This is a genomic window from Massilia sp. GCM10023247 (assembly GCF_042653325.1).
GTDB lineage: Bacteria > Pseudomonadota > Gammaproteobacteria > Burkholderiales > Burkholderiaceae_D > Telluria.
Window position 1 is genome coordinate 170,597 of the sequence record NZ_JBHSIB010000024.1, and the last position, 53,728, is coordinate 224,324.

General features: G+C 69.0%; 58 protein-coding genes (2 of these 58 cut by a window edge). 27 read left to right on the top strand and 31 right to left on the bottom strand.

Annotation, left to right across the window (positions count from 1 at the left end):
• A protein-coding gene (nadA, locus tag ACFPAH_RS19940; RefSeq protein ID WP_379748804.1) for a quinolinate synthase NadA crosses the window boundary here: on the top strand, positions 1–60 show its end. The gene continues 1,074 nt to the left of window position 1, outside the view; the window shows 60 of its 1,134 coding nt (coding positions 1,075–1,134); its start codon lies beyond the left edge, outside the window; the stop codon is at positions 58–60.
• On the top strand, positions 57–935 hold the full coding sequence (gene nadC / locus ACFPAH_RS19945) for a carboxylating nicotinate-nucleotide diphosphorylase (protein ID WP_379748806.1): 879 nt from the start codon (positions 57–59) through the stop codon (positions 933–935). The genes nadA and nadC overlap by 4 nt, the downstream gene beginning before the upstream one ends.
• Positions 936–1,062: 127 nt before the next feature.
• Here nadC and ACFPAH_RS19950 read toward each other — a convergent pair whose 3' ends face one another.
• The 6 genes from ACFPAH_RS19950 to ACFPAH_RS19975 all read right to left on the bottom strand — a co-directional run bounded on the left by ACFPAH_RS19950 (position 1,063) and on the right by ACFPAH_RS19975 (position 7,422).
• Positions 1,063–2,115: an alpha/beta fold hydrolase gene (locus tag ACFPAH_RS19950; RefSeq protein ID WP_379748808.1), complete on the bottom strand. Its 1,053-nt coding sequence runs from the start codon at positions 2,113–2,115 to the stop codon at positions 1,063–1,065.
• Positions 2,116–2,126: 11 nt separating this feature from the next.
• Positions 2,127–3,026, bottom strand: coding sequence for an NAD-dependent protein deacetylase (locus ACFPAH_RS19955; RefSeq protein ID WP_379748810.1), 900 nt, complete (start codon positions 3,024–3,026; stop codon positions 2,127–2,129).
• Positions 3,027–3,116: 90 nt separating this feature from the next.
• A complete protein-coding gene (locus tag ACFPAH_RS19960; protein WP_379748812.1) occupies positions 3,117–4,013 on the bottom strand; it encodes a DMT family transporter in 897 nt (298 codons plus the stop codon).
• Positions 4,014–4,073: 60 nt separating this feature from the next.
• Positions 4,074–5,714 (bottom strand): L-aspartate oxidase, encoded by a 1,641-nt coding sequence (gene nadB, locus ACFPAH_RS19965; RefSeq protein WP_379748814.1) that lies wholly within the window; start codon positions 5,712–5,714, stop codon positions 4,074–4,076.
• 116 nt (positions 5,715–5,830) lie between these two features.
• Positions 5,831–6,583, bottom strand: coding sequence for a hydrolase 1, exosortase A system-associated (locus ACFPAH_RS19970; protein WP_379748816.1), 753 nt, complete (start codon positions 6,581–6,583; stop codon positions 5,831–5,833).
• The gene (locus ACFPAH_RS19975) at positions 6,580–7,422 is read right to left on the bottom strand and encodes a hydrolase 2, exosortase A system-associated (RefSeq protein ID WP_379748818.1); all 843 of its coding nucleotides are present in this window, start codon (positions 7,420–7,422) and stop codon (positions 6,580–6,582) included. The genes ACFPAH_RS19970 and ACFPAH_RS19975 overlap by 4 nt, the downstream gene beginning before the upstream one ends.
• 240 nt (positions 7,423–7,662) lie before the next feature.
• Here ACFPAH_RS19975 and ACFPAH_RS19980 point away from each other — a divergent pair, with 240 nt between their 5' ends.
• Positions 7,663–9,303, top strand: coding sequence for an AMP-binding protein (locus tag ACFPAH_RS19980; RefSeq protein WP_379748820.1), 1,641 nt, complete (start codon positions 7,663–7,665; stop codon positions 9,301–9,303).
• 32 nt (positions 9,304–9,335) lie between these two features.
• Positions 9,336–11,153, top strand: coding sequence for an asparagine synthase-related protein (locus tag ACFPAH_RS19985; RefSeq protein WP_379748822.1), 1,818 nt, complete (start codon positions 9,336–9,338; stop codon positions 11,151–11,153).
• Positions 11,154–11,180: 27 nt separating this feature from the next.
• Here ACFPAH_RS19985 and ACFPAH_RS19990 read toward each other — a convergent pair whose 3' ends face one another.
• The gene (locus tag ACFPAH_RS19990) at positions 11,181–12,446 is read right to left on the bottom strand and encodes a glycosyltransferase (RefSeq protein WP_379748824.1); all 1,266 of its coding nucleotides are present in this window, start codon (positions 12,444–12,446) and stop codon (positions 11,181–11,183) included.
• Positions 12,447–12,920: 474 nt separating this feature from the next.
• On the opposite strand from ACFPAH_RS19990, the gene ACFPAH_RS19995 reads away from it, so the two are divergent.
• The 3 genes from ACFPAH_RS19995 (at position 12,921) to ACFPAH_RS20005 (ending at position 15,921) form a co-directional block, all read left to right on the top strand.
• Complete coding sequence (locus ACFPAH_RS19995; protein ID WP_379748826.1) at positions 12,921–13,697, top strand: N-acyl amino acid synthase FeeM domain-containing protein; 777 nt, start codon at positions 12,921–12,923, stop codon at positions 13,695–13,697.
• Positions 13,694–15,343, top strand: coding sequence for an FAD-binding oxidoreductase (locus tag ACFPAH_RS20000; RefSeq protein ID WP_379748828.1), 1,650 nt, complete (start codon positions 13,694–13,696; stop codon positions 15,341–15,343). The genes ACFPAH_RS19995 and ACFPAH_RS20000 overlap by 4 nt, the downstream gene beginning before the upstream one ends.
• A 77-nt stretch (positions 15,344–15,420) precedes the next feature.
• A complete protein-coding gene (locus ACFPAH_RS20005) occupies positions 15,421–15,921 on the top strand; it encodes a pyridoxamine 5'-phosphate oxidase family protein (RefSeq protein ID WP_379748830.1) in 501 nt (166 codons plus the stop codon).
• Between the two features lie 15 nt (positions 15,922–15,936).
• Here the strand turns inward: ACFPAH_RS20005 and ACFPAH_RS20010 are convergent, their stop codons facing one another.
• Complete coding sequence (locus ACFPAH_RS20010) at positions 15,937–16,314, bottom strand: hypothetical protein (RefSeq protein ID WP_379748832.1); 378 nt, start codon at positions 16,312–16,314, stop codon at positions 15,937–15,939.
• 106 nt (positions 16,315–16,420) lie between these two features.
• Here ACFPAH_RS20010 and ACFPAH_RS20015 point away from each other — a divergent pair, with 106 nt between their 5' ends.
• From ACFPAH_RS20015 to ACFPAH_RS20100, 18 genes are all read left to right on the top strand, one after another.
• Positions 16,421–16,816: a DUF2784 domain-containing protein gene (locus ACFPAH_RS20015; RefSeq protein WP_379748834.1), complete on the top strand. Its 396-nt coding sequence runs from the start codon at positions 16,421–16,423 to the stop codon at positions 16,814–16,816.
• A gap of 406 nt (positions 16,817–17,222) precedes the next feature.
• On the top strand, positions 17,223–18,623 hold the full coding sequence (locus tag ACFPAH_RS20020; RefSeq protein ID WP_379748836.1) for an amino acid permease: 1,401 nt from the start codon (positions 17,223–17,225) through the stop codon (positions 18,621–18,623).
• A gap of 218 nt (positions 18,624–18,841) precedes the next feature.
• Positions 18,842–20,005, top strand: a complete 1,164-nt coding sequence (locus ACFPAH_RS20025; RefSeq protein WP_379748838.1) for a tyrosine-type recombinase/integrase — start codon at positions 18,842–18,844, stop codon at positions 20,003–20,005.
• A 155-nt stretch (positions 20,006–20,160) separates the two neighbouring features.
• Positions 20,161–20,760, top strand: a complete 600-nt coding sequence (gene wrbA / locus ACFPAH_RS20030) for an NAD(P)H:quinone oxidoreductase (protein WP_379748840.1) — start codon at positions 20,161–20,163, stop codon at positions 20,758–20,760.
• An 89-nt stretch (positions 20,761–20,849) separates the two neighbouring features.
• The gene (locus ACFPAH_RS20035) at positions 20,850–21,902 is read left to right on the top strand and encodes an SDR family oxidoreductase (protein WP_379748841.1); all 1,053 of its coding nucleotides are present in this window, start codon (positions 20,850–20,852) and stop codon (positions 21,900–21,902) included.
• Positions 21,889–23,100, top strand: coding sequence for a M24 family metallopeptidase (locus ACFPAH_RS20040; protein WP_379748843.1), 1,212 nt, complete (start codon positions 21,889–21,891; stop codon positions 23,098–23,100). The genes ACFPAH_RS20035 and ACFPAH_RS20040 overlap by 14 nt, the downstream gene beginning before the upstream one ends.
• A 15-nt stretch (positions 23,101–23,115) precedes the next feature.
• Complete coding sequence (locus ACFPAH_RS20045; protein WP_379748845.1) at positions 23,116–23,766, top strand: cytochrome c3 family protein; 651 nt, start codon at positions 23,116–23,118, stop codon at positions 23,764–23,766.
• On the top strand, positions 23,763–26,585 hold the full coding sequence (locus tag ACFPAH_RS20050) for a 4Fe-4S dicluster domain-containing protein (RefSeq protein ID WP_379748847.1): 2,823 nt from the start codon (positions 23,763–23,765) through the stop codon (positions 26,583–26,585). Before ACFPAH_RS20045 ends, ACFPAH_RS20050 begins: the two co-directional genes overlap by 4 nt.
• Positions 26,582–27,985, top strand: a complete 1,404-nt coding sequence (gene nrfD, locus ACFPAH_RS20055; protein WP_379748849.1) for an NrfD/PsrC family molybdoenzyme membrane anchor subunit — start codon at positions 26,582–26,584, stop codon at positions 27,983–27,985. The genes ACFPAH_RS20050 and nrfD overlap by 4 nt, the downstream gene beginning before the upstream one ends.
• On the top strand, positions 27,982–28,515 hold the full coding sequence (locus ACFPAH_RS20060) for a DUF3341 domain-containing protein (RefSeq protein WP_379748851.1): 534 nt from the start codon (positions 27,982–27,984) through the stop codon (positions 28,513–28,515). Before nrfD ends, ACFPAH_RS20060 begins: the two co-directional genes overlap by 4 nt.
• On the top strand, positions 28,512–29,138 hold the full coding sequence (locus tag ACFPAH_RS20065) for a c-type cytochrome (protein WP_379748853.1): 627 nt from the start codon (positions 28,512–28,514) through the stop codon (positions 29,136–29,138). The genes ACFPAH_RS20060 and ACFPAH_RS20065 overlap by 4 nt, the downstream gene beginning before the upstream one ends.
• Entirely contained in the window at positions 29,135–30,187 is a 1,053-nt protein-coding gene (locus ACFPAH_RS20070) for a hypothetical protein (protein WP_379748855.1), read from the top strand. The genes ACFPAH_RS20065 and ACFPAH_RS20070 overlap by 4 nt, the downstream gene beginning before the upstream one ends.
• The gene (locus ACFPAH_RS20075; protein WP_379748857.1) at positions 30,180–30,557 is read left to right on the top strand and encodes a hypothetical protein; all 378 of its coding nucleotides are present in this window, start codon (positions 30,180–30,182) and stop codon (positions 30,555–30,557) included. Before ACFPAH_RS20070 ends, ACFPAH_RS20075 begins: the two co-directional genes overlap by 8 nt.
• A gap of 17 nt (positions 30,558–30,574) precedes the next feature.
• Entirely contained in the window at positions 30,575–31,357 is a 783-nt protein-coding gene (locus ACFPAH_RS20080; protein WP_379748859.1) for an SCO family protein, read from the top strand.
• On the top strand, positions 31,354–32,304 hold the full coding sequence (coxB, locus tag ACFPAH_RS20085) for a cytochrome c oxidase subunit II (protein WP_379748861.1): 951 nt from the start codon (positions 31,354–31,356) through the stop codon (positions 32,302–32,304). Before ACFPAH_RS20080 ends, coxB begins: the two co-directional genes overlap by 4 nt.
• The gene (gene ctaD / locus ACFPAH_RS20090; protein WP_379748863.1) at positions 32,279–33,904 is read left to right on the top strand and encodes a cytochrome c oxidase subunit I; all 1,626 of its coding nucleotides are present in this window, start codon (positions 32,279–32,281) and stop codon (positions 33,902–33,904) included. The genes coxB and ctaD overlap by 26 nt, the downstream gene beginning before the upstream one ends.
• Positions 33,901–34,575, top strand: coding sequence for a cytochrome c oxidase subunit 3 (locus ACFPAH_RS20095; protein ID WP_379748865.1), 675 nt, complete (start codon positions 33,901–33,903; stop codon positions 34,573–34,575). The genes ctaD and ACFPAH_RS20095 overlap by 4 nt, the downstream gene beginning before the upstream one ends.
• Before the next feature lies 1 nt (position 34,576).
• The gene (locus tag ACFPAH_RS20100) at positions 34,577–34,903 is read left to right on the top strand and encodes a cytochrome C oxidase subunit IV family protein (RefSeq protein WP_379748867.1); all 327 of its coding nucleotides are present in this window, start codon (positions 34,577–34,579) and stop codon (positions 34,901–34,903) included.
• Between the two features lie 7 nt (positions 34,904–34,910).
• Here the strand turns inward: ACFPAH_RS20100 and ACFPAH_RS20105 are convergent, their stop codons facing one another.
• The 6 genes from ACFPAH_RS20105 to ACFPAH_RS20130 form a co-directional block, all read right to left on the bottom strand.
• Entirely contained in the window at positions 34,911–36,128 is a 1,218-nt protein-coding gene (locus ACFPAH_RS20105; protein ID WP_379748869.1) for a family 1 glycosylhydrolase, read from the bottom strand.
• Complete coding sequence (locus tag ACFPAH_RS20110; RefSeq protein WP_379748871.1) at positions 36,125–37,285, bottom strand: alpha-hydroxy acid oxidase; 1,161 nt, start codon at positions 37,283–37,285, stop codon at positions 36,125–36,127. The genes ACFPAH_RS20105 and ACFPAH_RS20110 overlap by 4 nt, the downstream gene beginning before the upstream one ends.
• Positions 37,286–37,314: 29 nt before the next feature.
• Positions 37,315–38,958, bottom strand: a complete 1,644-nt coding sequence (locus ACFPAH_RS20115; RefSeq protein WP_379748873.1) for a GMC family oxidoreductase — start codon at positions 38,956–38,958, stop codon at positions 37,315–37,317.
• Entirely contained in the window at positions 38,955–39,560 is a 606-nt protein-coding gene (locus ACFPAH_RS20120; RefSeq protein ID WP_379748875.1) for a gluconate 2-dehydrogenase subunit 3 family protein, read from the bottom strand. Before ACFPAH_RS20120 ends, ACFPAH_RS20115 begins: the two co-directional genes overlap by 4 nt.
• Complete coding sequence (locus ACFPAH_RS20125) at positions 39,557–40,324, bottom strand: hypothetical protein (protein ID WP_379749101.1); 768 nt, start codon at positions 40,322–40,324, stop codon at positions 39,557–39,559. Before ACFPAH_RS20125 ends, ACFPAH_RS20120 begins: the two co-directional genes overlap by 4 nt.
• Before the next feature lie 233 nt (positions 40,325–40,557).
• Positions 40,558–42,345: a thiamine pyrophosphate-requiring protein gene (locus ACFPAH_RS20130; RefSeq protein ID WP_379748877.1), complete on the bottom strand. Its 1,788-nt coding sequence runs from the start codon at positions 42,343–42,345 to the stop codon at positions 40,558–40,560.
• 555 nt (positions 42,346–42,900) lie between these two features.
• Between ACFPAH_RS20130 and ACFPAH_RS20135 the strand changes: the two genes are divergently transcribed.
• Entirely contained in the window at positions 42,901–43,494 is a 594-nt protein-coding gene (locus tag ACFPAH_RS20135; protein ID WP_379748879.1) for a beta/gamma crystallin domain-containing protein, read from the top strand.
• 943 nt (positions 43,495–44,437) lie between these two features.
• Here ACFPAH_RS20135 and ACFPAH_RS20140 read toward each other — a convergent pair.
• Entirely contained in the window at positions 44,438–44,749 is a 312-nt protein-coding gene (locus tag ACFPAH_RS20140) for a hypothetical protein (RefSeq protein ID WP_379748881.1), read from the bottom strand.
• 280 nt (positions 44,750–45,029) lie between these two features.
• Between ACFPAH_RS20140 and ACFPAH_RS20145 the strand changes: the two genes are divergently transcribed.
• Complete coding sequence (locus ACFPAH_RS20145; protein WP_379748883.1) at positions 45,030–45,416, top strand: hypothetical protein; 387 nt, start codon at positions 45,030–45,032, stop codon at positions 45,414–45,416.
• Positions 45,417–45,700: 284 nt separating this feature from the next.
• Here the strand turns inward: ACFPAH_RS20145 and ACFPAH_RS20150 are convergent, their stop codons facing one another.
• The 16 genes from ACFPAH_RS20150 to ACFPAH_RS20225 all read right to left on the bottom strand — a co-directional run.
• Positions 45,701–45,832 carry a hypothetical protein gene (locus ACFPAH_RS20150; RefSeq protein ID WP_379748885.1) on the bottom strand — a complete coding sequence of 44 codons (132 nt, stop codon included), beginning with the start codon at positions 45,830–45,832 and terminating at the stop codon, positions 45,701–45,703.
• Positions 45,832–46,017 (bottom strand): hypothetical protein, encoded by a 186-nt coding sequence (locus tag ACFPAH_RS20155; RefSeq protein WP_379748887.1) that lies wholly within the window; start codon positions 46,015–46,017, stop codon positions 45,832–45,834. Before ACFPAH_RS20155 ends, ACFPAH_RS20150 begins: the two co-directional genes overlap by 1 nt.
• A 25-nt stretch (positions 46,018–46,042) precedes the next feature.
• Positions 46,043–46,216, bottom strand: coding sequence for a hypothetical protein (locus ACFPAH_RS20160; RefSeq protein ID WP_379748889.1), 174 nt, complete (start codon positions 46,214–46,216; stop codon positions 46,043–46,045).
• The gene (locus ACFPAH_RS20165) at positions 46,216–46,530 is read right to left on the bottom strand and encodes a hypothetical protein (protein WP_379748891.1); all 315 of its coding nucleotides are present in this window, start codon (positions 46,528–46,530) and stop codon (positions 46,216–46,218) included. Before ACFPAH_RS20165 ends, ACFPAH_RS20160 begins: the two co-directional genes overlap by 1 nt.
• The gene (locus ACFPAH_RS20170) at positions 46,530–46,730 is read right to left on the bottom strand and encodes a hypothetical protein (protein WP_379748893.1); all 201 of its coding nucleotides are present in this window, start codon (positions 46,728–46,730) and stop codon (positions 46,530–46,532) included. The genes ACFPAH_RS20165 and ACFPAH_RS20170 overlap by 1 nt, the downstream gene beginning before the upstream one ends.
• Positions 46,727–47,344, bottom strand: a complete 618-nt coding sequence (locus ACFPAH_RS20175) for a glycoside hydrolase family 104 protein (RefSeq protein ID WP_379748895.1) — start codon at positions 47,342–47,344, stop codon at positions 46,727–46,729. Before ACFPAH_RS20175 ends, ACFPAH_RS20170 begins: the two co-directional genes overlap by 4 nt.
• Positions 47,341–48,819: a glycosyl hydrolase family 28-related protein gene (locus tag ACFPAH_RS20180; protein ID WP_379748897.1), complete on the bottom strand. Its 1,479-nt coding sequence runs from the start codon at positions 48,817–48,819 to the stop codon at positions 47,341–47,343. Before ACFPAH_RS20180 ends, ACFPAH_RS20175 begins: the two co-directional genes overlap by 4 nt.
• Positions 48,816–49,604, bottom strand: a complete 789-nt coding sequence (locus ACFPAH_RS20185) for a hypothetical protein (RefSeq protein ID WP_379748899.1) — start codon at positions 49,602–49,604, stop codon at positions 48,816–48,818. Before ACFPAH_RS20185 ends, ACFPAH_RS20180 begins: the two co-directional genes overlap by 4 nt.
• Positions 49,601–50,086 (bottom strand): hypothetical protein, encoded by a 486-nt coding sequence (locus tag ACFPAH_RS20190; protein WP_379748902.1) that lies wholly within the window; start codon positions 50,084–50,086, stop codon positions 49,601–49,603. The genes ACFPAH_RS20185 and ACFPAH_RS20190 overlap by 4 nt, the downstream gene beginning before the upstream one ends.
• Positions 50,083–50,493 carry a hypothetical protein gene (locus ACFPAH_RS20195; RefSeq protein WP_379748905.1) on the bottom strand — a complete coding sequence of 137 codons (411 nt, stop codon included), beginning with the start codon at positions 50,491–50,493 and terminating at the stop codon, positions 50,083–50,085. The genes ACFPAH_RS20190 and ACFPAH_RS20195 overlap by 4 nt, the downstream gene beginning before the upstream one ends.
• Positions 50,475–50,681, bottom strand: coding sequence for a hypothetical protein (locus ACFPAH_RS20200; protein WP_379748907.1), 207 nt, complete (start codon positions 50,679–50,681; stop codon positions 50,475–50,477). The genes ACFPAH_RS20195 and ACFPAH_RS20200 overlap by 19 nt, the downstream gene beginning before the upstream one ends.
• Positions 50,682–50,707: 26 nt before the next feature.
• Complete coding sequence (locus tag ACFPAH_RS20205) at positions 50,708–51,061, bottom strand: hypothetical protein (RefSeq protein WP_379748909.1); 354 nt, start codon at positions 51,059–51,061, stop codon at positions 50,708–50,710.
• Positions 51,062–51,073: 12 nt separating this feature from the next.
• The gene (locus ACFPAH_RS20210; RefSeq protein WP_379748911.1) at positions 51,074–51,871 is read right to left on the bottom strand and encodes a major capsid protein P2; all 798 of its coding nucleotides are present in this window, start codon (positions 51,869–51,871) and stop codon (positions 51,074–51,076) included.
• Positions 51,872–52,174: 303 nt separating this feature from the next.
• Positions 52,175–52,978, bottom strand: coding sequence for a hypothetical protein (locus ACFPAH_RS20215; protein ID WP_379748913.1), 804 nt, complete (start codon positions 52,976–52,978; stop codon positions 52,175–52,177).
• Positions 52,975–53,496, bottom strand: a complete 522-nt coding sequence (locus ACFPAH_RS20220) for a hypothetical protein (protein ID WP_379748915.1) — start codon at positions 53,494–53,496, stop codon at positions 52,975–52,977. The genes ACFPAH_RS20215 and ACFPAH_RS20220 overlap by 4 nt, the downstream gene beginning before the upstream one ends.
• Positions 53,493–53,728, bottom strand: partial view of a hypothetical protein gene (locus ACFPAH_RS20225; protein WP_379748917.1) — the 3' portion only. The gene runs 175 nt beyond the window's last position; 236 of the gene's 411 nt are visible here — the last part of the coding sequence; its start codon lies off the right edge, out of view; its stop codon occupies positions 53,493–53,495. Before ACFPAH_RS20225 ends, ACFPAH_RS20220 begins: the two co-directional genes overlap by 4 nt.

Genomic DNA, 53,728 nt, shown 5'->3' on the forward strand with positions numbered 1-53,728 from the left:
CTGCCGACCGGCGCGCTCGAGCAGAACACCCAGCTGTTTTCGAATGTGGGGCCGGCATGACGACCGCATCTACTACGCTCAGTAACCCCCACGACGCCTTCGACGAGAAGCTGCAGGCGAGCTTCGAGCAGAACATCCTGGCCGCGCTGCTGGAAGATGTCGGCACCGGCGACCTGACCGGCATGCTGGTGCCGAGCGAGCCGCGCGCCAAGGCCCGCGTCATCGTGCGCGAGGCGGCCGTGCTGTGCGGCGCGCCCTGGTTCGAAGGCGTGATGCTGGCGGTCGACCAGGACATCGACATCGACTGGCACTATGCCGAAGGCGACATGATGACGCCCGACAGCGTCGTCTGCACCATCGAAGGCTCGCCGCGTTCGCTGCTGACGGCCGAACGCGCCGCGCTGAACTTCATGCAGCTGCTCTCGGGCGTGGCCAGCGCCACGCGCAAGTATGTCGACGTAATCCAGGGCACGAACGCAGCGATCCTCGATACCCGCAAGACGCTGCCGGGCCTGCGCCAGGCGCAGAAGTACGCGGTGCGCGTCGGCGGCGGCAAGAACCAGCGCATGGCTTTGTACGACGGCATCCTGATCAAGGAAAACCACATCGCGGCGGCCGGCGGCGTGACCCGCGCGCTGGAGAATGCGGCTGCCCTGAACGCAGGCGTGACGGTACAGATCGAAGTCGAGACCATCGCCCAGCTCGAGGAAGCGCTGGCGGCCGGCGTCAAGTCGGTGCTGCTCGATAACTTCAACCTCGACATGATGCGCGAGGCCGTGCAGGTCAACGGCGGCCGCGCGCTGCTCGAGGCCTCGGGTGGGATCAACATGGAGACGGTGCGGGCGATTGCCGAAACCGGGGTCGACCGGATTTCGATCGGCAGCCTGACCAAGGATGTGCGCGCGACGGATTATTCCTTGCGGATCGTGGGGTAAGGCTGGCGGTTTGGTGTGAGAGAGACGGGCGGATTGATCCGCCCGTTTTTTTTGCGGTGCTGCGGGGGAAAAGCAAGCTAACGCGACGCGGCTTTCACGCGTGGAGTCGGGGACTCCACCCTACGCCTTACACGCCGCTTTCGCTCGCCCGCGCCAGGGCTTCGGCCTGCGGACTGCGCAGGGCGACCGGCTCGCCGACCTGGGCGGCAATGGCATCGACCGCCGCCGCCACCTGGTCGGGATGGGCGTAATGCACCATGTGGCCGGCGCCCGGCATCAGGTGCAGTTCGCTCGAGCCGTCCTGCGCCTGCACGTCCTCGTGCAGCCGCTCGGAAGCGGCGGACGGCTTGATCACCTTGTCCTGGCTGCCGACCACGATCTGGACCGGCACTTGCAGGCGCTCGATGCGTTTCGACAGCGAACGGGCGGCCGGCACCATCAGCGCCGCCTCGGCCGCGCTGGCGCGCACCTGACCGGGGCGCAGCGCCATCCAGGGCGACAACTGGCGGAAGCGCTCGGGCACCGGCTGCGGGGCGAACATGTGCTTCGTCGTGAGCGGCCACAGCAGGCGTGCCAGCAGCGGCGTGACCGTGTGGCGCAGCAGGTCGCCGATCAGCGGGATGGCCGGCTGGGCCGCGACCGGCACGTCCAGGCGCAGCGTCGGATAGTAATAACCCGACAGCAGCACCAGGCCGCGCACCGCGTCCGGCACCTGCAGGCCCATCGCCAGCGCCACCATCGTGCCCCAGGAATGCCCGAGCACGATCGCCGAGTCGATCTTGAGCTCCTGCAGGGCGTGGTGCAACAGGCGGGCCTGGGCGTCCGGCGTCCAGAGCGTGGTGCGCGGCCGTTCGCTGTAGCCGAAGCCGGGGCGGTCGAAGGCGATCACGCGGTAGCGCTCGCTCAGCTTGTCGACCAGGCCGCTGTACTCGAAATCGTTGGCGTACACCCCATTGCCGTGCAGGAGCACGAGCGCGGGGCCGCTGCCGCGCTCGAGGTAGTGCAGGCGCACGCCGTCGACCTCGATGAATTTCCCGCGTGGCGGGTTGTCGCGTTCCGCCTGGGCGGTTTTGCTGCGTACAAACAGGTAGGAGGCGGCCAGGCCGAGGCCGGCCAGGAGGGCGCCCTTGCGCCAGCGGGTATCGGTACTGCCGGTGATGTCGGTGAACGATGTCGTCAAAGTACTCCCCTTTATTGGATGAGGCCGGCCGGAGCCGGCGCGGAATAGGCATGCAGCAAATCGGCTACCTGCGGCAGCAGGCGTTCGGCCGATTCCTCGATTTTCAGAGCGATGAGCTCGTCGGCGCGGGTGCGGCCCAGGTTGACGGCGGCAATCGGCTTGCCGGCCTGCGCGGCGAGCCGGCAAAAGCGGAATCCCGAATACACCATCAGGGAGGAGCCGACCACCAGCAGCGCCTCGGCCGCCTCCATCTGCGCCAGCGCCAGCGCAGTACGCGCAGGCGGCAAGGTATCTCCGAAGAAAATAACGTCAGGCATCAAGGTCCCGCCGCAACGGGTGCAGGCCGGCACGCGGAAATGGTCGAGCGCGGCCGGTTCGACCTGGGCATCGCCGTCCGGCAGCGGCGTCGCCATGGCGCCCGCGAACTGCGGGTTGGCCTCGACCAGCTGCTCCTGCACGAAGGCACGCGTCACGCGCGCGCCGCAGTCGAGGCAGCACACCGCGTGTATGTTGCCGTGCAACTCCAGCACGGCCTTGCTGCCGGCCTGCTGGTGCAGGCCGTCGACATTCTGGGTCAGCAGCGGCCCGATGCGCCCGCCGCCTTCGAGCGCGGCCAATGCGCGGTGGCCGGCGTTCGGGCTGGCCTGGGCCAGCACCGGCCAGCCGACCATGCTGCGCGCCCAGTAGCGGCGCTGCACGGCTGGCGAGCGCCGGAACTCCGGGCCCTGGATCGGTTCCCGGCCGCGGCGCACGCCATCGCGGTCGCGGTAATCGGGAATGCCGGAGGCGGTCGACAGTCCGGCCCCGGTCAGCACCAGCGTTCGTGGATACTGCACGAGGAAGTCGGCGAGCGCGCCGGCGCCCTGGGCGGCCACGTTCGCGGCCGCCAGTTGCATCAAACCTTCAGCCATCTTCTGCGATCCTCCCGTCGGATGGGATCGTAGCATCCTTGCCGGATCAGCCGGAACACGATACCGCGGAGGATGTTTGGCGAAGCCTACTCAGCGTGCCGAGACCGCGATGCCGCCGACGATCAGGACAAAGGCGAGGACGTGATACAGGTGCGGCGCCTCGCCGAGAAAGGCCGACGACAACAGGGCCGTGAACAGCGGCGTCAGGTTCACGAAGAAGGCGCCGACGGTCGGCCCGGCGCGCTGGACGCCGGCACCCCAGGCGCGCATCGCGAGGATGGCCGGCCCGATCGCGACATACAGCAGGGCGGCGGCGACCGGCCAGCTCCACGCGATGCGGACGCCCTGGAGCGCCCATTCGGCGCCGCTCAGGCCTGCCGACCACAGCACGCCGAAGCCGACCTGGGCCAGCAGGAAGGCGGCCCAGTCGCTGCGCAGGCCGGGAACGTCGCGCTGCTGCATCAGCAGCCAGCTGTAGAAGGACCAGGCGATGGTCGCCAGGATCATGTAGAGGTCGCCCGTCACGAGGCGCAGCGCCGCCAGCTGGGCCAGGTCGCCGCGGCACAGCACGACCAGTACCCCGGCGATCGACAGCACGGCGCCGGCAATCTGCTTGCGCCTGACCGGCGCCCCGAAGAACAGGCGCCCGACCAGCAGCATCCAGACCGGCAGGCCGGAGGCAACCAGGGTCACGTTGATCGGCGTCGAGGTTTGCAGGGCCAGGTATTGCAGCGAGTTGTACAGGCCGACGCCGAGCAGGCCGAGCATGCTGTAGCGGCGCCAGTTGGCCAGCACCCCGTTCTCCGGGCGCAGGGCGGCGCGCCCGAGCGGCAGCAGGATCAGGAACGCGATGCTCCATCGCATCAGGTTGAGCGTCATCGGCGGCACCGCCTCGCGCACGAGGCGGCCGACGATGGTGTTGCCGGCCCAGAGCGCGGGCGCGGCGCACAGCAGCAGGGCGGTCGAGGCGGTGAGTCTGTTTTTCATGGGACAAAGGGCAAGCGCATGACGGACCGGCCGGCCACGTGCGACGTGGCCGGCGCGGGATCAACGCCTTGCCGGAGTGAGCACGCTGGGCAGGGCCTTCGGCAGCGTGTCCGGATAATCGCGCGAAAAATGCAGGCCGCGGCTTTCGTGGCGCGACAGCGCGCTGTTGACGATCAGCGAGGCGACGTCGACCAGGTTGCGCAATTCAAGCAAGTCGTGCGTGATCCGGAAGTTGCGGTAGTACTCGTCGATTTCTTCCTTGAGCAGCGCAATCCGGTGCTGGGCGCGCTCGAGGCGCTTGGTGGTGCGCACGATGCCGACGTAATTCCACATGAAGCGGCGCAGTTCGTCCCAGTTGTGGGCAATGACCACTTCCTCGTCCGCGTTCGTCACCCGGCTCTCGTCCCAGGGCGGGAGCGCCGGGTTGTCGATGCGTGGGGCGGCCGCGATCTGGCTGGCGCAGGCGCGCCCGACGACGACGCATTCGAGCAGCGAGTTGCTCGCCAGGCGGTTGGCGCCGTGCAGGCCGGTGCAGGCGGTCTCGCCGACCGCGTACAGGCCGGCGATGTCGGTGCGCCCGGCCAGGTCGGTCACCACGCCGCCGCAGGTGAAGTGCACCGCGGGCACGACAGGAATCGGTTCCTTGGTGATGTCGATGCCCAGTTCCAGGCAGCGCGCGTAGATGGTCGGGAAGTGCTCTTTCAGGAACTCGGGGCTCTGGTGGCTGATATCGAGGTGCACGTAATCGAGGCCGCGTTTTTTCATCTCGAAGTCGATCGCCCGGGCGACCACGTCGCGTGGGGCCAGCTCGCCCCGCTCGTCGTGGGCCGGCATGAAGCGCGTGCCTCCCGCCTGCGCCGAATCGGGCGGCAGTTTCAGCAGGCCGCCTTCGCCGCGGATCGCTTCGGTGATCAGGAAGGATTTCGCGTACGGGTGGTACAGGCAGGTCGGGTGGAACTGCATGAACTCCATGTTCGAGATGCGGCAGCCGGCGCGCCAGGCCATGGCGATGCCGTCGCCGGTGGCGGTGTCGGGATTGGTCGTGTACAGGTAAACCTTGCCGGCGCCGCCGGTGGCCAGCACGGTGTGCTCGGCCTCGAAGGTCAGCACCTCGCCGCTCTGCTCGTCCTGCACGTACAGGCCGTAGCAGCGCGGCTGGCCGGCCAGGTGGGGAACGCCGCCGTGCACCGCGCCGTGCTCGCCCTTGGCGGCCAGCTTGTCGGACGTGATGACGTCGATTGCGCAGTGGTGTTCGAACAGGGTGATGTTCGGGTGGGCCCGCACTTTCTGCTCGAGCGTGACCTGGACCGCGTGGCCGGTGGCGTCGGCGGCATGGATGATGCGCCGCTGGCTGTGGCCGCCCTCGCGGGTCAGGTGGAAGCCCAGCTCGGCGCTGGCGTCGCGGGTGAACGGCACGCCCTGTTCGATCAGCCATTCGATCGCGGAGCGCCCGTTCTCGACGATGTAGCGGGTGGCCCCCTCGTCGCACAGGCCGGCGCCCGCCACCAGCGTGTCGGCGATGTGCTGGTCGTGGCTGTCGCCCGAGTCGAGCACGGCGGCGATGCCGCCCTGGGCCCAGTTGCTGGCGCCATCGAGCAGGGCACGTTTGGAAATGATGGCAACCGAGCGCGTCTGCGCAAGATGCAGGGCCACCGACAGGCCGGCAAGGCCGCTGCCGACGATTGCAACGTCAAATTTCATGGAAAGGATAATATTTGTACAGAAGCATCACTATAGACGATTTGCCGCCGATGCGTCCTGCGAGGCCCTGCTGGCCGCTGCTGCCCGATTTTGCGGCCCGATTTTGCGGCCTGATGCTACCAGGAGGTGAGCCAGCTGGCGCAGGCGAAGGCGACCGCCTCGCGCCAGGCGCTGCCGCCGGCCTCGCCGCAGCCGGCGAGCTCGATGCGGCGGCTGGGTGCGCCCTGGTGTTCCAGCGCGCAGCTGCTGCCGGCGGCACTGCCGGCGCAGATCAGCAGGACGCTGCCGCCGAAGCCGGCGGGCGCCGGCGCCGCTGCCGGGCCCGTCCCTGGAGCCGCGGCAGCCCCGGCCGCCTCGGCTGCTGCGCGGCCGAGGGCGGCGGCGCGGCGCAACAGCCGCTGCGCCACCGAGAGCGGCGCCGGCTGCGGCAGGCCGCCAGCGGCGAGGGACGGCAATAGCGGATCGAGCAGCGCCAGTCCCGTGACCCGGCTGTCGCCGGCCGCATAGCTGGCGGCGAGCGGGGCCGCGTCGCCCGGGGCGAGGATGACACATTCTGTCATTTCGGGCACGTGGATGAAAAATTCCTTCAATGCCGCTTCGATGTCCTCGGCGGCCGGCATGCTGCCCGGGCTGGCCCGGTCGCCTTCGCTGTCGCCGAAGCCGCGCCGGTCGAAGCGCATGACGGCGATGCCGCGCCCGGCCAGCAGGCGCGAGAGCAAGGTGAAGCGGCGGTGGCTGCCGGCGCGGTACTGGGTACTGTCGGGCAGCACCAGCATGCCGCGCACCAGCGGACGCTCGGGCACGTCGACGATGCCGATCAGGCCGACACCGGCCGCGTGGAAGCGCAGGGCGCGCTGTTCGAGTTTCATGCCGGGTCTCCCGAAAACAGGTCGCAGGTGGCGGCGCGCAGGGCAGGGCAGTCGAACTCGCCCGGCCCGCTCCAGTCCGGGGCACTGTCGAGGCCATGGAAATGCAGCCGGACCCCGGCCGGCGCCCAGCGCTCGGCCAGGCGCGCGGCGCCGGCGGCGGCCTTCGCCGGCGCCGTGCCGACGTGCGCGAACCAGTGGACGCTGCAAGGCGGCAGCGGCAGGCTTGCCGCATCGCAGGCATCGACCGCCCTGGCCAGCGGTACCGCCACTTCGTAGCCGCCGACCTCGATCGCGCCGTGCACCGCCAGCTGGGCGCGCAGTGCCGCCGTGCTGCGCGGGGCGCCCGGCGCCGGATCGCGCAGCTGGGGCGACATGCGCAGGAACTCGTTGATGCAGGCCCGGCCCCGCATGAAGGGTTGCCACAGCAGCAGCCGGCGCGGCAGCAGGTGGCGCGCCGCGTCCAGGGCCAGCAGGCCGCCGAGGCGCGTGCCCCACAGGGTCAGCGGCCCGGTGTCGCGCTCGGCCAGCCAGGCGGCCGCCAGCGCCAGGTCGTCGTGCCAGATCTGCCAGCGGCCGGCGTTGAATTCGCCGCAACTGTCGCCGCAGCCGAACAGGTCGATCTGCAGCACGGCGTAGCCGAGCGCCGCGAATGCCCGCGACTGCTGCGCCGCCATGCGCCGCGTGCGGTTCAGTTCCTCGGCGAAGGGGTGGACGTAGAGGATGGCGCCGCGCGGCGCCACCTGGGGATTGGGCGCGTGGTACAGGCTGAAGCGCGTGCCCGGCCTGGCATCGAAGAAGAAGGGCTCCACGCGGGGCGTGGTCAGCAGCGGCGCATTCATGGACTGGCGTCTCCTGCACTCGTTTGGCTTGTCGCATCAGCGCACGTGCAACAGCGCTCGCGTGGCAAAGCCGGGTTGTCGGTGTAACGAACATGCATTTATGTCAATTAGACACGCGTGCCACAGCCTGGTGTTGCGCGCTGACAGGCGCAGTGACCGGTCATATGTTGAGGGTGATCAATAGGCCACAGGCAGATTTTCTGAATCATTGATTTCTTTTGAGCATGATCGGAGGAAGCCATGGCGCAGTTGTCCCACGAACTGGTCGAGGAAGCGGCGGCGCACACACCGGCCGCCATCGCCTTACGGCACGGCGCCCAGCGCACCTCCTACGCGGCGCTGGCGGCCGCCGGGGCCGCCGCCGCTGCCGCGTTTGCTGCGGCCTTGCGCGCCTGCGGCGCAGGCGGCGGCGAGCGCGTCGCGCTGCGCCTGCCCGATGGCCCGGCCTTCGTCGCGGCGCTGCTCGGCGCTTCCGGCGCCGGGTGCGCCGTCGTGCCGATCGACCCGGCGCTCGGCGGCGAGCGCTGCGGCGCGCTGCTGCGCGACTGCCGCGCGGTGATCCTGGTCGCCGGCGCCGGGGATCTGGCGAGCCTGGCGCCGGTGCTGGCGGACTGTCCGCGGCTGCGCCTGCTGATCGTGCAGGACGGCCCGGCACGGTCCGATATCCCGGGCCCGGGCCTGTTGCGGACCCTCGGCTGGGATGCCTTCCTGGCCGGCGCCGGCGGGGAGAGTGCGACGGCGCCGGCGGCCGGGCTGGCGGCGCTGCTGTATTGCGCCGATTACCGTACCGTTGGCGCGGGAGATCGCGGGCCGGTGGGCGGCATGGCGCTGTCGCACCGCAACCTGGTCGCCGGCGCGCAGTCGACCGTCCGCTGCGCAGGGATGGAAGCGGGCCAGGCGCTGCTGGTGGCGCTGCCCCTGCACAGCGACCACGGCCTGAACGCCTTGCTGGCCGCTTTCGCGGCCGGCGCCACCGTGGTGCTCGAGCCGTCCGCGGCAAGCGCTGGCCAGCCCGGCGCCGCCGCGCTGGCGCGCCGGCTCGGGCGCGGGTCGATCGAGGGCCTGGTGGCCTCGCCCGCGCTCCTGGCGGCGCTCGCCGGCCAGGACCTGCGCCATGCCGCCGGCGGATTGCGCTACCTCGTCTGTGCCGGCGGCGCGCCGGAACGCAGCGCGCTCGATGCCTTGCGCCGCGCGCTGCCGCGTACCCGGATCCACCTGCTGTACGACATCGGCGACGCCTGCCGCTCGACCAGCCTGATGCCGGCCATGCTGGACGAACGTCCGGGCAGCATGGGGCGCGCGCTGCCGTATTCCGAGTGGCGGGTGCTGCGTCCGGACGGGCGCGATTGCCTGCCCGGCGAGACCGGGGAACTGGCGCGCTGCGGCGCGCTCGTCACCCTCGGCTACTGGAACGACCCGCAACGCACGGCCGCGCATTTCCGCGCGCTGCCGCCCACGCCAGGACTGGCGCGCCGCGAGACCGGCTACTTTCCCGGCCTGGCGGCGCGCAAGGACGGCGACGGCTTTCTCTACCTGCTCGATGCGCGCAGCGACATCATCGTCACCCAGGGCTATCGCGTCAGTCCGCGCGAGGTCGAGAAAATCGTGGTCGGCACCGGCCTGGTGACCGAGGCGGCGGCGGTCGGAGTCGCCCATCCTGTGCTGGGGCAGGTGATCGCGGTGCTGGCCACGCCGCGCCCGGGCGCCCGGCTCGATTCCACAATCCTGTTCGGAGCCTGCCAGGCGCGCCTGCCGCGCTACATGCTGCCGGCCATGGTCGACGTGCGGCGCACGCCGCTGCCGCGTTGCGGCGACGGCCAGATCGACCGCGCGCTGCTGGCCGGCGAACTGGCGCCGCTGTTTGCCGAGGTGACGCCATGAATCAAGTAACGAATCAAGCGACGAATCAGGCAATGAATCCATCCATGACCGGGTTGTGCGGCTGGTTCTCGGGCGAGCCCGCGGCATTGCCGCTGGCGGACATGGCCGCGCCCTTCGGCAATGGGGCGCTGCTCCGCAGCGGCGCCCATGGCCTCGGCGCGGCCGCGCTCTCCGGCGGCGCCGACGAAGCCTTCCTTTATCATGAAGACGGCCTCCTGATCGTGCACTGGGGCGAGCGCGTCGAGGAGCTGGCGCGGCTCTGGCGCAGCCACGGCCCCACGGCCTGTGCGGCGCTGTCCGGACATTTTGCCTTCGCCATCCTCGACGAGCGGCGCGCCGAAGCGCTGCTGGCGGTCGACCGCTGCGGCACCCGGCCGCTGTTCTACCGGATGGCCGGGCGGACGCTGCTGTTCGCCAGCAGCATGGAGGCGCTGGCGCGCCACCCCGGCGCCGGCGCCGAGCCCGATCCGCAGGCGCTGTTCGACTATCTCTACCTGGATGCGACCCACGGCCCGCGCACCATGCACGCGGGCGGGCTCCGGCTGGCGCCGGGCGAATGCCTGCACCTGCGCGAGGGCCGCGTCGAGCGCCTGCATTACTGGCGCATGCGCTATACCGAGCATGCGGAGGACCCGGCGCCAGAGGTCGCGCTGGTCGATGCGCTGTCCTGCGCGGTCGCGGCGGCAGCAGGCCAGCACCAGGGCGGGGTGATGCTCGCGGGCGGCGCCGGCGGCGCGCTGCTGGCGGCGCTGCTGGCGCGCGCCACCGGCGCCGCGCCCGCCACCTACACGATCGGCTTCGGTGCCCAGGCGAGCGCCACGCTCAAGCGGGGGCGGGCGCTGGGGGCGCGCCTGGGAAGCCGGCACCGCGACACCGTGATCGGCGCCGACGACGTGGCCGACGCAATGGCGGCGTTGGCGCGCGCCGCCGATGCCCCGTGCGGCGACCCGGCCGCGGTGGCGATGCTGTTTGCCGCGCGCATGGCGCGCGAGGACGGGGTGCGCCGCCTGGCCGGCGCCTTCGGCGGTGCCCAACTGTTCGGCTGCAGCCGGCGCTACGCCGCCCTGGCGCGCGCCGGCCGCTACGAACGCCTGCCGGGCGCGCTGCGCCAGTTGCTGATCGAGCCGCTGCTGTTCGGCGCCGCGGCCGGGCTTCCCGGCGCCTGCGCGCGCCTGCGCGCCCGCATCGAGCTGTCGCTGGCGCCGGCCCCGCTGCGGTTGCGTCGCGCGAACCCGCTGCTGGCGCATGGCGCGGCCGCCGTCTTCGAGCCCGGCTTCCTCGAACTGGTCGACCCGGACGCCCCGGCCGCGGCCCAGGAGCAGGCCTGGTGGCTGGCGCAGGCGCGCTGCGGCGTCAACCGCGCGGTCGACCTCGAACTGCAGGGCGACCTGCCGTGCCGGCTGCTGCCGGCGTTTCGCGCCGCCTGCGCAGCGAGCGGCGTCGCCCCGGCCTATCCCTACCTGCACGACGCGGTGGTGGCGATGTCGGCGCGCCTGGCGTCCCGGCACAAGCGTGCCGGGGCAGCGCACGCGCTGTTCGCGCGCGCCTTGGGCGAACTCGGCTGCAAGGCGCCGCCGCCCGCGGCGGCGCCATCTCTGCCCTTCGGCGCCTGGCTGCAGAGCGACGCGCGCCTGCGCGCGCTGGCCTACGACAGCCTGGCCGCTTTCGCCCGGCGCGGCATCGTGCGCCGCTCGTTCGTCGACCTGCTGCTGGCGCGCCGCCTGCCGGAAGACCCGGCACTGCACGGGCGCATGGTCTGGCAGCTGATGATGCTCGAGGCCTGGCTTGCGCGGAGCCGCGACGGGGTCGGGGCCGCAGCGCCTGGCGCCGCCCTGGCGCAGCTGGCCTGAGCCGGGCGCTGCGGACTGCGCGTCCGCTCAGCGCGGCAGCCGGCAGCCGGCGGTGAGCGCGTCGTAGACCGCCAGGTAGCTGTGCGCCATCGCCGGCAGGCTGTGGTGCGCGATCACCTGGCCACGGGCGCGCGCCCCGTGGCGCGCGCCCATCTCGGGAATGCGGCAATAGTCGGCGATGGCGGCCGCCATGACGTCCGGCGACATGGGCGGCACCAGGATGCCGGTGAGCCCAGGCTGCACCAGTTCCTTGTGCACCCCGGCCGCGGTGGCCACCACCGGCAGCCCGCTGGCCATGGCTTCGAGCAGCACCTTGCCGCTGGCCTGTGCCAGGGCCGGCAGCACCATCAGGTCCATCGCGCGCAGCAACTGCGCGGTGTCGGCGCGTTCGCCGGGGAGCCAGGCGCGGTGCGCGGCGCCGGCGCGCTCGAGCATGGCCTGGCATTCGGCGCGCAGCGGCCCGTCGCCGACAATCAGCAGGCGCAGCCGCGCATGAGCCGGGTGCGGCGACGAGATCAGGCGCAGGAAGGCTTCGACCAGGGTGCTGTCCTTGTTGGCCTCGTCCATGCGGCCGACGCTGCCGATGACGAATGCGTCGTCCCGCATGAAGCCGTCGGGCCCGACGGCCGCGTGCGGCCCCAGGCGCGGATGGAATTCGAGGCTGTCGACCGCGTGCGGGATGTGCGACACGCGCGCGGGTTCGGCGCCGATCTGCTCGATCAGCCAGCGTTCCTGTTCGGCGCTGGCGGCGATGTAGTGGGTCGCCAGCGGATACAGCAGGCGGTGAACAAGCGGACGCAGGAGCGGCCGCACGAGCGGGTGCAGCAGGGCAGGAGGGCGCCGCTGGAGCGATTCGAAGGGCTCGCGCCCGTATTCGCCGTGCACGCGCAGCCGCACGCCGGCCAGCGCCGCGGCCAGCTGGCCCTCGAGCCCGCCGAGGTTGCGGGTGTGGACCAGGTCCGGCCGCAGGCTGCGCAGCGCGCGCACCATGCCCAGGAATTGGCCGGGAGCGGGAACGGGGCTGCCGCCTTCGCGCCGCTGCAGGTCGATGATCTCGACGCCGAGCTCGCGCAGGCGGCCGCCTGCGCCACCTTGCCCGCCCAGGCAGAGCACGGCATGGCGGTAGCGTCCGGGCGGGCTATGGTTGACCAGGTCGAGCAGGGCGGGACCGGCACCGGCCGCGTCGAGCCGGTTCACCACATGGGCAACCAGGCGCGGCGCGGCGAGCGCGCCGGCCATGCCGGCGGGCGCGCGGCTACCCATGGTGCAGAACCAGGCCGCCGCCGTGGCCACGCCCGGCGCCAAGGCTGCCGGCCATCATGTCCGCGCCGCGCACGAAGGTGGCCGCGCGCGCAGCCTGCTGGAGCGATCGAACGGCATGGCAGAGTCTCCGGTAAAGGCCTGCGGCGGGCCTGGTGAAGGTCTGGTGAAGGACAGTTGCAGCTCAGTGGCAGCTCAGTTAAAGCTTATTTGCAACTCAGTTGCAGCACCGTCCGGCGATTATATGGCCGCGCGCCGGCGGCATTCCGCGACACGGTCGCACCCTTGATATCAGTCAAACCCGGCCGTTTTTTGCGCAACGGTCGGCGCCGGAACGGGCGCAAACCGCTCAATGCTTGTGACAAATTTCTCTTGAGCTTGACCTACATTCAGATGATAAACATCCGGATAGAACCACGGGAACCACGCTACTGCTGACCTTGTCTGACTGCCAGCTTGACCGTTTTCGCCAATGACGGCGGGACGCCATCTTCGAAGGAGACAAGTATGCTGGTAGTTGAAATGCCGATCGCAAGCTTCCGTAACCCGTCCGCACCAACGCCGGGACAGGCGCGCCCCGATGCCGCCGGCACGCGCCGCCCGGGCAGCCCTGCCCATGCCGCCCATGCCGGCTCCCAGGTATTCAACGTCCGCCTGGCGATCTCCGCCGAGCGGCACGCGGACGCCGGCGTCCTGTTACAGCGCATGTACGCATGGCGCGGCTATGCGGTCGACGCCGGAGCGGTCGGCGCCGGCAAGACGTTTACGCTGTATGCGGAAACCGGCGGCGAACTGGTCGGTACGGTCAGCCTGTGTCTCGAGCACCAGGGCAGGCTGCCTGCGGACGAGCATTTCGGCGATCGCCTGGAGAGCCTGCGGCGCGAGGGCCGCCGCCTGTGCGAGCCGTCGCGCCTGGCCATCGACAAGGGCATGTCGAAGCGCGTGTTCGCGGCCCTGATGCATACCGCGCACCTGTACGCCTCCAGGCTGCACGCCTGCACCGACTACGTCATCGAAGTCAATCCGCGCCACGTGGCCTTCTACCGGCAGGTGCTCGGTTTCGCCGAGTTCGGCGCGCAACGCCATTGCAGCCGGGTCGGCGCACCGGCGGTGCTGCTGCGGCTGCCGGTCGACCACATGAGCGCGCACATCGCGCGATGGGCCGGAGCGCCCGGCCAGGAGCGGGTCGCGCGCTCCTTCTACCCCTATTTCTTCCCGCTGCATGACGAAGCGGGCATTACCGCGCGCCTGGCCGCGCTGTGCCAGGCGGGAGAACGGCCATGAGCAAACTCAACGACCTGCACCGGCCGGCTTGCCTGGACGAGGCACTGGCCGCCATCGTCGCCGTCGTCGGCCACGAGCACCTCGCGAGCGATCCCGGCACGCGCGAACGCTACGCGCGCAGCACGGCCGCGCTCCCGGTCTTGCCGCTCGCCGTGGCGCGCCCCGGCAGCGCCGACGAGGTGGCGCAAGTGGTGAGAATCGCCGCCCGCTACGCGCTGGCGGTTTACCCGATCAGCACCGGCAAGAACTGGGGCTATGGCGACGCCTGTGCGGTGGGCCCCGGCCAGGTCCTGCTCGACCTGTCGCGCATGAACCGGATCGTCCAGGTCGACGCGGAACTGGCCTACGCCGTGATCGAGCCCGGCGTCACCCAGCACCAGCTGTCGTGCTTCCTGCGCGAAAAGGGACTGCCGCTGTGGGCCGATTGCACCGGGGCCGGCCCCGACACCAGCTATGTCGGCAATATCATGGAGCGCGGCTTCGGCCATTCTCCCTACGGCAACCGGCTCCAGCATGTGGCGGGCATGGAGATCGTGCTGGCCGATGGCGAGCTGCTCAGGACCGGCTTCGGCCACTACCGCAACGCGCGCGCCGCGCACCTGTTCCCGTATGGGGTCGGGCCTTTCCTCGACGGCCTGTTCACCCAATCGAACATGGGCATCGTCACCCAGCTCGGGATCTGGCTCATGCCGCGCGTCGAGTGCGTCCACCATTTCCTGTGCAGCGTCCCCGCGCACGGCGAGATCGCGGCGGTGGTGGACGCCCTGCGCCCGCTGCGGCTGGACGGCACCCTGCGCAGCATCCTGCATATCGGCAATGACATGCGCGCCCTGTCCGGCAGCGGCGTGTTTCCGCGCGCCCAGGTGGAGCAGGGCGCGCGCCTGCCCGAGGAAGTGCGCGGCGCGCTCTGCCGGGCCGCCGGCGTCCAGCCCTGGACCGTCTCGGGCGCCCTGTACGGCACCCGCGCCCAGGTCGCGGCCGCGCGCGCCGCACTGCGCCGGGCCCTGCGCGGCACGCGGGCGCGCACCGTGTTCATTACTCAGCGCAAGCTGCGCATCGGCGGGCTGCTCGCCCGCGTCCTGGGAGAGAGCCCGGCCGGCCGCCGGTTGCGCAGCAGGCTGGCGATTGCGCAATCGCTGTTCGGGATGAACCACGGCACGCCGAGCGGGCGCTTCCTGGCCGGAGCCTATTGGCGCCGGCGCGGCGGCCTTCCGGAACGCTTCCCCGAGTCGGCCGATCCGGCGCGCGACCATTGCGGCCTGCTGTGGGTGTCGCCGGTGCTGCCGATGCGCGGCGCCGACATGCTGGCGGTGCACGACCTGGCGCAGGGCGTATTCTGGAAGCACGGCTTCGACCTGTTCGCCACCTTCAGCATGATCAACGAACGGGCGCTGGGCGGCGTGCTGACGGTCGCCTACGACAAGGAAGACCCGGAGGAAACGGCGCGCGCCCGCGCCTGTCACGACGAGGTCTTCCAGCGCATGATGGATGCCGGCTATATTCCCTACCGTGTCGGGAACCAGGCGATGGGCCGGCTCGATCCGGAGGGCGACACGTATTGGCGTACCGTCGCGCGCATCAAGGCGGCCCTCGACCCGGCCGGCATCCTGGCGCCGGGACGCTACCAGCCGGCATCCTCAACCTGAGCGCAAGGTTCGGCCGCGCACGGAGCGGCGGAGCGGCGCGCCCTAGTATGTGGACTCATTTAACTGAAGGAGATGCCATGTCCACGAACGCTTCCGCGCAGGCGGCCGCGCTGGCCGACAAGATCCGCTCGATGCGCTTCGCGATGTTTACGACGGTCGACGAGCACGGTCACCTGATCAGCCACCCGATGACCAACCAGGAAACGGACGAACAGGGCGGCCTGTGGTTCTACACCTCGATCCACGCCCCGCTGTGGCAGAACATCGCCGTCCAGCCGGAAGTCAACGTCAGCTTCGCCCAGCCCGACGACAGCCTGTACGTGTCGATCAGCGGCACGGCCGAGCGGGTGGTCGACCGCGAGCGCATCCGCGCCCTGTGGAACCCGATGGTGCAGGCCTGGTTCCCGCACGGCCCCGACGACGAGCACGTGGTGCTGGTGCGGGTCGCGCCGCACAGCGCCGAATACTGGGACTCGAACGACAGCAAGATGGTGCGCCTGTTCCAGATGGCCAAGGCCGCCGTGACCGGCTCCACCCCGGACGTCGATCCGGGCGAGCACGGCATGATCAAGATGTGAGCGGCGTCTAGCCGCTCAGCGCGGCGGCAGGTCCTGCGGGGACTGGTTGGCGCCGCTTTCCGGGCTGCCGAGGCCGGTTCCGGTGCCGCCGCCTTGCGCGGGGCGGGTGTCCTGGGCGCCGCGCGCGCCGCTCTGCATCGCGCTGTCGGCAGCTTGCGCCTCGGGCGCGGCTGGCGCCGGCTCTGGTTTGCCATCCGGTGCGGCCTGGATCTCGCCCTGGCTATGCGTCAGCTGCGCGCCGCCGCTGCCGCCGGTCTCCGCCTGGGACTCGTGGGTTGGCGTGGCGCCGGCCTGGCCGCTGGTCGGGCCGCCGACGCCGAGGGTGGCCGAAGCCTCGTCCTGGGTGTGATGGCCTGCCGCCGCATGCGACGGCGTATTCGAAGTTGCTCCCATGCTGTTCTCCTTGATGCAAGTTGGTGACGATGATACGCCTGCTTGCGGCCTGCACGGTTGGGTGCGCGCCTTGACAGCCGCCCGCGACCATGGTCGCATGGCCGCCATGAGCCTTGCGATCGCATCGAGCCTGGTCCTGCTGGCGCACCTGGCCTTCGTCCTGTTCGTCGTCTTCGGCGCCGCCCTGGTGGCGCGCTGGCCGCGCCTGGCGCTGCTGCACCTGCCGGCCGTCGCCTGGGGCGTCTTCGTGGAGCTGACCGGGCGCGCCTGTCCCTTGACCGCGCTCGAGAACGGGCTGCGCCTGCGCGCGGGGCTGGAGGGCTACGCGGAAAGCTTTATCGAGCATTACCTCCTGGCGCTGCTCTACCCGGGCGGCCTGACCCGGGAGGTCCAGCTGGCGCTGGCCGCCGCGGTCGCGCTGGTCAACCTCCTGCTGTACGGATGGGTGCTGGTCCGGTCCCGGCGCCGACGCGCCGGCCTGCGCCCGGCCAGCCTGGCCTGAGGGCCGCATGCCGGACCGGACGCGGTCGCCGAAAGATTGCCTTACGGCGAGCTTGCTCAACCGGGCTTGGCGGAGCAATAATGCGGATGTGCTGGCTTATTGTTATCGTTTTTTTTTGCGGCCGTGTGTAAAGACGCGGGCGCGAAGCGGTTCGATCGGCGCCTGGCGCTTGCGCGGGCGCTCTCCCTTGGATCCCATTTCCGTTCCTGATCCCGGCGGCGTGGCGCTCTGCCTCCATCCACCGGTGGAGGCGGCGTTTGTTGTCTTCGGGCGTGGATGACAGGCAAGGCGGGCAATGCCATGGGCCAGCGATAGGCACAGCGAAGGGCAAAGTAGGGGGAGTCGGCTGGCGAGACCCGGCACCTTCCCTGGAGGAGAAAGATAATGAAAAACAGGAGAACACGCAGTGAGTATTTTTAGGACGAAAAATCTCGATGCCATGGTCGCGGACAGCCGCGCCCCGGGCGGGTTGAAAAAGGTCCTCGGACCGCTGGACCTGGTCCTGATGGGTATCGGGGCAATTGTCGGCACGGGTATCTTCGTGCTGACGGGCACCGGCGCGGTCACGGCCGGCCCGGCGCTGACCCTTTCCTTCATCATCGCTGCCGTGGCCTGCGGGTTTGCCGCGCTGTGCTATGCCGAATTCGCTTCGAGCGTGCCGGTGGCGGGCTCGATCTACACCTATTCCTACCTCACGCTGGGCGAACTCGTCGCCTGGATGATCGGCTGGGACCTGCTGCTCGAATACGGCCTCGCCACCTCGACCGTTGCGGTCGGCTGGTCGGGCTATTTCCAGTCGCTGCTCAAGGGCATCGGCATCGTGCTGCCGGAAGCGCTGCGCGCCGCCCCTGGCGCCATCCCGGGCGTCAACACCGTGTTCAACCTGCCGGCTTTCCTGATCATGATGGTCCTGACCTTCATGCTCTCGCTCGGCGTGCGCGAATCGGCCCGCGTCAACAACGTGATGGTCGCGATCAAGACCGGCGTGGTCCTGCTGTTCATCGTGGTCGGCGTCGGCTACGTCAAGCCCGACAACTGGCAGCCCTTCATGCCCTTCGGCGCGACGAGCGTGATGAGCGCCGCGGCACTGGTGTTCTTTGCCTTTATCGGTTTCGACGCCGTGACCTCGGCTGCCGAAGAAGTCAAGAACCCGACCAAGGACCTGCCGATCGGCATCATCGGCTCGCTGGTGGTCTGCACCATCCTGTACGTGGCGGTGTCGGCGATCATGACCGGCATCGTTCCGTTCATGAAATTCGAAGGCGTCGATCACCCGGTGTCGCTGGCGCTGCAATACGCCGGCCAGGACTGGGTTGCCGGCTTCGTCGACCTGGCGGCGATCCTGGGCATGAGCACCGTGATCCTGGTGATGGCCTACGGCCAGACCCGCATCCTGTACGCGATGTCGCGCGATGGCCTGCTGCCGGCCAAGCTCTCGACCGTGCACCCGAAATACGGCACGCCGTTCTTCGCGACCTGGCTGGTCGGCATCATCTTCGGCCTGATCGCCGCCGTGGTGCCGCTGGGCGTGCTGGCCGAGCTGGTCAACATCGGCACCCTGGCCGCGTTCTCGCTGGTGTCGGTCGCCGTCATCATCCTGCGCAAGACCCGTCCGGACCTGCCGCGTGCCTTCCGTTGCCCTGGCGTGCCGGTGATCCCGGCCCTGGCCATCATCTTCTGCCTGGTGCTGATGTCCTTCCTGAGCGCCCACACCTGGATCGCCTTCATCGCCTGGCTGGCACTCGGCCTGGTGATCTACTTCGCCTATGCGCGCCACCATTCGAAACTGAACGGCAAGCAAGCCTAAGACAGGCACCGAGGGCACCCGGCCGCGGCCGGGTGCCCTTACCCTCGACCTGGCCGGCGGCGCGCGCCGCGGCCGGGTTTTTTTATTCCCCGCATCAAACAGCAGAGGCGCCGCGGCCGGGGACAGGGCGCCGGGTTGACACGATCGCAAGACGCATCTGGATGTGCCCGGAAGGCCATGCTATACTGTACAAACATACAGTAGTCAGCAAGCCAGCCATGACAAAATTCCTTCCGATCGATCTGAGTCCGCCTGCGCCAGGCGATGGCGACGGGGCGCCCAGCGCCCGTATCGACGTCAAGATGTTCCGGGTGGCGGACGATCCGATCACGGAAGCCCAGACCGACGTCGAGATCGCCCGCGAGTTCATCGCCAACGGCGACCTGAGTCCGAAATCGGTCGCCAACAGCCAGAAGGAACTCTACCGCTTCCTGACCTGGTGCCGGGAAGAGGCGAAAAAAAGCCTGGCCCAGCTCAACGTCGCCGACCTGAATGCGTATAAGGATTTCCTGCGCAACCCGCCGCCGGACTGGATCTCGAAGACCAAATGGCCGCGCAGCGACTCGCGCTACCGTCCGTTCTCGGGACCGCTCTCCGACCCCAGCCGGCGCCAGGCGATGATCGCCGTCAAGGGCCTGCTGTCCTTCGCCGAACAGACCGGCTACCTGCGGCGCAACCCGGGTGCGCTGGTGCGCAACGTGCGCGCGCCGCTGGCCAGCCGCATCACGCGCTACCTGACGCCTGAGGCGATCGCGCTGGCGGTCGCGACCGTGGCGCGCCGCGTGCCCGATTCGCCGGCCGCGCTGCGGCGGCGCGAGCGCGACCGTTTCCTGCTGATCGCCTTTGCGCACACCGGCGCGCGCCTGAACGAAATCGTCAGCGCCGACATGGGCGCGATGTACAGCGAAGGCAAGGGGCGCTGGTGGATCGACGTGCTCGGCAAGGGCAGCAAGCCGCGCCGCCTGCCGGTGCCGGAGGAAATGCTGGCCGCCTTCCGCGCCTACCGCGAAGCCTTCGGCTTGCCGCCCCACACCGTCCGTGCCGACCGCATGCCGCTCGTGCTGTCGAGCCGGAGCCGCAGCATCAAGCGGCTGACCGACGAGGCTGCGGCGGAGGCGCTGAAGGGCGTGTTCGCGGAGGCGGCGTCGGCCGCGGCGCAGGCGGGCGAGGCCGACATCGCGGCCAGCCTGCGCCACGCCTCCGTGCACTGGCTGCGCCACAGCATGCTGACCAACCACGCCAACAACGGCGTCCAGCTGAAGACGCTGCAGGACACGGCCGGGCACGCGAACATCGCCACCACCGCGGCCTACCTGCACAAGACCGATCACGAACGGCACGACGAGATCATCGCCTCGGTCGACAAGAAGCGCGAACGCTGAGCATGGCGCCAGACAGGTAGCCCGTCTATGCAGCATGCATGCAAGCGGGCGGACCGCGCTGCGGGATCGGAGTAGCATGGGACGCGCGCAGGCAGGCTGCGCACTGCCGACAGTCGCCGGCATCGTGATCGCCTTTCTACCCGAAGGAGAATCGCATGGCGAAGGTACTGGTTCTGTATTACTCCACCTATGGCCACATCGAACAGGTGGCGAACGCCATGGCCGAGGGCGTGCGCACCGGCGGGGCCGACGTGGTCGTCAAGCGGGTGCCGGAAACGGTGCCCGAGGAAATCGCGCGCAAGGGCCATTTCAAGCTCGACCAGCCGGCCCCGATCGCCACGGTCGACGAGTTGCCGAGCTACGATGCCATCATCATCGGCGCGCCCACGCGCTACGGCCGCATGCCTTCGCAAATGGCGGCCTTCCTCGACCAGACCGGCGGCCTGTGGGCGCGCGGCGCCCTGCACGGCAAGGTCGGGGCCGCCTTCACCTCGACCGCTACCCAGCACGGCGGCCAGGAAACGACGCTGTTCTCCATCATCACCAACCTGCTGCACTTCGGCATGGTCGTCGTCGGCCTGCCGTACAGCTTCGCCGGCCAGATGACGCTGGCGGAAATCACCGGCGCCAGCCCCTACGGCGCCAGCACCATTGCCGGCGGCCAGGGCGAGCGCCAGCCCAGCCAGAACGAACTCGACGGCGCCCGGCACCAGGGAGAACTGGTGGCGAAAACCGCGGTCAAATTGGTCGGGTGAGCGGGGGCGGCGCGCGCGGCGCAAACGCTGTGTGCGCGGCCGGGGCAGTGCCTGGCCGCGGCCGATACCGGTACTGATGGAGTGCTGTCATGAAGGGCGGGGTGGTGGTGGTGACCGGCGCGAACGCCGGTGTCGGGCGCGCCGCAGCGCGCGCCTTTGCCGAGGCCGGCGCGGCCTGCGTCGTACTGCTCGCGCGCGATGGCGCGCGCCTGGCCGATACGGCCGCCGAAATCGAACAGCGGGGCGCGCGCGCGCTGCCGATCGAGGTCGACGTCGCCGATGCGGCGGCCCTCGAGCAGGCGGCAGAGCGCATCGAGAGCGAAGCGGGCCCGATCGCGGTCTGGGTCAACAATGCGATGGCCACCATTTTCGCGCCGATCCAGGAGATCACCCCGGAAGAGTTCGCGCGGGTGACGAATGTGACCTACCTCGGCAGCGTCTACGGCACCATGAGCGCGCTCAAACGCATGCGCCAGCGCAACGCCGGCGCGATCGTGCAGGTCGGCTCGGCGCTGGCCCACCGTTCGATCCCGTTGCAGTCGGCCTATTGCGGCGCCAAGCATGCGCTACGCGGCTTCCTGGCCTCCATCCGCAGTGAGCTGATCCACGACAAGAGCGCCATCCACATCACGATGGTCGAGCTGCCGGGTGTGAATACCCCGCAGTTCGAATGGTGCCGCAGCAAGGTGGCGCGCCATCCTCAACCCGTCGGCACACTCTACCAGCCGGAGGTCGCCGCCCAGGCCATCGTGTGGGCCGCCACGCACCGGCGGCGCGAGCTCTGCGTGGGGCTGCCGACCGTGCTGGCGGTGATGTCCAACAAGCTGGTGCCGGGCCTGCTCGACCGCGTCATGGCACGTCGCGCCTATGGGCAACAGTTCATGGACGAGCCGATTGCGCCCGACCGGCCGGACAACCTGTTTCACCCGGTGCCGTCGCCCTACCGGGCACGCGGACGCTTCGACGCCCGCGCTCACTGCGCCAGCCCGCAATTGTGGCTTTCGCTGCACCGCGGCCTGGTCGGCAGCGCGCTGTTCGCGGCCGGGCTGGCGGCGCTGCTGCGATCACGCCGCTCCCCGCGAGGGGCGCGCGCCCGGGAACGGGACGCTGGCGAGGGGAGATGGCACGGTGGACCCGATTGACGAAGGACGCGCCCACCGCCTGCCGCGGCTGCAGCAATCGATGACGCAGCGCGGCCTGGACGCGCTGGTCTGCACACGCAACCTGAACCTGCTCCTGGTGGGCGGCTGGTGCCCGGTTGCGGGAATCGCGGTGGCGCTCGTCACGCCCGAGCCGCGCGTCGTGCTGGTCGTACCCGAGGAAGCGGCTGCCATGGCTGCATGCGGCTGGGCCGACGAGGTGCGCACGTTTGCGAGCGGCTCGCTCGAACGCATCGAACCGGTGCCGCGCGAACTGACCCTGGTCCTGGAATCGGTGCTGCGTCCCGTGCTGCGGCCGGGAGCGCGGGTCGGCGTCGAAACCGGACCCGGCCACATGCCGGCCACCTATGCGTCGCTGCGCCTGTACGGCGAAGCGCTGTCGCTCTTCCTGCGCGCGGCGTTTCCCGACGCCGGGCTGGTGTCGGCCGATGGCCTGTTGCGCGCGTTGCGCGCCTGCCCGACCCCGTACGAGCGCGCCCGCATCCGTGCGGCCTGCCTGCTGGCCGCCCGGGCCTACGAACACGGGGTGCCGGCCATGGCAGCCGGCGACACGGAGCAGCAGGTGGCGGCGTCGCTGCGCCATGCCTACGGCTTGCAGGCCGGCAGCGCGCCCGGCGTCGCCATGGCCGACGCCTTCTTTTACTGTATGTCCGGCCCGAATGCGGCGCGCGCCTGGGGGGCATTCCAGGCGTCCGGTCGGCGCCGGCTGGAACGGGGCGAACCTGTCGTGCTGCACTGTAACGCCCATGCCGACGGCTACTGGACCGACCTGACCCGTACCTATGCCTTCGGCGAGCCGGACCAGCGCCTCGCCACGCTCTGGCGCCTGCTGGCCGAAGCCCGCGCCGCCGCCCTCGACCTGGTACGGCCGGGCGTGCCCGCGAGCGAAGTCGACCGGGCCGTGCGCTCGGTGCTCGCACGGGCCGGTTACGGCGAGGCCTTCCGGCACCCGGCCGGCCATGGCGTCGGCTTCACCGCCATCGACCATGCCGAGCCGCCTTGCATCCACCCGGCGAACGACGCGCCGCTGGAGGAGGGCATGGTTTTCAATATCGAGCCCGGGGCCTACCTCGACGCCTGGGGTGGTGCGCGCGACTGCAACCTGGTCGCCGTGACCGGCACCGGCTGCGAGTTGCTGTCGCCCTTTCACCTCGAGCCGGCGGACTGGCGCCTGGCCTGACGAGGAAGCGACGCGATGCCCGCACCGTTCTCGCGTCCTGCCGTTCTTGTCGTCAAGCTCGTGCTGCTGGCAGTGCTGGGACTGGGCGTGGCCGCCATCGCGCTCGGACGCTGGAACATGGCGCCGCACCCCGGGATCCGCGAGCCGGTCGCCCAGCCGATCGCCTTCAGCCACAAGCACCATGTCGGCGACGACGGCATCGACTGCCGCTATTGCCATACCTCGGTCGAGAAATCGGCCTTCGCCGGCATGCCGTCGACCTCGATTTGCCTCAGCTGCCACTCGCAGCTGTTCCTCGACTCGCCGGCACTGGCGCCGCTGCACGAGAGCGCGCGCACCGGCAGGCCGATCCGCTGGACCCGTGTGCATGACCTGCCGGATTTCGCCTATTTCGAGCACGACATCCACGTCAACAAGGGCGTCGCCTGTGTCGAGTGCCACGGCAGGGTCGACCAGATGCCCCTGACCTGGCGTACCGCTTCGCTCGAGATGCAGTGGTGCCTGGGCTGCCACCGCAATGCGCCGCGGCATGTCCGGCCGCTGGACAAGGTGCTGGCCATGGAGCCGGTACGGCCGCTGACGCCCGACGAGGTGCGCCAGCTGAGCCGCCTGCTCCGCCTGCGCAGTGCGGCTGCGCTCACCAATTGCTCTACCTGCCACCGATGAGCATCCGACGCCATCCCGTGATTCCCATCGCCGCGCAGGACGAGCCGGCGCGGCGCCGCTTCCTGAAGCTCATGGCGGCATCGGCCGCGCTGGCCGGCGCCGGCTGCAGCGGGCCGCCGGCCGAAAAGATCGTGCCTTATGTGCGCATGCCCGAGCAGGGCGTGCCCGGAACGCCGCTGTTCTACGCGACCGCTTTCCTGCGCCGCGGTTATGCGCACGGCGTGCTGGTCGAGACCAACATGGGCCGGCCGACCAAGGTCGAGGGCAATCCCGAGCACCCGGTCGGCGCCGGGGCCACCGACGTCTTCGCCCAGGCGTCGGTGCTGCAGCTATGGGATCCGGACCGCTCCCAGGCCGTCCAGCAGGGCGCCGAGTTGTCGACCTGGGCGGCCTTCGAGGCGGCGCTCGAGGCGCACCGGCCGCGTTTCGCGCGCGACGGCGGAGCCGGGCTGCACCTGCTCACCGGCGCGCTGACCTCGCCCACGCTCGCGGCCCAGATCGCCGCGCTGCAGGCGCGCTACCCGAACGCGCGCTGGCATGCCTGGGATCCGCTGCACGACGATGGCGCGGCCGAGGCCTCGGTACTGGCCTTCGGGCGCCCGCTCGATACCCTGTACCGGCCCGGGCAAGCGGCGGTGCTGCTGACCCTGGACGCCGACCTGTTCGGCACCATGCCGGGGAGCCTGGCCCATGCGCGAAGCTTCACGGCGCCGCGCCGCCTCGGCGCCCATGTGCACGGCAACCGGCTGTATGCAATGGAAGCGAGCCCGACCATCACCGGCGCCTATGCCGACGAGCGGCTGGCCCGGGCCCCGCACGAGATCGAGGCGGCCCTGTGGCGCATCGCGGGCCTGCTCGGGGCCGCGCCGGCGGCCGGGGCGGCGCCCGACAGCGCCGCGGCGCGCTGGGAAGCGGCAGTGGCGAATGCGCTAGCCGGCGCGCGCGGCCGTCATCTGGTGGTGGCCGGGACCAGCCTGCGCCCGGCCAGCCGGGCCCTGGTCCATCTCCTCAACCAGCGCCTCGGTGCGCAGGACGGCGCGCTCGCCTACATCGAGCCGGTGGCACGCAGCGCGCCCGGCCACGCCGACGCCATTGCCGGGCTGGCCGCCGACATGCATGCAGGGCGGGTCGACATGCTGCTGATGCTCGACACCAACCCGGTCTACACCGCGCCACCCGAACTCGACTTCGCGGCCGCCCTGCGCCGGGTGCCGCTCAGCGCGCACCTGGGCCTGTACCGCGACGAGACGGGACGCCGATCAAGCTGGCACTTGCCGCTGGCGCACTGCTATGAAGCATGGAGCGATGCGCGCGCGCCCGACGGCACGGCCAGTATCGTCCAGCCGGTGATCGCGCCCTTGTATGGCGGCCGTTCCGCGCATGCGCTGCTGGCGTCCGTGCTCGGGGCGGGCAGCCGCGACGGCCATGTGCAGGTCCGTTCGACCTGGCAGGCGGCGCGCGGAGCGGAACCCGGCCTGCAATTCGAAGGCTTCTGGCGCGAAGCCTTGCGCGCCGGCCTGGTGGCGGGAAGCGCCGCGCCCGCGGTGGACGTGCGCCCGGTGCCGCTGCCGGCGCGGCCGGCCCCGGCAGCGCCGCCACTGGTCGCGCTGTTCGCCCCCGACCCGGCGGTCGACGCGGGGGAGTTCAGCAATAACGCCTGGCTGCAGGAGCTGCCGCGCCCCTTGACCTCGCTCACCTGGGACAACGCCGCACTCATCGGACCGGCCAGCGCGGCCCGTGCCGGCCTCGCCGACGGCGACGTCGCGCGCCTGCGCGTCGAGGGGCGCACCTTGCTGGCCCCCGTGCTGGTAGTAGAGGAGCAGGCCGAGGGCGTGGTCACGCTGCCGCTCGGCTACGGCCGCACCGGCGCCGGGGCGGTCGGTAATGGGGTCGGTTTCGATGCGTACCGCTTGCGCACCCGCGCGGCCATGCGCGCCCCGGCGGCGCTCGAACTGGCCGCCGGCGGGCGCCGCCACAGTTTCGCCCTGCGCCAGCGCGAAGTCGACATGCACGGGCGCGATCCGGTCGAGGTGGTCGATGCCGGCGGTCCCGCTGCCGGCCGCCCGCAGCCGAGCGAGCCGCATGCGCCGCGCTCGCTGTATCCGGAGTACCGCTACCCGGACTACAAATGGGGCATGGTGATCGACCTGAACGTCTGCATCGGGTGCGCCGCCTGCACCGTGGCCTGCCAGGCCGAGAACAACATCCCGGTGGTGGGCAAGGAGGAGGTCATGCGCGGGCGCAGCATGCACTGGATCCGGGTCGACCGCTACCGGGAGGGCAGCCGCACCTTGTTCCAGCCGGTCCCCTGCATGCATTGCGAACACGCGCCCTGCGAGGAGGTCTGTCCGGTGGGCGCGGCCGTGCACGACAGCGAAGGCCTGAACGTGCAGGTGTACAACCGCTGCATCGGCACCCGTTTCTGCTCGAACAACTGTCCGTACAAGGTGCGCCGCTTTAATTTCTTGCAGTATTCGAACCAGACGGTAGAAAGCCTCAAGGCGCAGCAGAACCCGGAAGTGACGGTGCGCCGCCGCGGCGTCATGGAAAAGTGCACTTACTGCCTGCAGCGCATCACCCGGGCCCGCATCGACGCCGAAAAGGACAGGCGCCCGATTGCCGACGGCGAGATGGTGACCGCCTGCCAGGCCGCCTGCCCGACGACTGCCATCCATTTCGGCGACCTGAACGACCCGGGCAGCGACGTCGTCGCGGCCAAGGCGGCGCCGCTCGACTACGTCCTGCTCGAAGAGCTCAACACGCGCCCGCGCACCAGTTACACCGCCCGCGTCTTCAATCCCGACCGGGAGCTGGAATGAGCGCGCCATCGCCTGTCACCCGCGCCGACGCCGATGCGCCGCGCTCGCGCGACAGTGCGGTGCTGCGCGCCGGCTGGGGCTATGCCGACGTCAGCGACAAGATCGCAGGCATCGTGCTGTCCGGCCAGTTCGGCTGGAAATGGTGGACCGCCTTTCTTTGCGCCAGTGCCGGCGTGACCATGCTGCTCGGCGCCGTCGTCTGGCTGCTGGTAAAGGGCATCGGGATCTGGGGCGTGGACATCCCGGTTGCATGGGGTTTTGCGATCGGCAACTTTGTCTGGTGGATCGGGATCGGGCACGCCGGGACCTTCATCTCGGCCGTCCTGCTCTTGCTGCGGCAGCGCTGGCGTACCTCGATCAACCGCTTCGCCGAGGCGATGACGCTGTTTGCCGCGAGTATTGCCGGCATTTTTCCGATCCTGCACCTGGGACGCCCCTGGTTCTTCTACTGGCTGGTGCCCTATCCGAACGTGATGAACGTGTGGCCCCAGTGGCGCAGCCCCCTGGTGTGGGATTTCTTTGCGATCGCCACCTACCTGCTGGTGTCGCTGCTGTTCTGGTACGTCGGCCTGATCCCGGATCTCGGCACCTTGCGCGACCGCGCCGGGCGGCGCGGCCAGCGCGCGGCCCAGGTCGCGTACGGATTGCTGGCACTGGGCTGGCGCGGCGAGGCGCGCCACTGGGCGCGCTATCAGAGCGCCTACCTGCTGCTGGCCGGGCTGGCGACGCCGCTGGTGGTGTCGGTGCATACGATCGTCTCGCTCGATTTCGCGGTCGGCAACACGCCGGGCTACCACTCGACGATCTTCCCGCCGTATTTCGTGGCCGGGGCACTGTTTTCGGGCTTTGCCATGGTGCTGACCCTGGCCATCCCGCTGCGCGCGGCCTTCGGGCTGCAGGATTTCATCACCAGGCGCCACCTGGCGAATGCCGCCAAGGTGCTGCTGGCAACGAGCTGGCTGGTTGCCTACGGCTACCTGGCCGAGATCTTCACGGCGTTCTACAGCGGTGACCGCTATGAAATCTACATGACCCTCAACCGCTGGACCGGGCCGTATGCGCCGGTGTACTGGAGCATGCTGACATGTAATATCCTGCTGCCCCAGCTGCTCTGGTGGCGGCGCATGCGCGGCAGCGCGCTGGCCCTGTTCCTGCTCAGCCTGGTGATCAACGCCGGCATGTGGATGGAGCGCTTCCTGATCGTGGTGTCCTCGCTGCACCGCGACTTCCTGCCCTCGAGCTGGGGCATGTTCTACCCGACGCGCTGGGACTGGATCACGCTGTTCGGCTCGATCGCGCTGTTCGTCTGGCTGTTCCTGCTGTTCGTGCGCTTCCTGCCGCTGATCTCGATGGCCGAGATGCGCGAACTGGTGCGCGACAGTGCAAAGGGGCAGGCATGAGCGCGGCCCTGTATGGCCTGCTGGCCGAGTTTCCCAGCGCCGAGAGCCTGTGCGCCGCCGCCCGCCATGTGCGCGCGCACGGCTATACCCGGGCCGAGGCCTATTCGCCCTTCGCCGTCGACGGGCTCGACGAGGTGCTCGGCATGGACCGCAACTGGGTGGCGCCGGCGACGCTGCTGGGCGGGCTGGCCGGCGGCGCCGGCGCGTACTTCCTGCAGTGGTATGCGGCCGTGGTCGACTATCCGATCAACGTCGGCGGGCGGCCCCTGCACAGCTGGCCGGCTTTCATCCCGGCCACCTTCGAACTGACCATCCTCGGCGCCGCGCTGGCGGCCGTGCTGGTGATGCTGCTGCAGAACGGGCTGCCGCAGCTGTACCACCCGCTGTTCGAAATCGACGAATTCGAGCTGGCCAGCCGCAACCGCTTCTTCCTGTGCCTGCCCGCGCGCGACCCCGTGTTCGCGCCCGGACCGGCGCGCGCGCTGCTCGAGGAGCTGCAGCCGCTGCTGCTGCGCGAGGTGCCGTCATGATGCGCCGCGCAACATGGATGCTGGCCCTGTGCCTGCTGGGCGGCTGCGAACGCGCCAAGCAGGACATGTACGACCAGCCGCGCTACAAGACCTTCGCCGCGAGCACGCTGTGGGAAGACGGCGCTTCCGCGCGTCCGCCGCCCCAGGGCACCCAGCCGCGCGCGCGCGGCGCCTTCGCCGACAGTTCGGGCGGGCGCACCGGCGCCGCCGCGGTGGCGGCCGACATCGCGGCCGAGGACGCGCCGGCGATCCCGTACCCGGTCGACCTGCGCCTGCTGCAACGCGGCAGGGAGCGCTACATGATCTACTGCCTGCCTTGCCACAGTCCGCTCGGCGACGGCGACGGCCTGGTGGTGCGGCGCGGGTTTCCGGCGCCGCCGACCTTCCACCAGGCGCGCCTGCGCGCCGCGCCGGACCGCCACCTGTACGACGTGATCAGCCGCGGCTACGGGGTGATGGTGCCGTATGGCGATCGCGTCGAACCGCCCGACCGCTGGGCCATCGTCGCCTTCATCCGCGCCCTGCAGCTGAGCCAGAACGTCGAGGCGGCGCGCCTGGCGGCGGACCAGCGCGCCCACCTGGACGGGCAGGGCGGCCGCGCCGGTCCGGGAGGCGCGCCATGAAGATCTACGTGCCGGCACGCGCGAGCGCTGTCCCGCTCTCTGTTCTTCTTCTGGTCCTGGTTTTGGCCGGCGCCGGCTGGCTGCTCGATCCGCGCGCGCTGCTGGCCTGCTACCTGGCCGCCTGGTGGTTCGTGGCGGGCACCCTGCTGGGCGGCCTGGCCAACGTCTGGCTGCACCAATTGACGGGCGGTGCCTGGGGCGACACGATCAGGGCGCCGCTGCTGCGCGCGGCGCGCTGGCTGCCGCTGGCCTGCCTGCTGTTCCTGCCGGTCCTGGCGGGCCTGCACCTGTTGTATCCCTGGAGCGGCGCATCCGGCGTCGAGCCGGCCACCGCCTTTCGCCGCTGGTGGCTGGATCCGGTCTTTTTCACGCTGCGCAGCCTCGCCTACCTGCTGCTCTGGAGCCTGCTCGCATGGATCGAGACCCGCGCTTCCGCCCGCTCGGCGGCGCGCGCCGCCGCCTGCCTGCTGGCGTATGGGTTTTCGGTCGGCCTGGCCTCGGTGGACTGGATCATGTCGCTGCAGCCGTCCTGGTACTCGAGCGTATTCGGCTGGCTGACCGGCACCGGGCAGATGCTGTCCGGGATGGCGCTGGCGCTGCTGCTGATCGACCGTGGCGCGGCGCGCGCCCGGCTGCCGGACCTCGGCAACTTGCTGCTGATGTACGTGATGACCTGGGCCTACCTGGCTTACGTGCAGTTCCTGATCATCTGGGCCGCGGACCTGCCGCGCGAGATCGGCTGGTACCTGCAGCGCAGCGCCCCCGGGTGGCAGGCGGTCGCCTGGACGCTGCTGGCCGTGCACGGCGCCGTGCCGGTCGCGATCCTGCTGTCGCGCCAGGCCAAGCAGGCCCCGCGCCTGCTCGGGGCGTTGGCCGCGGGGCTGCTGGCGGCGCACGTGCTCGACTGCTGGTGGCTGGTCCTGCCCTCGGTGCAGGGCATGACGCGCCATTGGCTGTGGCTGGCACCGCTGGTCGCCTTCGGGCTGGCGGCTCCGGCCTGGATGCTGTTGCGGCCCGCCGGCCTGGCGAGGAGGAAAGCCCATGCCTGAGCCGCAAGACGAGAAGCTCGCCGAGCAGGAGGCGCAGCGCGAAGACCGCGGCATCCACGTGCGCGCCATCCGGCGCGGCGCCCTGGCGATCCTGGCCGGCATCGTGTTTGCGCTGGGCGGCTCGTGGATGCTGGTGCGCGCGCTCGGCCCTGCCGGCAATACGGGGAGGCCGGCAGTCATCCCGGCGCCACGCCTGCAGGGCGCCCCGCAGCCGGAACGGGCCGCCTATTTCGCCGAAAAGGAAAGGCGCCTCGGCAGCTGGGGCTGGGTCGACCGCGACGCCGGCCTGGCCCATATCCCGCTCGAGGAGGCAATGCGGCTGATGGCGGCGCAACCGGGCCGCGCGGCGGCCCAGGGGAGCCGGCGGTGAGGACGGCGCGCCCTGCGATGCTGGCAGCATGGACGCTGCTCTGGCTGGCGTTGTGCCGGTGGCCGGCAGCCGCGCAGCCCCTGCATTTGCCGGCCCCGCCGGCGGCACGTTTTGCGCCCGTGATCGGGACGCGCCTGCCGTTCGAGGCCGTGCTGCGCGACGAACAAGGCGCGGCGCTCCGGCTTGGCAGCCTGTTCGGGCGCGCGCCGGTGGTGCTCGTGCCGGGCTACTACACCTGTCCGAATCTGTGCAGCACCGTGTTCGAAGGCGTGCTGCAGGCCCTGGCCTTGAGCGGCCTGCCCGCCGGCAGTTACCGCCTGGCCGGCATCTCGGTCGACCCGCGCGACGGCGCGGCCGCGGCCAGGGCCAGGCATGGCGCCTATGCGTCCCTGCTGCCGGGCGGCGCCGGCGACCTGCGCCTGCTGACGGCGGACGCCGCCACGCTGGCCCGCGTCGAGGCGGCGCTGGGCTACCGCGCGACGCCCGATCCGGCCGGCGGCGAGCTCGCGCATGCCGCCGGTTTCGTGGTGGCCGGTGCCGACGGACGCATCGCCCGCTTCTTTCCAGGAGTGCGCTTCGAGCCGGCCGCGCTGCGCGCGGCCGTACTGGCCGCCGGCGCCGGCCAGGCGCAGCCGTTCGCGGCCGGCGAGCGACTGCTGTTGCTGTGCGCGCACTATGATCCCGCTGTCGGCGTCCACGGCGCGGCGGCGCTGGCGGCGGTGCGCGCGGGCGCGCTGCTGGCCGCGTTCGGGCTGGGCGGCTGGATATGGCGCCGGCGCGCGCGCAAGGAAGTCGGATGAGCCCTGGCTTTCACCTCCTGCCGGCCGACGGGGCCGCCTCGGCTGCGCGCCTGGACAGCCTGGCATTGTTCATGCTGCTGCTGTGCGGTGCGGTGGCGCTGGCGGTGCTGTTGCTGATGGTCGTTTTTTGCGTGCGCTACCGGGCCGGCTCGAACGCCGACCGCAGCGGCGCCCATGCCACCGACTTCGGCCTCGAACTGGCCTGGACCCTGATCCCGCTGCTGCTGTTCATCGGCGTGTATGCCTGGGGTGCGGTCGACTACCTGGCCCTGTATCGCTCCGGCCCCGCGGACACGACGGTGTTTGTGGTGGCGAAACAATGGATGTGGAAGGCCGAGCACCGCGGCGGGCGGCGCGAGGTCGGCGAGCTGCACTTGCCGCTGGGGCGGCCCGTGCGCCTGGTGCTGACCTCGCAGGACGTCATCCACAGCTTCTTCGTGCCGGCCTTTCGCATCAAGCAGGACGTGGTGCCGGGCCGCTACTCGGCGATCGCGTTTACCCCGAGCCGGGCCGGGGAGTACCACCTGTTCTGCGCCGAATTCTGCGGCACCGCCCACGCCATGATGACCGGCCGCATCGTGGTGCAGTCGCCGGCGCAATTTGCCCGCTGGCTGACTTCGGGGCCGCGCCAGCCGGGGATGGCGGAGCGTGGCTTTGCGCTGTTCCGGCGCTTCGGGTGTGCCGGTTGCCATGCGGCCGGATCGAGCGTGCATGCGCCCGACCTCACCAACCTGCTCGGGCGGCGCGTGCACCTGCAGGACGGGCGCGAGCTGACGGCCGACGAAGCCTACGTGCGCGACTCGATCCTGTTGCCGCGCAAGGATGTCGTGGCCGGCTATGCGCCGATCATGCCTTCGTTCGCGGGCCAGGTCGACGAAGAGGAACTGCTGGCGATCATCGAATACATCAGGGAGAGCGGACATGACGAGCCCACAGAGCGACCTTAGCCTGGCAGAGGAGGGCGTGGCGGCCCCGACCAGCTACCTGGGCGCGGGCCACAGCCTGCGCTCCTGGCTCGGCACGCGCGACCACAAGCGCATTGCCCTGCTGTACGCGGTGTCGATCACCCTGTTCTTCTTCCTCGGCGGCCTGGCCGCGGCCCTGATCCGCCTGGAACTGGCGACCCCCCAGGGCGACCTGGTCAGCGCCGACACCTACAACAAGCTGTTCACGGCCCACGGCGTGATCATGGTGTGGCTGTTCCTGATCCCGTCGATTCCTTCGGTGCTCGGCAACTTCCTGATGCCGATGATGATCGGGGCGCGCGACCTGGCCTTCCCGCGCCTGAACCTGGCCAGCTGGTATCTCTACTTGCTGGGCGGCGCCATCGTCCTGTGGGCGCTGCTGGCCGGCGGGGTCGACACCGGCTGGACCTTCTATACCCCGTTCTCGACCATGTTCTCGAACTCGCACGTGGTGCTGGCACTGGCCGGGGTGCTGGTGCTCGGCTTTTCGTCGATCCTGACCGGACTGAATTTCATCGTCACCGTGCACACCATGCGCGCTCCAGGCATGGGCTGGTTCCGGCTGCCGCTGTTCGTGTGGGCGAACTACGCCACCGCGCTGATCCTGGTGCTGGCCACGCCGGTGCTGGCCATGACCCTGGTGCTGGTCGCCGTCGAGCGCCTGTTCCAGGTCGGCATTTTCGACCCCGCCCTCGGCGGCGACCCCTTGTTGTTCCAGCACCTGTTCTGGTTCTATTCGCACCCGGCGGTGTATATCATGGTGTTGCCGGCGATGGGCGTGGCCAGCGAGATCATCCCCTGTTTCGCGCGCCGGCCCGTGTTCGGCTACCGTTTCATGGCCTATGCGATCCTGGCGATTGCAGTGATCGGCTTCCTGGTGTGGGGCCACCACATGTTCGTCAGCGGCCAGTCGGTGTATGCCGGGCTGGTGTTTTCGCTGCTGTCCTTCATGGTCGCGGTGCCGTCGGCGATCAAGGTGTTCAACTGGACCGCGACGCTCTACAAGGGGCGCATTACCTTCGAAGCGCCCATGCTCTACACGCTGGGCTTCGTCGGCCTGTTCACGATCGGCGGGCTGACCGGGCTGTTCCTGGCGGCGCTGGCGCTGGACGTGCACCTGTCGGACACCTATTTCGTCGTCGCCCACTTTCACTACATCATGGTCGGCGGGTCGGTGATGGCCTACCTGGGCGGCATCCATTTCTGGTGGCCGAAGATCAGCGGGCGGATGTATTCCGAGGCCTGGGGCCGGCTGGCCGCGGTGGTGATCTTCGCCGGCTTCAACCTGACCTTCTTCCCGCAATACCTGCTCGGCTATGCCGGCATGCCGCGCCGCTACCACAGCTATCCGGAAGAATTCCAGCTGCTGCACGTGCTGTCGTCGGCGGGAGCGGTGACGCTGGCGGTGGGCTACCTGCTGCCGCTCGGCTACCTGGCCTGGTCGCTGCGCTACGGCCGCCGGGCCCCGCCCAACCCCTGGCAGGCCACCGGGCTGGAATGGCAGACCTCCTCGCCGCCGCCGCCCGACAACTTCACGCAGCCGCCGGTCGTCACGCGCGGCCCCTACGCCTACACCCCATGAGCCAGTCCGTTCACAGGGTGGCGGCGCTGCCGGCGCCGCAGTTTTCGACCCGGGAACAGCAGCAGTTCGCCGGCGCCTTCGGCATGTGGGTCTTCATCGCCAGCGAGTTGCTGTTCTTCGGCCCGCTGCTGTTCGCCTACCTCTACCTGCGCCTGCGTTACCCGCAGGCCTGCGCGGCGGGCAGCCGCCATACCGACTTCCTGCTCGGGACCGTCAACACGGCCGTGCTGCTCACCAGCAGCCTCCTGATGGCGCTGGCGGGCCAGGCGGCGACCGATGGCCGGCGCCGGCGCGCAGCCCTGCTGCTGGCGGCGACCACCGCGCTTGGACTGGCCTTCCTCGCCATCAAGGGATGGGAATACCATGCCGAGTTCGGCGAACACCTGTTCCCCGGCGCCGGATTCCGGCCCGAGCACGGCGGCCTGGTCCAGCATGCGACCGGCATCGAACTGTTCTTCGTCCTCTACTTCATGACGACCGCGCTGCACGCCTTGCACCTGACGGCCGGCATCCTGGCCTGCCTCTGGCTCGCGTTCGGGTTGCGCCACCCGGGGCCGCCCGCGCCGGACCCGGCGTCGGTCGAGCTGGTCGGGCTGTATTGGCATTTCGTCGACATCGTCTGGATCTTCCTGTACCCGCTGCTGTACCTGGTCGGGCGCGCGGGAGCCTAGCATGCAGCGCCGCGCCCGTCCCCTGATCCTCACCTGGCTGGCCTTGCTGCTCCTGCTGGCGGCCAGCGCCGCCAGCGCCTGGCTCGCGCTGGGCTGGATCAACAGCGCCCTCAACCTCGGCATCGCGCTGGTCAAGGCCCTGCTGGTGGCACTGGTGTTCATGCGCCTGCGCCGGGCCCATGCCTTGCAGAGGCTGGCGGCGCTCGCCGGGGTGATCACGCTGGCCTTGCTGTTCGGCCTGGCCGGCGCCGATTACGCGAGCCGCACCGAGCAGCGCGCGCCCTGGCAGCAGCCGGCCACGCTGGCCCCGCGCCTGGGCGGGCGCTGACGCCGGCTCAGCCGGGTGGCGCCTGTGCGCCGCCCGCGGCGGGGTCGGGGCCGGACCCGGCCCAGCCCGTCCAGCTCGCGATCAGGCGCGCATATTCGTGGCCGACAGGACGGATCGTGCGTTCCAGGTCGAACAGCCCGCGCGGATTGACCACGCCGCGCAGTTCGCGCAACTCGATGTCCCAGTCGACCTGGTCGCTCAATGAATACCAGGTGAAGCCCACGGCGCGCACCCCGCTTTCCATCAGGCTGCGCAGGAGCGACCATTGCCGGCGCAGCCAGACGCAGGCTTCGTCGCCCGCCGCACCCTGGTCGCGGTTGGTTTCGGTGTGCATCAGGGGCAGGCCGTAGCGCTCCACGTACTGGCGCGCGATCACGGCAAAGCCCAGCAGTTCGTCGGCCGGTTGCAGGCTGCCGTCGGCATCGACGTGGTGCTCGTTGGAGCGGTAGTAGTCGCTGCCCATGATGCAATGTTCCAGGACGGCGTGCTCCTCGAAGAAGCGGCGTTCGTCCTCCGTCATGCCGTTGTCGAGGGCATAGGCGCGCAGCGCGGGCTCGAGCGGCCGGCCGTAGTTCAGGTCGAGCGAGAGGAAACGGCGCAGGTTGCGGGCCTCAGCGTCCGCCACCGTGCCCGGCGTGCTGGCATGGAAGTATTCGCTCGATTCGCTCTGAACGAACAGAGCGCCGGGACGCAGCGCCAGGATCGCGTGCATGGCCAGCACGTTTGCCTTGACCAGGTTGACCAGGGCGCGGACGTAGCCGCGATCGCTCGCCTGCTGCTCGTTCCACAGGCCGTACAGGGCGGAGAAGCGGGCACAGACGTACATTTCGTTGACCGGCGTGTACAGCCGGATCCAGGGATAGCGCTGCGCAAAAGCACCCGCATATCCGGCGAACAGGGAAGGAAAGTCCGGGTTCTGGAAGCTGCCGATCCAGTCCGGCACTGCGAAATGGCAGAGGTCGGCGATCGGCTCGATGCCGAGGCGGCGCAGTTCGCCGAAGGCCAGGTCGGCGAAGTCCCAGTCGTAGCGCCCCGGGCCGGGCCAGCAGCGGTACAGCGGCACGCCATAGCGCAGGGTGCGGATGCCCAGGCGCAGGGCCAGGTCGAAGTCGGTGCGGAAGTAGCGGTAGTGGCCGCATTCCTCCATCTGGTCGCGCCGAATGCGGCCGTGGCCGATGGTGGGCGCGCTGTTCTCGACGCCGCTGGCGAACATGAACGGGATCATTGCGCGCGTCCCAGCGGCGGCTGGGCGGTGACGACGCCGGGGGGAATGCCGTCCAGGCTGTCCAGGCCCGCCAGCATCATGCAGTCGTGCAGCTCCTGCTCGAACAGCTCGAGTGCGCACAGCACGCCGTCGAATCCCCTCGCAGCCAGCCCGTACAGGCAGGCGCGCCCGCTCAGGCAGGCCGAAGCGCCCAGTCCGATGGCCTTGACGATGTCGCCCCCGGTGCGGATGCCGCCGTCGAACAGCACTTCGGTGCGCCCGCCGACGGCGTCGGCGATGGCCGGCAGCACCGAGATCGAGGATGGTGCACTGTCGAGCTGGCGCCCGCCATGGTTGGAGACGATGATGGCGTCGGCCCCGACCTCGACGGCGGTGCGCGCATCGTCCGGATGCATCACGCCCTTGAGGATCAGCTTGCGGGGCCATTGCGCGCGCACACGGCGCACCGTATCGGCATCGAAGGTCGGATCGAACTGCTGCGCGATCCATTTCGACAGCGAGCCGACCGATTTGCCGGCCGCGATCTCGTGTTCGAGGTTGCCGAAGTTGTGGCGCTTGCTGCCCGCCATGCTGGCCAGCCAGCGCGGGTGGCCCAGCATGTCGAGCACGTTCCTGGGAGTGAGGCGGGGCGGCACTGCCAGCCCGTCCTTTTCGTCGGCCCAGCGTTTTCCCTGCACGTGCAGGTCGATCGTCAGCACCAGCGCCGAACAGCCGGCGTCGTCAGCGCGCCGTATCAGGCTTTCGTTGACTTTCCTGTCCTTCATCAGGTAGAGCTGGAACCAGAACGGCTTGCCGGTTGCCGCGTGCACGTCTTCGATCGAATTGATGGAGCAGGTCGACAGGCAGTAGGGAACGCCGAAAGCGGCCGCGGCGCGCGCCGCCTCGCATTCGCCGTTGGGCCAGGCCAGGCCGGCCAGGCCAGTCGGCCCGATGGCCAGCGGAATGCGCGCCGCGTCGCCCGCCATGGTCGCCGCGGTGTGACGGCTGGCCACGTTGCGCAGGCTGTGCTGGCGCAGCGCCAGCGCCCGCATGTCGTCCAGGTTGCGCTGCACGGTCAGCTGCTGTTCGCTGCCGCCGTGGATGTAGTCGAAGAGCACCGCGGGCAGGCGCTTGCGGGCCAGCGTTTCCAGGTCGAAGATGCTGGCGATCTTGGTCATGCCGTCCTCCCGCTCGGTCGAGTTCCGCGTTACAGCTCTGCGCGCGCGGCCAGCGCGCGGATGCGTGCCCCCATCCGGCACGCCAGCGCCTGGATCGTGAGCGAGGGGTTGACGCCGCCGCAGGTCGGAAACAGCGAGCCATCGCAGATCCAGAGGTTGCGCACGTCCCAGCTGCGGCCGTCGGCATTCACTACACTAGCCTCCGGGCTGGCGCCCATCCGGCAGGTGCCGAGGATGTGGCTGGTGTCGTCGCTGGTCCACACGCCGTGCCCGCCGGCCGCTTCCAGCATCCGGCCCATGAAGCGGGTCGCATGGGCCTGCATGCGGCGGTCGTTGTCGGAATACGAGAACTCGACGTGGGCCACCGGTAGGCCGTGGCGGTCGCGTTCCTGGGCCAGCGTCACCCGGTTGCATGGGCGCGGTTCGGTTTCGGCTACGGCGACCAGGCCGCTCATGTGGTTGTAGTCGAGCATTTCCCGGCGCAAGGCCATCCCCCACAGGCCGCGCGAGGTCGTCACCAGCTGGGCCCAGGCGCGCGGCAGCGGGCCCTGGCTCATGAAGGCGTAGCCGCCGCTGAAATCCTTGCCTTCGTCGGCATAATTCCAGTGCTCGCAAACGGCCATGTTGGGCGGCCCCTTGTTCCAGCGGATGGCTTCGTCGAAGCGGGCCCAGACCCCGGGACCGGCGTGGGTGGTGAGATGGGTGCCGACCAGCCCGGAGCTGTTGGCCAGGCCCTGCGGGAAGGCGGGGCAGGCCGAATTGAGCAGCAAGCGCGGGGTCTCGATCGCGTAGCCGGCCACCACCACGTTGCGGGCCTGCTGGAAGCGCCAGTGGCCGACGCGCCGGTAATGCACGCCGCGCGCCAGGCCGCGCGCGTCGAGTTCGATGCGCCCGGCCATGGCCAGGTCGCGTACCTCGGCGCCGGCACGCAGCGCGCGCGGGATCCAGACCACCAGGGCGCTCTGCTTGGCATTGGTCGAACAGCCGAAGTTGCAGAAGCCCCGGTACACGCAAGGCGGGGACGGCCCGCGCGGCGCGGACACCGTCGCCAGCGGCACGGCCGACCAGGCGACGCCCATGCGCTCGGCGCCGCGCGCCAGCACCAGCCCGGCAGCGTTCATTTCGTGTTCGCGGTAGGGGTAGCGCCGATGCGGCGGACCCCAGGGATAGCGCAGCGGCCCCGCGATCGCCAAGGCGCGCTCGGCTTCCTCGTAATAGGGCGCCAGTTCGGCATAGTCGATCGGCCAGTCGAAGCCGTAGCCGAGCTGGCTGCGCGCGCGGAACCACGCGGGCCGGAAACGCAGCGAGATCATGCTGAAGTGCACCGTCGAGCCGCCGACGCCCCAGCCGGAGTTGTTGCCGCCGAGGGCGAGCGGGTCGGCGCCGCTGCTCAGGCGCTCCTCCAGCCAATACAGGTCGTGCTGGGCTTCCTCGTCGGAGGCGAAGTCCTCGAGCGGCCGCCAGAATGGCCCCGCCTCGAGTACGACCACGGAAAAGCCGGCCTCGGCCAGCTTGCAGGCCAGCGTGGCGCCGCCCGCGCCGGCGCCGACGACGGCGAAGTCGACCGCCTCGTGGTCGGGGTACTCGCGCATCGGCACCCAGCCGCCGCGCCGGAACACGTCGGGTGCGCGCCCGCCGCCGGTGCGCGGGATACGTTGCTCCTGCCCGCTCATGGCGCCTCGCTCGCCTCCCAGGGATCGCGGCCATCGAAGCCGAGGCGGACGTAGCCGCGCGGACTGGCCGGGCCGCCGAAGCCGATCTCGCTCCAGGCCGCCGGGTGGGCATAATAAATGCCGGCCGCCGTCTTGAGCAGCAGGTGGACGAAGAAGTGCTGCGCGCGCAGCGCCTGCCACTGCCCGGACTGGCCATGGTCTTCGGCCAGCGCTTGCAGGACCTGATCCTGGGCGGCAGCGGGCAGCGCGACGAAATCCTGGCCATGGCGGCAGCGCGCCTCGTCCGCGAGCGCGGCCAGGCCCAGGCGCCAGGCCTGGCGCAGCGGCGGCCGGTCCGGGTGGCGATAGCCTTCGCCGCGGTCCTCGTGCAGCATGGCGTCGATCCAGGGCGTGATCGGGACCGGCTCGGCCCGTTCCGGCTGCGGCAGCAGGCGCCGGTTGACCGCTTCGAGCAGCGCCCACTCGGCCTCGTCGAGGAAGCGGCGCGGCGGCAGCGCGGCAAGGCGCCGCGCCAGCACCGCGCGCGTGGTATCGTCGTAGGACGGGCTGTTCCATTTGGCCAGCACGTCGTAGCCGGGGTAGCGCGGCGGCTCCGGCTTCATGCCGCGGCCTCCAGCGGCGCATCGCGGGCGCGTAGTGCCAGCGCCGCGCGCCCGGCCAGCGCCAGCGCGGAAAAGCTGGGCGGGGCCGGCAGCGGCGGACCGCTCAGCAGGTTCTGGCTCCAGTTGTGCCAGCCGCCCATCTGGCGCGCCACGCCGCGCGCATGCAGCGCGACTCCGGCGACGCCCAGCCAGGCGCAGGCCGACAGCCAGCTCCGGGCCAGGCCTTGCGGCCGCGATGGCGCGCGCACGGCGCTGGCCGCCAGCAGGGCCGCGCCCAGCGGTGGCAGCGTCACCGGCAGCCACATTGCCGGATTGTGGTACGCACCGCGAAAATGCAGCAGGGCGGCCTCCATGCTGGTGCCGGCCGGGCCGGCCGCCGCCAGCGCGCACAGGGCCTGGCCGCTGGGCAGGCGCGCCAGCGTCGGCGCCCCGCGTGCGGCCGCGCGCGCCCCGAGCCCGAACAGGCCGGCCAGCGCCAGCGCCGCCGGCGCGCCCAGCGGCGCGGCATAGAACAGGTTGGCCCAGGACAGCCCGCCGGGACGGCGCAGGACGTTATAAGTGTGGAAGCCCAGGCCCGCCGCTCCGGTCGCGCAGGCCGCCGCGAACGGCAGCGCCGGCGCCGGACGCCCGGGCCGGCCGGCGCCGCGCAGCGCCCAGGTCAGCGCCAGCGCAGCGCTGGCCAGCGGCGCGAACATGCCCGGATTGGAAAACCCGCCGCGGTAGTGCTCGAGCGCGCTGTCGCTCAATACCGAGGCGGCCAGCATTGCCGAGGACAGGTAGAGCTGTCCGGCCGGTTGCCGATTGGCTACCTGAGTGCCGACCCGAGCGCCCACCTGAGCGGCGTGCGCCGTGCCAGGCGCCGGCCTGCAGCGGGCCGGTGGGCGCAAACTGCCGTTGCCGGCTGGCCGGACGGCCAGCAACCCCGCCAGCGGCAGCGCCAGCGAGGCCGCGCCGAGCAGGCGCGCCGCCGGGCGCGAGCCTGCCTGCGCCGCCGGGTTCACCGCTTTTCCCCGGGCAGGATGTTGCTGAGGATCTGGCGCGCCGCACCGGCCAGCATCGAGCCCTCCTGCGGGTCGCCCTTGATGATGGTGCTCATGAAGCTCCTGGCCTGCTCGAAGGTGATATGCGAGGGCAGGGGCGGCACCTCGGGGTCGGTCTTGAACTCGATGACCACCGGACGGTCCGCGGCCAGCGCTTCGCGCCAGGTATCGCGCACCATGTCCGGGTTGTCGCAATACAAGCCCTTCAAGCCGATCAGGCCGGCAAACAGGTGGTAGGGGACGTCGGGGATTTGCTGGGTCGCCTCGAACTTCGGGTTTCCCTCCATCACGCGCTGCTCCCAGGTCACCTGGTTCAGGTCGCCGTTGTTGAACACGCAGACGATCCAGCGCGGGTCCTCCCAGCGCTCCCAGTATTTCGACACGGTGATCAGCTCGGCCATGTTATTCATCTGCATGGCGCCGTCGCCCACCATGGCGATCACGGGCCGGCCGGGGTGCGCCACCTTGGCGGCGATCGCGTACGGCACTGCCGCGCCCATCGAGGCCAGGCCGCCGGAGAGCGAGTACATCTGGCCGCGCTGGACCCGCAGGTCGCGCGCGTACCAGTTGGCGCAGGAGCCGGAATCGCTGGTGACGATGGCGTCGGGCGGCAGCAGCGGCGACAGTTCCCAGGCCACGCGCTGGGGATTGAGCGGGTGCGCCGGCTGCAGCGCCCGGTGTTCCAGGGTGCTCCAGGAATCGGCGACTTCCTTCTCCACCTGGGCGCGCCAGCTGGTGTCGGACTTTTGCCGCAGCAGCGGCAGCAGCATGCGCAGCGTCTCGGCACTGTCGCCATGCAGGTTGACTTCGGCCGGGTAGCGGATGCTCAGCATCGAGGGGTCGATATCGATCTGCACCGCGCGCGCCTTGCCCTCCGCGGGCAGGAATTCGGCGTAAGGGAAGCCGCTGCCGATCATCAGCAGCGTGTCGCAGTGGCTCATCAGCTCCCAGCTGGCCTTGGTGCCGAGGATGCCGATCGAACCGGTGACCCAGGGCAGGTTGTCGGGCAGGGCAGCCTTGCCGAGCAGGGCCTTGGCAGCCCCGGCCTGCAGCCGGTCGGCCACGGCGATCACCTCGTCGGTAGCATGGAGGGCGCCGGCGCCGACCAGGATCGCCACCTTGCTGCCGGCGTCGAGCACTTCGGCTGCCTGCCGCAAAGTGGCTTCATGGGGCACCACGCTTGGCCTGGTGTAGCCGATGCCGGACATGACCGAACCGTGCTTGTGGGGCGGGTCCTCGTAAGGCAGGTCTTGCAGGTCGCCCGGCAGGATCAGCACGCTGACGCCGTTGCGTCCCAGGGCCGTGCGTATCCCGCGGTCGACCAGGTGGCGTACCTGGGACGGGGCGGAGGCCTCGTAGACGTAGTCGGCCACATCCTGGAAGATGCGCTCCAGGTTCAGTTCCTGGGTATAGTGGGCACCGCGCGCGGTGCGGGGCGCCTGGCCGGTAATGGCCAGCACGGGAACGTGGTCGCACCTGGCGTCGTAGAGCCCGGTGACCAGGTGGGAGGCGCCGGGTCCGCCCGTCGACAGGCAGACCCCGAGCCCTCCCGTGAACTTGGCGTAGGCCGAGGCCATGAAGGCCGCCATTTCCTCGTGGCGCGCCTGGATGAAGTCGATCTTGCGCTTCGAGCGCTGGAGAGAGCCGAGCACCCCGTTGATGCCGTCGCCGGGGTAGCCGAAAATCGTGCGGACGCCCCAATCGTAGAGGCGTTCGACAAAGAAATCACCTACGGTCTGGTTCATGTCGATGTGCGCCCCTGGGGCGTCTGGAGGTTGGGGAATCGGTCCCGGGAGCCGCGCAGGAAGCGCCTTGCGCGGTCAAGCTCGAGTTGGGTACGCGACCGGCTCTGCATGCGCGAAACGCGCCGATGGAAACTGCGAGGGCTGGCATCGCCAGGGCCGCGCCTTGGGCTCGATCGCCGCAGTCCGGGCGTCGAGGTATGCCAGGCAGGTCGAGCCGCGCTGTGGCCCCGGCGCGTGCGAGCGACGCCGACGACGGCCAGTTTCCAACCATGAACAGGCATGCCTTCCTCCCGGCGCTTGGGTGTCAAAAGCTTAGCACCGGCGTCTCCGGGAGGCGACACGATAGCGGTGTGCAAAATTCCTGCAAACGGTCCCTGAGCCCGATGTCGCGCAGCGCCTTTCCAGCACGCCAACGGGCACGGGCGCCCGCATTCCCGGCGCGGCATGCACTGCACTCCGCTTTGACCCGCGTTGCCAATGTTGGCCGGGGGGTGAACTCGGGAGCGCACCGAATGTCCATTCTTGACCGCTAACCAATCGATCGAGGAGACCAGCATGCATGCCATCAGTTCGTCCCTGTGCAGAAGCATTGGCATCTGCACCCTTGCGTTCGCCCTGTTGCCAGGGATGGCGAACGCCCAGAGCACAGCGGGTTCCGCAGCGGGGCAGGGCGGCCACCAGAGCGCGACCGGCGCCTCCGCCAAAGGCACCAGCACGGCGTCCGGGGCCGCCGGCCAGTCCGCGGCCGGCGGAAAATCCTCTACCGGACAGGCGGTCACTTTCCTGCTCATTCCCCTCGTTTCCCCGGCGCAGGAACAGTGGATGAAGAGCGGCTGCTGGGCCAAGCTGCACGACGACCCGAACTTCACCGGGGACACCTTGACCTTGTCGGGGCCGATCGACATGCCGAACATGGTCGGCCCATTCGGCATCGACTGGAAGGGCAAGATCAGCAGCATCGAAACCGGGCCCAAGACGACGCTCACGATCTACGACAACGAAAACTTCCGCGACCCGGTGTCGACCTTCAAGCCCGGCCAGCGCGTTGCCGATGTCAGCAAAAAGATGGGATTTTTCGACGAAATGTCCTCGTTAAAAATCCACTGCACCGGCACTAGCTCGGGTTCGGGCGGCACCTCGGGCAAGTAAGGGAGGAGGGCGCGAGCGCGCCCGGCTCGAGTGGACGGCGTTCCGGGCGCGCTCGCCGGAGGCCGCGGGGCGCTACCGGATGTGCGCACGGCACCGATCCGGCATGCAGGTTGTCCGACGGGGCAGCGCGAGGCGCGTCACAGGTTTGCCTACCGTTCGGGAGCCCCGTCCGAATGACCTCGGCCGACGGATCGGCAGAGCGGTGCAGGCGGTGCGCCGGACCAGGGTTCTTGGTCCTTGCAGCGGGGCGCTTCTGCCGGTGAGGAGCAGATCGGTCAGCGCATCGGGATAGCGCGAACGTTTGCCACCCGTACACAGGCGCTACGTGGATGCGTGAACGTGTTCCGACGCCCGCGAACGACGAGTTCGAGGTGCGCGCCAACACAGATGTCGACGACAGCGGTAGTGATTCCGGGATCTTGGCCGACGATCGTGGCCGGCGCGCTGCGAGCCAGACGGACATCGAACTCGACATTAGCATATATATTGTCGAGTTCATGTTCATTGCAGGGCACTGCGCAGGGCGGGAGCGCTCTTGCCCCGGCACGGCCGGCAGAGGCTGCGCCGCACGCTCATGGTTCGCGCGCGTCCAATGTGCGGGCCGTAGGATCGACCAGGGCCGGCCGTGCTATCGCAGCCGGCGTAACCGGCGGTGCCGAGTGCATCGCCGGCGCGGCACTGTCCGCGATCGGCCTGGCTGGCGGCGCGCGGACCGGAGAAGCCCGCAACATCGGGCCTTCAGGGACGGCGGTACCGAACCCGAGCCCACAGCGGCCGCCGAGCCGGATAATGCGGCAGCCCAGCTGTCCGCTGCGGTGCAGATGGCGATCGAGGTGCCGACGGCGAAACCTCATCGCAGCTCCATGCCGCCGCACTCGCGCCGGTCGCGCTGGCGCGTACGACACGGTGACACGGGAGCGCCGCCGGCGCGCCGGCATGGGCGCTATTGCGCGGGAGGCGCAAGGCGCGGCACCGCACGCAGCGCCGCCCGCCGCTTGGTTGGACGATGGTCGACGAACAGCAATTGCGCTTCGGTGCTGCGTCGAGCGTGCTGGCTGCCGCCAGCGGGCAGCTGGGTGGTTCGAGGGCGCGCGGCCCGGCGCCGGATCGGCGCGCTCCATAGCAGCTGCCGACTTCCGGCCGCGACGATTTTCTGTTCGCGCACGACGCCACCGGCGTTCAGCCCGAACGGACACGAACAGGGCGAGAGCACGAACGGCAGTGCTTGCCGCGCAGGGATTAACCCGTAAGTCATGCGGCACGCCTGAATGGCCGCGTCACCACGAGGGTAGACCAGCGGGCCGCCGCCGGATGAGCAACAGTGGCGCGGCTTACCGCCAGCTTGGCAATCTTCCGGATCTGCATCGACGCGTGTACGGAGAACGGATTTAACATAATATAGATTATGCGAAAACGGGGACAGGCACGCACATCGAACAAAAACGCTCTAGCCCGGCCCGCACAGACCGGAACTCAACAGCCTGCGACTATCACACCGCAGGCTTTTTTTCGACTCGACCACAGGAGGCTCACCAGTGCGATATCCGAATCTGCGATACGGCAACCCTACCGAAATGGCCTACTACGCGATGGGCGTCCCGCTGCCCGTGCTGGCCAAGCGCCTACGCCGCGACGAGCGCACCGTGCGCGACTGGCTCAACGCCAAGCGGCGCGTGCCCTGGTGGGTTCCCGAGATTCTCAGGTTAAAGCACATGGAAGCCGACCTTCGACATCGGCAGATGGGATTCGGCGCCCTGGCGCCGAGGCTTGGCCTGGTGAGCGGCACAGTGATCGCGCTCACCCAGCCTGCAAAATCACTCGATGACGCTATCCCCGTACTCGACGCCGACACACCGCTCGAGCAGCTTGACCTTGGGATCGAACCCGGAAACGACCTTGGACGCCGTCTCGCCGGGCTGTAGCTGCCCGGTACACATCTGCGCGTAGTGGTTTCCCTCTTTGCAGACCTTGACCACATCGACGCATATCCCGGCCGGGCGCTTGCCAGTGTTCTTCACGACGCATTGCATGCTGTCCCGGCTAGTACCTTCGCACTTCCATTGCAGTGTGCCCCTGGCGCCCGTTTGCGCTTGCGCCCCGACGCAAACGAGAACCGCCAGCGCGGCCAGTACCTTCTTCATCGCAATCCCTGTTTCGTTGTAAAACGCGATCCTAGCCGTTCACGTTCCCCACTGCAACAAATCGATTACGCGATTTTGGCTTTCACTTCCAACCGCATGATCCGGCGCTCGGTGCGCAGCACCCAGGCGCCGGCCGCCAGCCCGCCCGTAAAGATGCCGGAACTGGTCAGAAGCTGGAACAGTTCCAGCGCACTCATTATTGACCCGCCGCCGGCACTACCGCACCGTCAGGGATGATGACGGCCGCCGCCGCCGCCAGCCCGGCCATCGCTTCGGCCACCATATTCGCCTTGACGGCATCGACGCCGAACAGCACGGCCAGCGCGGCCAGGCCCGCCCAGGTAGAGCGCTCGTTCAGGCGCTTGAGAATCGTTTTTTTCATGCTCTTTCCCCTTGTTTTGGTTGTACTACCAGATGTTGTTGCCCTGCGAATCGTTCACGGTGACGCTGTTCTCCACGACGAAGCTTTTCAGCTTGGGGAACCGGCTAATCACATAGGCCGCGATGAGGATGCCGCCCAGGACAATCAAGCCCTCGCGAAGCACCGACACCGGCGGCGGAATGATGTCCTTGATCTTCATTACTCAAACCACCCTTTCACGTTGTTATAGGCATCGGTGGCGGCGCCGCCGATGAATGTCCCGGCTGGACACGAAAAGCTCGCGTCCCAATAGCGCCCCTCACGCATCGCCTTTTCGCACTCGGTTTCGTTGGTGCGCGGGATGCCGAGCACATCGCCCACGCCCTGCGCGGCGCCGGCCACGACGCCGCCGGCCATATCAACAGCCGCGCCCCCCAGTTCCGCACCCACAGCCGCAATCCCGTTTTTTTTTACCAGCAGGAGCACCACGGCCAGGCCGGCCACGGCGCCCACGATGACATATCGATTCAGCATCACAGCACCCCCTCAAAAAGTTTGTCCATGTCGAAGAAGTAATTGCCGTTGGCGTCTTGCTGAATTTCCGGTGCCGCCGGGATGCCTTGCAATGGCGGGTTCTCCGGCGTCTGGCTCACCTTGTACATTTTGTAGAGGTGCCAGCCAATCGCCACCGTCGCCAGGCCCAGCACCAAATCCATCATGTCTTCGGTCTTCATGCGACGCTCCCGCCCGCGTTGACGTAGGCGGCGAACAGGGCGCCCACGCTCTTTTCCGGCTGGCCGTAGCCGGCGCCTGGCAGGCTGGCCCACTCTTTGCGGCACTTCGTCAGCGCATCGCCGAAGCGCCCTGCCCTCACATCGGCGAGCGCGCCGCGCTGTCGGATCAGTTCGACGGCGGCCCGGTCCTGCGAGGCCGGCGTGAAGTCGGTCAGCATCAACTTGCCCTTCACGCCCGCCCAGGTGCGCGTCAGGATCTGATAGGCACCGGCCGCGCTCGACGTAATCGGGCGCCCGTTGCTGAGGATCGTCACCAGCTTGCGCGGATGATCGGCGAAGCTGTTGAACAGGCTCCCACCTACCAATGTCCGGTATCCATCCGGCCCGGCCGTACCCTCGGCCGTGCGGATCATTTTCAAGAATGCCGCCACGTTTTTTTGCTCAGTCAAACTCATTACACCCCCTGAAATATCTGTTATGTCGTCCCACAAGGCGGCGGCCTGGTCGATCAGATCAGGCGCCTCGTATGCTGGGTTGTCGATTTCGTCGCTCTCACCAGCCAGCAGCAGCACAGCCACCGCCGCCAGCCCGACAACGATCAGTTTCTTATTCATTCCACAGCCAACTCACCAGTGAGCACGCCGGCATCGGTTACGCGGATGCGGTATTTCGTGCCATTCGGCGACTTGAGGACGAAAGCGCCGTTCACCTGAATATCGTTCGACAGGTACAGCCCCTCAATGATTGGTTTGCGCGTCGTACCGGAAAACCCGAACAACCCCCAGCGCGGCGCGGAATCGTCCCAGGCCTCCAGGGAAACCCCGTATCCGTTCGCCCCCGCGACGCGGAAGCCCGCCGTGCCAGTTGCACCACCAGCACCGGACCCGGCCGAAAAGCCCGACGCAAAAGCGCCCTGGTTCTCACTCGGCAGCAGACCGCGCGCCAGGTTGGGACCGTCAATAAATGTCAGTACAGACGCATCGTTGTAAGCTCCCTGCGCAAATGGCTGAATCGACGGCGAAAACACTGTTACGCCCTTGGTTGTGCCGCTCGTGCGCAGCCCGTAGCCGGTCCCGGCGCCGCCCCACTCGACGACAGGCGAAAGCAATGTGATGTTCTTGGAATCGGCAAGCCAAATGCCCCCGGCCGCGCCCACGGCTCCCACCACATAGACGCGCACGGCCGATGCCTCGCTGTTTGTCAGCTGGACACCGAACGAAGCGTTACCCTCAGCCGACCCCGCCAGGCTGGAACTCATCAGGCGCAGTTGAAAGCCCGTTCCATTGCGGTCAGCAGCCACACCAGCCAGCGTCGAGCCGATCAGCGTGCCGGAGAAGCCGGCGCCACCACTCCCGGCCGCATACGACGCCACGATGTTGGCGGCGCTGTTGTGGAACACGCCCCCCGGCCCCGTACTTCCGAACACGTAGGCATCGAGCGCCGCATTGATCGAATAGGTACGATTCATCGACAGATTGATGGTCAGTTCGAAGTAAAACGCGGTCGGCGCATTGAACACGGTCACATCTTCAAAGACGGGAGCAATCGCCGTACTGGAGGCGATCTTGAAAGCGTAGACGCCGGCATTCGCCGCCCGCGTCACATACTTGACATTCACCCGCTTGATCGTCAGCGTGTTGTCCACATAGGTGACTTGATCGACGTTTTCGAATGTGTTTTTGGTTGCGTCCTGTTGCTCAAAAATCACCGCCCCGGCCGCCTCGCCGTCAAGAAACGTCCCGTTGTAGAGCTTAATCGGCCCGTTGACCTTGTAGACGCCGCTTGGTGCATACACGCGCCCCGACGAAGACGTATTAAAGCCGTCACCGATCTTGCGCGCGGCGTCGATCGCCTTCTGGATCGCGGCAGTATTGACGGCTGCAGGTGCGGCAGGCGATGCGCCGAAATCCTTGATGCTGATCGGCTGGCCGGTGAACTTGTCGGCATAGGAAACAGGCACAGCGCCAGGTGCCGGCCGCACGTACAGCTTCTCAACGATGCCGGCCGGGCCGGCCGCTTGTGCCGGCGCCGTCGCCGCCATGAACGTGGCAGCAAAGCACAGCGCGCGGAAGAACTTTAATTTCATCATGCAATCACCTGAATGTTGAGGGTAGAACTCGTCCCAGCCGCGCAGACGCCATGCCAGGCGGCGCCCGGCGCTTCGTTCTCATTCCACGTTTCGCCCGGCTGGATCAGCACCACGGCGTTGTCAATCGTGACGCCTGCGCCACCGATGGCAACAGCACCAGCGCCCACGTTTTTGATGCGGAACCCACGACGCGCCGCCCCGACAGCGAGCACCGGCCCACGGATTTCCGTCATATTTACTGGCGCCACATCGGTAACGATCGCGGCCAAATAACCACGCGTCACGAATTCGGCGCCGCCCTTCTGGACGACAGGCATCGCGCTTGCGTCGCTGTTCTTGACCTGGACTGCGAACACATCAGCCGGCCGCTGACGCATCGGCACAGCCGTTTCGTCTGTGTTGTTGATGCCGACATTGGACGCCGTCACCTCGATCAAACCCCCGCCGATATCGACCGGGACACGGTTGTCTGGATCGTTGCCGATAGAAACTTGCCCCATGACGTTGACAAGCGCGCCGCTGGCAAAACCCAGGCTCACATCGGTTTGGCTCAGGAACATGGACACCACGCAATCAACCGCAGCCTCCAGAATGATCGCGTCGTAGTCGGCAAAGCACTTGAACGCCTTTTGTCGCTTCGGCATCTTCGTGAATGTCGCCCCGCCCTTCATCGGCGTAATGTCGACGCCTTCGGCCTCGCCGGTATCGTCGACAAGAATCACTTTCCCCTGGACCGGGATTTGTACCGGCTGGCCGGCTTTCAGCGTAAAGACACGGTAGCTCATCGCGCCCCCATCACTTTCGCCGCCGCGAGGCCGACGATTGCCACCACACCGAACGCCAGCATTTTTTGCTCGCCGGCCTTGCTCGTGCGGTACGCGTCGGCCAGCACATCATTGACCTTGGAATTTGCCGAAGTAATCGCGTTGATCGACGCCAGGGACGTTTTTTGCACCAGTTCGCCGGAATCGGCGTAGGCATCTTTGACGGCGCCCAGCGCGTCGCGGCTCAGGTCTCCCATTTCGCCCACGGACGCCGCCGCCAGGCTGGCCGACCCCTTGGTGACTGCCTCGGCAAAATCGAACGAGCGGCCCACGGCGCCCGCGTCGATGGTCTGATTGATCGTCGTACTTTGGTCGGTCACGCTATTGCCGTTGGACCCCGAAAAGTTGATCGAGCCGGCTTCGGCTACGCCAATGCGGTTATCTTCGGTGTTGTTGGTCTGCGTCTGGTTCGCTTGCGTGCTCGCACTCGATTTGCTGCTCATAATTTTTTCCTCATCACGTAGGAACTCAGTTCCCAGCCCTGGCGCTCGAGCTTTTTCACGAGCCCCCGGCGCCGGGTGTTGATCGTCAGGCAGTCGGCGGTTGCGCATTGCTGCGCGATGTACGGGACGAGCGATGCGACCAGATCGCAGCCGGGCACGCCGCCGGCAGCAGCCACAATGAACACCTCGACGCCGTGCGCCTGGTTGACCTGTTCCAGCGCGTACCTGGCGACGGTTTCGCCGTTCAACTTGACGTCAAACAGCGTCGCCGTGCTCAGGCAGGCCTCCATGTCGCCAAGCCCCCCGGTCGTATCGCGGCGCGCGTCGAATGCTTTCGCATACGCGGCGCGCGCCGCGGCGTCGAGCTGGCCCGGCTCGACTGTCCCTTTCATCGCGTCAGGAACCACACCGCCGCCGCCCCCACGGCCAGCAGCACGACACCCGAACTTTTCGGGACCGGCGTTGCCGTGTTGTCGCCCGTACCAGTGCGCTGGATGATCCAGTCGCCCTGGTTCTGCGCGCCCCAGCCCTGGCCGCTCGCGGAGCCGCCTTGCGCATCGCCCGACTTGGCCGACGAACCCATGTCAAGCTGCATCGGCGGCATGCCGCCACCGGGCGCCATTACTTACCCCCGCGCATAGCGAACGCGATGCCCACACCGATCAGGCCCAGCACCAGCAAGCGCGAGTTCTGCATCTGCGCCTGGACCTGCGGCGTCGGCGTCAGCGGCGTTTGCACCGAGACATAGCCGGTCTGTTGCGCCATCTTTTGCTGGTCACGCAGCAGGGCATAATTCAGCGCCGTTTGCACGGTGCCGCCCAGGGCGTTGAGCCAGCCGTTGTCGACGTGGTAGCCATAGCCGTTGCCGGTTGCCGTGGTCGGCTGCATCGGCGCGTCGCCGCGCGACACATCGGCATTGACGCCGTAGCTCTCGCCGTCGATGTAGCCCTGCGTGAATTGTCCGAAGTCAAACATGTTGACCCCCGATCAGTGCAGCTTGCGCAGATCGTCGACGTAGTCGAGATAGACGGTTGCCTGGCCGGCCGCGCTGGTTTTCAGGCGCAGCAGGGTTTCCTTGACTTGGGTGGTGTTAAGCATGTTCATCAGGTTGCCGTCGCTGATGAAGTCGAGCACAAGGATGCCCGGCTGCGGAACCACACGATCGCGCTTGGCCGAATATTCCAGCGCGGCGACCGATGCGCGGATACGCGGGGTGCCGTTGGTGCGCAGTTCGGCGGCGGTCACGATGTTGGCATGGTGAATCCAGATGCGCTTCAGCAGGCCGCCATCGTTGCCGCTCGGCAGGGTGTAATCGTTGTCGCCCACGACGCCCAGCGGGATCGTGAAACGCTTGCGGCGCAGGATGAACGGGTTCTGGGTCGGATCGCGATATTCGCCGTCGCATTTCAGCGTCATCGTGTTCGGCGCGGCCGGCAGAATCTCGATTTCGAAGGTGAGCGAGTTCAGCAGGTTACGCGGCAACGCGGCCAGGTATTGTGCAGCGGCGCCGCCCCGGGTGTTCGGCTCGGTAAAGTCGATCGTGACGGTATCGGCCTGCGTGAAAATGCCTTGGTAGGCGTCACGCGAGGCAATGTGCGGAATCTGATCCTCGTAGAAGGTCACGCCGTTGGCCTTGCCCTCGATCTTGCCCAGGTGCGCCTTGGTCAGACCGCCGCCCAGGATCAGGTGCAGCTTGTCGAAGGTCGCGTTATACGACAGTTTCAGGATTGCATTGTTGCCGGGGGTGGCGTTCTGCAGGTCGATCATTTGATCGTAGAAGGACATGTTTTTCCCTGTTTCTATGGGTTATGGATTGCGGCGGCGCTTGCGGATGCTCGGCGCGGCCGTTTCGGTACGCCTTGCCGGCTTACGCGCCTGGCAGGTAGTCGCCCACGCCTGGAACTTTCATGGCGTGCTTCTGGACGGCGGCGACGACAGCGAAAGCGACGATGGCGATGAGCGCGGTCTGGATGACTTCTTTGTTCATGGTTTTTCCTAAAATGGGTTTGTCAGGTGGAACAGGGTTCTAAGGTGACACGCCGGTTTCGCCTGCGCTACGGCCTGTAACCGTTACTGTTACTGTTACTGTTACAGGGCCTTATTGATTCCGCGCCTGACTGACAGGTCCGGGTTTTTGTGGAAAAACTCAAAATTCGGCAGTTCGCGCACCAGCTTGAGGCCCTTGACGCGTTGCGCGCGGCCACCTGGCCCGGTCGGGCGCCACTCGTCAGGCAGGCCCAGGGTGTCGGCCATTACCTTGGCGTCGTTGTCGTAGTTGACGCGGTAGCACCGGACCTCGGAACAGTTGCCCAGGAAGTCCTTGTCGATCTGCGCCGGCCGCTGGCTCACGCCGATGATGGTCAAGCCCTGGTGGCGGCCGGCGGTCGAGAGGTTCCGCCAGGCTGGCGGCGACCATGACGGCATCGTGACGCGCGACAGTTCCTCAACTAGCACGGTGGCGCCCACCAGTTCCCACACGATCCGGCAGAAGAAATCAAACTGACGTTTTACGGCCTTGTCGTCGCCGCTCGGCACGTACACGATAGCCTTGCGCCCGGCCTGGACCGCCGCCACCAAGTCCGTGATCTTGTGCACGGTGACGCCTTTGCAGAAGCCAGCGTAATTGTCGGTTTTCTCCAGCGGCGACCACACCAGCAGGCGCGAATACCCGCGCAACAGTTCGCCCTTGATGTAGCTCGATTTGCCGGTGCCCGACGCGCCGATGACGGCGTGAATTTTTGCCTTGTTCTTCGTGCCCTGGCTCGCGCCGGCCGCGCGCTTCGGCGCTGCCTTCGCGGGCTCGTCCACCAGTTCCCAGGCCGGCGCCTGGCCGGCGTCGGCGGGCGCGGCGGCCGGCGGCGCGGCGCGGCGTGCTTTCCCGAGGATCGTCACGCGGCCACCTTTGTGGAATCGAACCAGTCAGGAGCTTGCGCCTCGACCACCGGCCCGCCGTCCTTCATCGGCTCGGCGCCCTGCTCGCCTTGCCCGGCTTCGGCCAGCGTCGGCGCGTCACTTGCCGCCGCCTCGCGCCGCGCCTTGATCGCGTGAACCACCGGGACCACCAGCGGAATCGACGCCATCGTGACGGCGATTTCTGGCGCGTATTTCGCCATCGTTGAACCGGCCTCCCAGCCGTACTTATTCGCCAGGAGCGCCATCGCGCCGCCCCAGCGCATGCACGCATCCTCGGTGTAGGCCGGCGCAACCTCGGGCATCGCCATCGCCAGCAGCCCGCCCAGCATCATCGGAATCTGTGCCCAGGCCTGCGCCTCCATGGCGTCGGGCGCGCTCGGCTGCTCGGCCTCTTTCCGGCCGGCCTCGGCCGCCTGTTCTTCGCCCGCCGCCAGGCGCGCGATCTCGTCCAGGGCCGGATTGGCCGGGTCGAGCACTTCGGGTTGGTCTTCGTTCATGCTGCTTGTCTCGCTGATTTGCCGATGATGGGCGCGAACCACGGCGCGGGCGCGGGTTTGCTGGCCGGTGCGGCCGCCGGAGCGGGCGCAGGCGGCGTTTTCGGCTCGGGTTTGATGGATTCCGCAGGCACAGGCGATTTAACGTCGCCTGCGGCCTGCGGCGCGGCCGGCGCTGGGACCGGCTTCGGTTCAGTAACAGGCGCAGGCGCGGTCGGCGCGGTAACAGGACGCA

Bases quoted from the DNA above. Each gene is read 5' to 3' on its own strand.
- ACFPAH_RS20070 (WP_379748855.1), top strand. From the start codon at position 29,135: ATGAAGATCTACGTGCCGGCACGCGCGAGCGCTGTCCCGCTCTCTGTT.
- ACFPAH_RS20005 (WP_379748830.1), top strand. From the start codon at position 15,421: ATGTCCACGAACGCTTCCGCGCAGGCGGCCGCGCTGGCCGACAAGATC.
- nrfD (WP_379748849.1), top strand. From the start codon at position 26,582: ATGAGCGCGCCATCGCCTGTCACCCGCGCCGACGCCGATGCGCCGCGC.
- ACFPAH_RS20110 (WP_379748871.1), bottom strand. From the start codon at position 37,285: ATGACCAAGATCGCCAGCATCTTCGACCTGGAAACGCTGGCCCGCAAG.
- ACFPAH_RS20000 (WP_379748828.1), top strand. From the start codon at position 13,694: ATGAGCAAACTCAACGACCTGCACCGGCCGGCTTGCCTGGACGAGGCA.
- ACFPAH_RS20185 (WP_379748899.1), bottom strand. From the start codon at position 49,604: ATGAGCTACCGTGTCTTTACGCTGAAAGCCGGCCAGCCGGTACAAATC.
- ACFPAH_RS20155 (WP_379748887.1), bottom strand. From the start codon at position 46,017: ATGAAAAAAACGATTCTCAAGCGCCTGAACGAGCGCTCTACCTGGGCG.
- ACFPAH_RS20120 (WP_379748875.1), bottom strand. From the start codon at position 39,560: ATGAAGCCGGAGCCGCCGCGCTACCCCGGCTACGACGTGCTGGCCAAA.
- ACFPAH_RS20050 (WP_379748847.1), top strand. From the start codon at position 23,763: ATGAGCATCCGACGCCATCCCGTGATTCCCATCGCCGCGCAGGACGAG.
- ACFPAH_RS19960 (WP_379748812.1), bottom strand. From the start codon at position 4,013: ATGAAAAACAGACTCACCGCCTCGACCGCCCTGCTGCTGTGCGCCGCG.
- ACFPAH_RS19975 (WP_379748818.1), bottom strand. From the start codon at position 7,422: ATGAATGCGCCGCTGCTGACCACGCCCCGCGTGGAGCCCTTCTTCTTC.
- ACFPAH_RS19980 (WP_379748820.1), top strand. From the start codon at position 7,663: ATGGCGCAGTTGTCCCACGAACTGGTCGAGGAAGCGGCGGCGCACACA.
- ACFPAH_RS20220 (WP_379748915.1), bottom strand. From the start codon at position 53,496: ATGAACGAAGACCAACCCGAAGTGCTCGACCCGGCCAATCCGGCCCTG.
- ACFPAH_RS20010 (WP_379748832.1), bottom strand. From the start codon at position 16,314: ATGGGAGCAACTTCGAATACGCCGTCGCATGCGGCGGCAGGCCATCAC.
- ACFPAH_RS20170 (WP_379748893.1), bottom strand. From the start codon at position 46,730: ATGAAGACCGAAGACATGATGGATTTGGTGCTGGGCCTGGCGACGGTG.
- ACFPAH_RS20080 (WP_379748859.1), top strand. From the start codon at position 30,575: ATGCTGGCAGCATGGACGCTGCTCTGGCTGGCGTTGTGCCGGTGGCCG.
- ACFPAH_RS20125 (WP_379749101.1), bottom strand. From the start codon at position 40,324: ATGCTGGCCGCCTCGGTATTGAGCGACAGCGCGCTCGAGCACTACCGC.
- ACFPAH_RS20160 (WP_379748889.1), bottom strand. From the start codon at position 46,216: ATGAAGATCAAGGACATCATTCCGCCGCCGGTGTCGGTGCTTCGCGAG.
- ACFPAH_RS20200 (WP_379748907.1), bottom strand. From the start codon at position 50,681: ATGCAGCTTGACATGGGTTCGTCGGCCAAGTCGGGCGATGCGCAAGGC.
- ACFPAH_RS20060 (WP_379748851.1), top strand. From the start codon at position 27,982: ATGAGCGCGGCCCTGTATGGCCTGCTGGCCGAGTTTCCCAGCGCCGAG.
- ACFPAH_RS19985 (WP_379748822.1), top strand. From the start codon at position 9,336: ATGAATCCATCCATGACCGGGTTGTGCGGCTGGTTCTCGGGCGAGCCC.
- ACFPAH_RS20175 (WP_379748895.1), bottom strand. From the start codon at position 47,344: ATGAATAAGAAACTGATCGTTGTCGGGCTGGCGGCGGTGGCTGTGCTG.
- nadC (WP_379748806.1), top strand. From the start codon at position 57: ATGACGACCGCATCTACTACGCTCAGTAACCCCCACGACGCCTTCGAC.
- ACFPAH_RS20035 (WP_379748841.1), top strand. From the start codon at position 20,850: ATGAAGGGCGGGGTGGTGGTGGTGACCGGCGCGAACGCCGGTGTCGGG.
- ACFPAH_RS19955 (WP_379748810.1), bottom strand. From the start codon at position 3,026: ATGGCTGAAGGTTTGATGCAACTGGCGGCCGCGAACGTGGCCGCCCAG.
- ACFPAH_RS20150 (WP_379748885.1), bottom strand. From the start codon at position 45,832: ATGAGTGCGCTGGAACTGTTCCAGCTTCTGACCAGTTCCGGCATCTTT.
- ACFPAH_RS20130 (WP_379748877.1), bottom strand. From the start codon at position 42,345: ATGAACCAGACCGTAGGTGATTTCTTTGTCGAACGCCTCTACGATTGG.
- ACFPAH_RS20140 (WP_379748881.1), bottom strand. From the start codon at position 44,749: ATGACTTACGGGTTAATCCCTGCGCGGCAAGCACTGCCGTTCGTGCTC.
- ACFPAH_RS20065 (WP_379748853.1), top strand. From the start codon at position 28,512: ATGATGCGCCGCGCAACATGGATGCTGGCCCTGTGCCTGCTGGGCGGC.
- ACFPAH_RS20075 (WP_379748857.1), top strand. From the start codon at position 30,180: ATGCCTGAGCCGCAAGACGAGAAGCTCGCCGAGCAGGAGGCGCAGCGC.
- ACFPAH_RS20180 (WP_379748897.1), bottom strand. From the start codon at position 48,819: ATGATGAAATTAAAGTTCTTCCGCGCGCTGTGCTTTGCTGCCACGTTC.
- ACFPAH_RS20025 (WP_379748838.1), top strand. From the start codon at position 18,842: ATGACAAAATTCCTTCCGATCGATCTGAGTCCGCCTGCGCCAGGCGAT.
- wrbA (WP_379748840.1), top strand. From the start codon at position 20,161: ATGGCGAAGGTACTGGTTCTGTATTACTCCACCTATGGCCACATCGAA.
- ACFPAH_RS20205 (WP_379748909.1), bottom strand. From the start codon at position 51,061: ATGTTTGACTTCGGACAATTCACGCAGGGCTACATCGACGGCGAGAGC.
- ACFPAH_RS20135 (WP_379748879.1), top strand. From the start codon at position 42,901: ATGCATGCCATCAGTTCGTCCCTGTGCAGAAGCATTGGCATCTGCACC.
- ACFPAH_RS20095 (WP_379748865.1), top strand. From the start codon at position 33,901: ATGAGCCAGTCCGTTCACAGGGTGGCGGCGCTGCCGGCGCCGCAGTTT.
- ACFPAH_RS19995 (WP_379748826.1), top strand. From the start codon at position 12,921: ATGCTGGTAGTTGAAATGCCGATCGCAAGCTTCCGTAACCCGTCCGCA.
- ACFPAH_RS20015 (WP_379748834.1), top strand. From the start codon at position 16,421: ATGAGCCTTGCGATCGCATCGAGCCTGGTCCTGCTGGCGCACCTGGCC.
- ACFPAH_RS20100 (WP_379748867.1), top strand. From the start codon at position 34,577: ATGCAGCGCCGCGCCCGTCCCCTGATCCTCACCTGGCTGGCCTTGCTG.
- nadB (WP_379748814.1), bottom strand. From the start codon at position 5,714: ATGAAATTTGACGTTGCAATCGTCGGCAGCGGCCTTGCCGGCCTGTCG.
- ACFPAH_RS20045 (WP_379748845.1), top strand. From the start codon at position 23,116: ATGCCCGCACCGTTCTCGCGTCCTGCCGTTCTTGTCGTCAAGCTCGTG.
- ctaD (WP_379748863.1), top strand. From the start codon at position 32,279: ATGACGAGCCCACAGAGCGACCTTAGCCTGGCAGAGGAGGGCGTGGCG.
- ACFPAH_RS20105 (WP_379748869.1), bottom strand. From the start codon at position 36,128: ATGATCCCGTTCATGTTCGCCAGCGGCGTCGAGAACAGCGCGCCCACC.
- ACFPAH_RS20115 (WP_379748873.1), bottom strand. From the start codon at position 38,958: ATGAGCGGGCAGGAGCAACGTATCCCGCGCACCGGCGGCGGGCGCGCA.
- coxB (WP_379748861.1), top strand. From the start codon at position 31,354: ATGAGCCCTGGCTTTCACCTCCTGCCGGCCGACGGGGCCGCCTCGGCT.
- ACFPAH_RS20165 (WP_379748891.1), bottom strand. From the start codon at position 46,530: ATGCTGAATCGATATGTCATCGTGGGCGCCGTGGCCGGCCTGGCCGTG.
- ACFPAH_RS20190 (WP_379748902.1), bottom strand. From the start codon at position 50,086: ATGAGCAGCAAATCGAGTGCGAGCACGCAAGCGAACCAGACGCAGACC.
- ACFPAH_RS19970 (WP_379748816.1), bottom strand. From the start codon at position 6,583: ATGAAACTCGAACAGCGCGCCCTGCGCTTCCACGCGGCCGGTGTCGGC.
- ACFPAH_RS20210 (WP_379748911.1), bottom strand. From the start codon at position 51,871: ATGTCCTTCTACGATCAAATGATCGACCTGCAGAACGCCACCCCCGGC.